Below are 56522 nucleotides of genomic sequence, written 5' to 3'. Positions count from 1 at the left end.
GGCTGAATCGGTCTACAAAGCCGTGAGTACCGGCCGTTGCCTGATGGCCCAGGCGCCCACCGGGATCGGCAAGACCGTCGGGACCATATTCCCGCTGCTCAAGGCGCTGGCGCCACAGCAACTGGACAAAGTGTTCTTTCTCACGGCGAAGACCCCTGGACGCAAGCTTGCCCTGGACGCTGCCCAGGTGCTGTACGCCAGCAGCCCCGATCTGCCGCTGCGGGTACTTGAGCTGGTGGCCCGGGACAAGGCATGCGAGCACCCGGACAAAGCCTGCCACGGCGAATCCTGCCCCTTGGCCAAGGGCTTTTACGACCGTCTGCCCGCCGCGCGCCAAGCCGCGTCCCAAGTGCGCCTGCTCGATCAACGCAGCCTGCGCGACGTTGCCTTGGCCCATGGGGTGTGCCCGTATTACCTGAGCCAGGAAATGGCGCGCTGGAGCGATCTGGTGGTCGCCGACTACAATTACTTTTTCGATTTTGGCGCCATGTTGTTCGGCCTCGCCCAGTTGAACCAGTGGCGCGTCGCAGTGCTGGTGGACGAAGCGCATAACCTGGTGGAGCGCGCCCGTTCGATGTACAGCGCCAGCCTTGACCAATACAGCCTCAAGACCCTGCGTGACACGGCGCCCGAGGCGCTGAAGAAACCCTTGCAGCGCCTGAACCGCGAGTGGAACGCCCTGCACAAGGAGCAAGTCGCACCGTACCAGGCCTATGCCACCCGGCCCGAAAAACTGCTGCAAGCCCTGAGCCTGTGCATCAGCGCCATGGGCGACTATTTCAACGATCACCCCGAAGCCCTCAGCGGCGACCTGCAAGCTTTCTACTTTGAAGCCCTGCAATGGGCCAAAGTGGCGGAGCTGTTCAATGAACACTTCATCTTCGATATCAGCAAGCGCGAATTCAACGGCAAGCGCAGCAGCTCAACCCTGTGCCTGCGCAATGTGGTGCCGGCCGAGTTCATCCGGCCTCGATTGACTGCCGCCCGCAGCAGTGTGCTGTTTTCTGCGACCTTGAGCCCGCGCCACTATTACGCCGACTTGCTCGGCATGCCAGCGGACACCGCCTGGGTCGATGTGGAGTCGCCGTTCAAGGCCGAGCAATTGCAGGTGCGTATCGTCGATGCCATCTCCACCCGGTTCGTGCATCGCCAGGCGTCGCTTACGCCTATTGTCGAGCTGATTGCGCGGCAATTTGTCGAGCAGCCGGGTAACTACCTGGCGTTCTTTTCCAGCTTCGATTACCTGCAACAGGTGGCGCAGTTGTTGGCCGAGCGGCACCCGCAGATTGCGCTGTGGCTGCAATCTCGAGGCATGGCCGAGGCCGAGCGCCAGGCCTTTCTCGACCAGTTCACCCAACACAGCCAAGGCATTGGCTTTGCGGTACTGGGCGGTGCGTTTGGCGAAGGCATCGACTTGCCCGGTGCGCGCTTGATCGGTGCCTTCATTGCGACCCTGGGCCTGCCGCAACTGAACCCGGTGAATGAACAAATGAAGGCACGCATGGGCGCGATCTTCGGCGCCGGCTACGATTACACTTATCTTTATCCTGGTCTGCAGAAGGTCGTACAAGCCGCGGGCAGGGTGATCCGCAGTCAACAGGATCGCGGTGTGGTGATGTTGATCGATGACCGTTTCGGCGAAGCGCGGGTACGGCAATTGCTGCCGCGTTGGTGGGCGATCGATAACTGACAGACGTACGGCGGTCAAAATGTGGGAGGGGGGTTGCCCCCGATGGCGGAGGGTCAGCTACAGATGTGCTGACTGACACACTGATATCGGGGGCAAGCCCCCTCCCACATTTGGATCGCATAGGTATCTACACAACTTCGTAGCAGCAGACCGTAACCACGATGCGCAGCGAGCCGCTCCTGATCTTGATCTGCTGTTGATCTTGATCTTAGGCGCCCCGTTAAACCACGCTGGCCGGAATTCGACAGGGATTTGGGGGGTAAACCGGCAGGGATGCCGGTTTAGCCGCCCCGCGCCATGGATGGCGCGTGGCGGCGGCCCCCCAAATCCCTGTCGGATTACGGGCACACCGAGCCTGGGCGAGGTGCCGAGTGGTGGGGCAAGAGCGTTTGGTTACTTTGCGCTTTTCAAAGTGACCCGCTGTAAAAGCGGAACCAATAGTGGCCGTTGCCCAAATAACGGATATGTACTCGGTCTGATCCAACATTCTGGTCGGCTGTCAGGCCGCCATCGGGAGCAAGTCGAATCGTCGCACCGCCCCTCCCACATTTGGATCGCGGTGCATCAGTTAGATAGCTATAAGCTCCCTTGCCAGAGAAGCAGCGGTGTACCAAAGTTGTGTAGATACCTATGGCTATCGGGGGCAAGCCCCACATTCAAAGCGTGTTCGTTCCACCCTGGGCGTGAACAAACTTGAACTTCATCGAAGCCCGCGTCTTCTAACCAGATTAGTCATCGCGTGGAGCCCCGTCGTGCCCAGAATCATCTCTCCAGACACGCCCGAAGCAGCCCTGACCGACCACAGCGAGCACAACGCGAAGATCTTCGGCTCGCCCAAGGACCGTCTCGACTTCTATCGCCGCGAGATCCAGTACGAAACCTCCATCCTGGCCAACCGCACTGACGCCTACCTCACGGCGCAGTCATTCCTGGTCATCGCCTTTGTCTCCGGCATGGGCAACCTCAACCCGGAGTGGGGCAAGCTGTTCACCCTGGTGGTGCCGGTGATCCTCGCCGCGCTGGGTATCTTAAGCTCGCTCAACGCCTGGCCTGGCATACGTGCCGCCTACGAAATCATCGACCACTGGCACTACAAGCAAAGCGAGTTGCTGCGCAGTGAGCCGGTGATGGGCATGGCCTACGATGAATCGCCGTTGTTTTCCGAGATGGAGTCGACGCACAAGGGCTACCGCAAGTCGCTGCTGTTCTCCATGCGTGCGCCGTGGTTGTTCATGGTGTTCTGGCTGGTATTGGGGATCTATGCATTCTATATCCAGGTCGACAACCCATTGAGCTGAGTAATCTCACGGAACTTCACTGGATGCGGTGGCGCCTTACCTTTACGCAGTACAGATTCCCATAGCCCTGTCAGAGGTGCGCCATGACGAAAAATGAAGATCCGCAAACCGACCACCGCAACGATCCAGCCATCGACGCAGGCGAGCCGGCCCCTGGCACCGCCGCTGATGCCCCCAAAGACCCCAAGGCCGATAGCGACCCCAAGGCCAGGGAAAACGACTACAGTCCAGACTTCAAGCCTGAGCGCGAGCTCAAGCCTGAAACCGATGCGGATATCGATACCCAGGGCGGCTAGAGGAGAGGCTCATGTCAAAAGAACTCGACGACGAACTCAACGATCCGGGCAATGAAGACCCGGGTTCATTGATGGATGATGCCGAAGTCCCGCTTAATGATCTGGATGAGGCGGCGGATGTCGGCAATACCGAAAATCAGGACTGACCCTTCGCCCCGGCACGTCGTTCATACCAGCCCAGCATCGGTTGGGTACTCAGGCCGTGAACGACGATGCTCAGGGCGATCACCGACAGGGTGAGGTTCACCGCCACCGTGCTGCTGGTGCCGATCAGCCCATGGTTGAGCGCGTAGAACAGGTAGTAGATGCTACCAATTCCGCGAATCCCGAACCAACTCATCAACCCACGTTGCCGACGGTCCAGCAGGCTGCCCCAAGGCATGGCAAACACACTGACCGGGCGAATCACCCCGAACAGCAACGCCGCCACCGCCAGCGCGCGCCAGTCCCAGTGGCTGACCAGCACGATGCCCAACAGCGTCACCAGGAACACTTCCATGGAACGCTCCACCAGGCTGCCGAACGACAGCATATCGTTCATCATCACCCCGGCGGCGATTTGTGTGTCCTGCAATTGGCTGACGTCGCCGTGCAGGGCCTGTTCAGGTTCCACCTCAAGATGACCCACCACCGGTTGCGCCAGGTGTTCGGCCGGTGTATCGGCGTTGCCGGTGGATTTGACCTCGGCCTGGCGCAGGCCCAGGCCCGCCGCAAACACGGCAAGGAAGCCGTAGCCGCCGACGGCTTCAGCTGCCACGTAAGCCAGGGCGATCAGTGCCAGGGTCAGGTAATCATTGGGCGACAAGGTGCTGTCGGCATTGGTGATGCGCATGCGCAACGTGACCCGGCCGATGCCGCGACCCATCCAGTAGCCAATCAGCAGCCCCGCCGGCACCGCCCATAGCAGGTTCTTCAGCACCCAGCCACCCAGCCAGTCGCCGTCAAACCCGCCGTGTTGCATAAACAGCAGGCCGAATATCACAAAGGGGAAGGCTGTACCGTCGTTCAAGCCGGCCTCGCCGGACAAACCGAAGCGCAGGGCGTCATAGTCCTGGGCATTGTTGACCTGCACCAGGCCGGCCAGCACCGGGTCGGTCGGCGCGAGCATGGCACCCACCAGCAGCGAAACGCCCCACGAAAGTTGCAACAGGTAGTGCAGCACCAGGCAGGTGCCGAGGATGGTCAGCAACATCACCGGCCCCGCCATGCCAAACGCAATGCGCCAGGTGCGATGGCTCAGTGGCAGGCGCAATTTCAAGCCGCTGACAAACAGCGAAAACAGCACCGCGACCTCGGTCAAGTGCTCCATCCAGCGCGCCGAGCCCTTGATATCCAGGTGCAACAGGTCCGCGCCCAACGGGCCGATGGCGACGCCCAGCAGCAGGCAGACTGCCGAGGTGGTCACGGGCATCCAACGCAGGTAGGAGGAGGTGAGGGCGAGGGTGAGCAGTACGGCGCCGAGCACGGCCATCCAGAGAATAAAAGTCATCGAGCGTGTTCCAGGGCCGTGGTCTATGCAGGTTTGAGGACGGCCGAGGGACGCAGGTTCAATGTGATTACAGCCACGGGTTAGCCGTTGAACGAGTGCTGGGTATGCACTATGTTGGGCCCATCCTTTCCGTTCGTGCACAAACGGATTCGCGCGTTTTCATTTTGAACCAGAGGCTTTGGCATGCGGTTTTCCCCCTTCGTCGAACGAATTGCAGGGCAGGGCGTCGCCGCCTGGGACATCCACCACGCTGCGTTCCAGGCGGCCAGCCAGGGCGAAGACATCATTATCCTCAGCGTCGGCGACCCGGATTTCGCCACGCCATCCTTCATCACCGACGCCGCCGTCAACGCCCTGCACATGGGCGACTCCCATTACACCGAGATCCCCGGTCGCCCGGCCCTGCGCGAGGCGGTCGCGGCGCGCTACAGCAACACCCTGGATCGCCCGCTGACCGCCGACAACGTGATCATCGTGGCCGGTGCGCAGAACGCGTTGTTTATCAGCTCGTTGTGCCTGCTGCAGGCTGGCGACGAGGTGTTGGTGCTCGATCCGATGTACGTCACCTACGAGGCCACGCTCAAGGCCAGCGGCGCGACCTTGGTGCGAGTGCCATGCAGTGCGCAATCCGGCTTTCGCCTGGATTCACAACGGCTCGCTGCTGCAATCACCCCGCGCACGCGGGCGATGTTCTTTTCCAACCCGAACAACCCCACCGGTGTGGTGCTCAACCCGCAGGAACTGCAAGCCATCGCCGACCTTGCGATCGCCCATGACCTGTGGGTGGTGGTGGATGAGGTCTACGAAAGCCTGGTGTTTGACGGCCAGTACCACAGCCTTGCGGCATTGCCCGGCATGGCTGAGCGCAGCATCGTCATCGGCAGCTTGTCAAAGTCCCATGCCATGACCGGCTGGCGTATCGGTTGGCTCATCGCCGCGCCGCAGCTGGTGAAGCACGCTGAAACCCTGATGTTGAGCATGTTGTACGGCTTGCCGGGCTTTGTGATGGAGGCGGCGACGGCGGCGGTGTTGGCCCATGACCAGGTGACTGAAGGCATGCGCGAGATCTACCGGCGCCGACGCGACCTGGTGGTGGCTGGCCTGAGTGCCTGCCCGGGTATCCAGGTACAGGCGCCGCAAGCGGGCATGTTTGTGCTGGTGGATGTGCGTGGCACAGGCCTCAGCTCCCTGGAGTTTGCCTGGCGCCTGTTTCGCGAGGCCGGGGTGTCGGTGCTGGACGCGGCGGCCTTTGGCGAGCCCGCCCAGGGGTTCGTCCGGCTGTCGTTTACCTTGGGTGAGGACCGTCTGGCCGAGGCCTGTCGGCGGATCACGCAGTTTGTTGCCAAGCTGGGCGGCGACCAGGGCGTGAACCGGGGCTCTAATCGAGTGCTTGTGTGAGCCTTGAAGGGGGCTCCCAACGCGTCAGAGCTGGCTTTCGATAAACTCCTTTAATTGGGACTTTGAAAGTGCACCGGTCTTGGTGGCTGCGATCTCGCCGTTCTTGAACAACTTTAAGGTTGGAATACCCCGAATGCCCCACTGAGCTGCGATGTTGGGATTCTCATCGACATTTATCTTAACGATGATCAATCTGCCAGAGTACTCCTCGGCAAGCTCATCCAAAATAGGCGCAACCATCTTGCACGGCCCACACCACGCAGCCCAGTAGTCCACAAGCACAGGTAGGGCGGCCTGGAGGACCTCGGTTCCAAATGACTCATCACTGACGTGTTTTATCTCACTCATGAAAAACTCCTTTTATCCTTGAACAGCATCTACATCGGGGCTTTACCCACGCCATACTTCGCGGGCGTAATCGGGTTCTCATCCATGTTCAGCGTAACGATGGTCAACCGCCCCGAGTAGTACTCGGCAAATTGATCGAGGAACGCAGGCGGTGCGCAAGCGTCATCCATATAGCAAACCAACACGGGGCCGGCCGCTTCAAGCACCTCGCTTTTGAAGCTTGCATCGCTGATTGCTTTCAGGTTTGTGACCAACATGAGACGTCCTCCAGTACCCCACCAGGCTATTACCCGGCAAGCAAACTGGAACCTGTAAGGGTTGACAGTTTTTTATACTGTTTGGCGATATCCGTCGGCTATTTCACCCCCCTGTGATAACCCGGCTCGCGACGCCTGGCTAGTCCGCCAGCGGCGGTAAACGCCGTTTCACCGGCGTTTTCTTGACGATCGCGGTGTTGGTTTCGGCATAGGCGTTGAGCCGGTCGAGCAGGACGTCCAGATGCTCCATCGTGCGCACATGCAGGCGTGCGATAAAGCAATCCTCGCCGGTGACCTTGTCGCATTCGGTGAACTCGGGGATCGCCTGGATCTGGCGTTCCACCTCCTGCAATTTGCCGGGCAGGGGGCGGATGCGCACGATGGCTTGCAGCAGGTAGCCGAAATGCCTGGGGTCGATAACGACGGTGTAGTGAGTCAGCACACCGCGTTCTTCCAAGCGTCGCAGGCGTTCGCTGACGCTCGGCGAAGACAGCCCGGTGATGCCCGCCAGCGCCTTGAGGGACAGGCGCGAGTCGTCCATCAAGGCCGCGATCAATTGCTGGTCGATGGTGTCGATCATGCTATCCGCCTAATAAGGAAAGGTGATTTCTGGGTTCTGCCTTTTTTTGTCGCTGTAGCCGTGTCGAGCAGATTGCCATAATTGAGCCTCACTTGAGGAGTTTCAATCATGGATTCATCCATCCGTCGCGGGTCGTGGGAAATGGTCGCCGCCATGCTGATCTCGGGCAGCATTGGCTGGTTTGTGCTGGTGTCTGGCGTGTCGGTGATCGAAGTGGTGTTCTGGCGCTGCGTGATCGGCGCGCTGACACTGTTGCTGGTCTGTGCGTGGCTGGGTTATCTGCGCCTGGACCTGCTCAACTGGGCGACGCTGGGGCTGGCAGTGCTCAGCGGCGTGGCTATCGTCGGTAACTGGCTGCTGCTGTTCGAATCTTATTCGCGCGCATCGATTGCCATCAGTACGGCGGTGTACAACGTGCAGCCGTTCATGTTGGTGATGCTGGCAGCGTTGTTTCTCGGTGAAAAAATCACCGTGCAGAAACTGGCGTGGTTGAGCGTAGCCTTCCTGGGCATGTTGGCGATTGTCACCGCCCACGGCGAGCAAACGAGCGGCGGCAATTACCTGGTGGGTATTGCATTGGCCCTCGGCGCGGCCTTCTTGTATGCGATAGCCGCGTTGATCATCAAACGCCTCAAGGCGGTGCCGCCGCATCTGATGGCGCTGATCCAGGTGGTCACTGGCGCGGTACTACTGGCGCCGCTGGTGCCCTGGAATGGCTTGCCGACATCCACCAATGCCTGGGCCGCACTGGTGACGTTAGGCGTGGTACATACAGGGTTGATGTATGTGCTGCTGTATGGCGCGATCCAGAAGCTGCCGACCGCGATCACCGGCGCACTGTCGTTCATTTACCCGATTGCGGCGATTTTCGTCGATTGGATTGCCTTCGGGCATCGCCTGGGTTGGCTGCAATGGCTGGGGGTGGCGGCGATTCTGCTGGCGGCGGCAGGGTTGCAGCGGGGCTGGTGGTGGCCCCGCTCCCCTAGGGTCAGTGCGTGCCCTGATAGATGAGATTTTCCGGGTTGAAATGCTCTACGGCGCTGCCCGGTTGCGGCAAGCCAAGGATATGTCCCTTGATCTTGCCCACCACATGCATTTCGCAGGGCTTGCAGTCGAACTTCAAGGTCAGCACTTCGTCGCCGTGAATCAACTGCATCGGCGCTACCTTGGTTTTCACCCCAGTCACGCCCTTGGCCTGTTTTGGGCACAGGTTGAACGAGAAACGCAGGCAATGCTTGGTGATCATCACCGGTACTTCGCCGGTTTCTTCGTGGGCTTCGAAGGCCGCGTCGATCAGCTTTACGCCGTGACGGTGGTAGAAGTCCCGGGCTTTCTGGTTGTAGACGTTGGCCAGGAACGACAGGTGCGCCTCGGGGTAGACCGGCGGCGGCGAGGTTTCAGCCTTGCGCCCGCCCCGTGGGTGCGCCTCGATGCGGGCAGCGGTCAGCGCCTCGATCACTTCACGGCGCAATGCCTTGAGCTGCGAGTTGGGGATGAAGAACGCCTGCGGCGCATCCAGCTCGATGCGGGTGGCGTGGTATTCGGTGGTGCCAAGCTGGCCAAGCAGGTCGCGCAACGTGTCGAGCGCCTGTTCCGGCTTGTTGGCCACGCCAAACGGGCCGGGCAGGGTGACGCTGGCGCTGATACCTTCTTCGCTGGTGGCGGTGACTTGCAGCTGGTCTTCACGCAGGCGTGCCACCCATGACAGGCCGATACGGCGCTCGGCCGAGGTCTTCAACAGCGCCTGTTGCCAGTTATGGTCCAGGTTGCGGTTCAGCGGGTGGTTGGGGCGCAATTGATGCAGGCCGGCGGGCATTTCATTCGGTTCGACGCGATAGCGATAGCGCTTTTCACCGTCTTCTTCGAACTCGCCTTTAGCCTCGGCGATATTGGCGCGGAAACCCACCACTTCACGCTTGACCAGCACATTCAGGCCATCGCCGTTGGACAGCGGCTCCTGGGTGACCACCTGCAAGTCACGCTTGCCGGCTTTTTCCACCACACCCACCGGCAGGCCGGTGAAGGTCGGGGTGTCGAACGCGCCGATGTCGATCTTGCGGTCGGTGACGAAGTAATCGGTGCTGCCGCGGTGGAAGGTTTTTTCCGGGTCGGGCACAAAGAAATGCGCGGTACGGCCGCTGGAAGCGCGGGCCAGGTCCGGGCGGTCTTCGAGGATTTCGTCGAGGCGCTGGCGGTAGTAGGCGGTGATGTTCTTCACATAGCCCATGTCCTTGTAGCGACCTTCGATCTTGAACGAGCGCACGCCGGCTTCGACCAAGGCACGCAGGTTGGCGCTCTGGTTGTTGTCCTTCATCGACAGCAGGTGTTTTTCAAACGCGACCACGCGGCCCTGGTCATCTTTCAAGGTGTACGGCAGGCGGCACGCCTGGGAGCAGTCACCGCGGTTGGCACTGCGGCCATTTTGCGCGTGGGAGATATTGCACTGCCCGGAGAACGCCACGCACAGGGCACCATGGATAAAGAACTCGATGGCGGCATCGGTTTCGTCGGCGATGGCGCGGATCTCTTGCAGGTTCAGCTCGCGAGCCAATACCAATTGCGAGAAACCGGCCTGGTCGAGAAACTTGGCGCGGCCCAGGGTGCGGATGTCGGTCTGGGTGCTGGCGTGCAGCTCGATAGGTGGGATATCCAGCTCCATCACGCCCAGGTCTTGCACGATCAGCGCGTCGACACCGGCATCGTAGAGCTGATGAATCAGCTTGCGCGCAGGTTCCAGCTCGTTGTCATGCAAGATGGTGTTGATGGTGGTGAACACGCGGGCGTGGTAACGCCGGGCGAATTCCACCAGCTGAGCGATATCACTCACCTCGTTACAGGCATTATGGCGCGCGCCGAAGCTCGGCCCGCCGATGTAGATGGCGTCGGCGCCATGCAGGATAGCCTCGCGCGCAATGGCGACATCGCGGGCAGGGCTGAGCAATTCCAGGTGATGCTTGGGCAAGGACATAGTTTTTTTAGTCAGGCTTGTCACGGTCGAGGCGCGCATTGTAGCCGTGAAATGCCTGGGAGGCATCTACCGCAGGGCTGTCGGCCCCCAGGCCACCCCGGACTCAACAGGTGCCCCCCACACCGGATTGGCCAAACCAGTCAGCCAGGTTGAAGGCTTTGACCATTGCCGCTGCAACGCTCTGAAGCGACTATTCCAGCTGATTTACCGAGTCAAAAAGTCCTGAAAATAAAAATACAGAAGGATTGGAAACGATGCGTGAGTATTTGGCTGCCACCACCGGGTTTGATTACCAGCACACCGTCGACGCCGCACTGGCCGGCAACCTGCAGGCGTTGAATGCCTGTGTAGAATGCTGTGACCGCCACGCGCTCCCCGGGCGTATCGCTTTGTTCTGGGAAGGCAAAGATGGGCGCAGCGCCACGTCGACCTTCACCGAGCTGCAGGAACAGGCCGCACGTTTCGCCAACTTCCTCCTGTCCCAGGGCGTCAAGCGCGGTGACAAGGTCGCCGGCCTGTTACCGCGCACGGCCGAGTTGCTGGTGGTGGTGCTCGCCACCTGGCGCATCGGCGCGGTGTATCAGCCGCTGTTTACCGCCTTCGGCCCCAAGGCCATCGAGCATCGCCTGAACAGCTCCGGGGCAGCGCTGGTGGTCACCGACGCGGTCAACCGTCCCAAGCTGACCGAAGTCGCCGGCTGCCCGACCATCGTCACGGTGGCCGGGGCCAGGGGCGAGGGCATCGTGCGCGGTGACTACAGCTTCTGGGCCGAACTGCCCAACCACGCCAACGTCTGCGAGCCGGTGATGCTGGGCGCCGACGATCCGTTCCTGCTGATGTTCACCTCGGGCACCACCGGCCCCTCCAAGGCGCTGTCGGTGCCACTCAAGGCGATTGTTGCGTTCCAGGGCTACATGCGCGACGCCGTGGACTTGCGCCCCGAAGATGCGTTCTGGAACGTCGCCGACCCGGGCTGGGCCTACGGCATCTATTTCGGCGTGACCGGGCCGCTGGCCATGGGGCATCCGATCACTTTCTACGATGGTCCGTTCACCCTGGAAAGCACCTGCCGGGTCATCAATAAATATGGGATCACCAACCTCGCCGGTTCGCCCACGGCGTACCGCCTGCTGATTGCCGGAGGCGAGCAGTTCGCCCGTTCGATCAAGGGCAAGCTGCGCATCGTCAGCAGTGCCGGCGAGCCATTGAACCCGGAGGTGATCCGCTGGTTCGCCGATAGCTTGGGCGTGACTATCCACGACCACTATGGCCAGACTGAGCTGGGCATGGTGCTGTGCAATCACCATGGCCTGGCGCACCCGGTGCATGTGGGTTCGGCGGGCTTCGCCTCGCCCGGACACCGCATCGTGGTGCTGGATGAAAAGCATCAGGAACTGCCCGCCGGCCAGCCCGGGATTCTCGCCATCGACCGCGAACAATCGCCGATGTGCTGGTTCGCCGGCTATGAGGGCGTCAAGACCAAGGCCTTTGTGGGCAAGTACTACCTCAGTGGTGACACCGTGGAGCTGAACCCGGACGGCAGCATTAGTTTTGTCGGGCGCAGCGATGATGTGATCACCACGTCCGGTTACCGCGTCGGTCCGTTCGATGTGGAAAGCGCCCTGGTCGAACACCCAGCCGTGGTTGAAGCCGCCGTAGTCGGCAAGCCTTGCCCGGAACGTACCGAGCTGGTCAAGGCCTTCGTGGTGATCAGCGAGCAATACCGCGCCACCCCGGAGTTGGCCGAAGAGCTGCGCCTGCATGTGCGCCAGCGCCTGGCTGCCCATGCTTACCCACGAGAAATCGAATTTGTCAGCGACTTGCCCAAGACCCCGAGCGGCAAGTTGCAACGTTTTATTTTGCGTAATCAGGAAATTGCCAAGGCCCAGGCGGCCGTGGCTTGATCCCTTTCAAAGGAAACAATGATGCAGATTGAAAACAAGGTATTCCTGGTCAGCGGCGGTGCTTCGGGCCTCGGTGCGGCCACAGCTGAAATGCTCATTGCGGCCGGCGCGAAGGTGATGTTGGTCGACCTGAATGCCGACGCTGTGGCGACCAAGGCTACCCAGCTGGGCGACAACGCCCGTAGTGCCGTAGCCGATATCAGCCAGGAAGCCGCTGCCGAAGCGGCCGTTAACGCGGCTGTCGAGGCGTTTGGCGGTTTGCACGGGTTGATCAACTGCGCCGGTGTAGTGCGCGGCGAGAAGATCCTCGGCAAGAATGGCCCCCATGGCCTGGCCAGCTTTGCCCAAGTGATTAACGTCAACCTGATCGGCAGCTTCAACCTGTTGCGCCTGGCCGCTGCGGCCATTGCTGAAACCGAGGCGAATGCCGATGGTGAGCGCGGTGTGATCATCAATACCGCCTCGGTGGCGGCGTTCGATGGTCAGATCGGCCAGGCGGCGTATGCTGCCTCCAAAGGCGCGATTGCCAGCCTGACCTTGCCCGCCGCCCGGGAATTGGCGCGGTTTGGCATCCGTGTGATGACCATCGCCCCAGGCATCTTCGAAACCCCGATGATGGCGGGCATGACCCCGGAAGTACGCGACTCCCTGGCTGCCGGCGTGCCATTTCCGCCGCGCCTGGGCAAACCCGCCGAATATGCCGCGCTGGTGCGACATATCCTTGAAAACAGCATGCTCAATGGCGAGGTGATCCGTCTCGACGGCGCCTTGCGTATGGCCGCCAAGTAAGGAGCCACCTGTATGAATGACCCAATCGTTATTGTCAGCGCCGTGCGCACCCCCATGGGTGGTTTCCAGGGCGATCTCAAAAGTTTGACCGCACCACAGCTGGGCGCGGCCGCGATTCGTGCCGCTGTCGAACGTGCCGGTATCGCCACCGATGCCGTCGACGAAGTGCTGTTTGGCTGCGTGTTGCCGGCCGGGCTCGGGCAGGCACCAGCCCGCCAGGCCGCCCTGGGCGCCGGGTTGGACAAGGGCACCCGCTGCACCACCCTCAATAAAATGTGCGGTTCCGGCATGGAGGCGGCGATTCTTGCCCACGACTCACTGCGTGCCGGCAGCGTCGACGTGGTGATTGCCGGTGGCATGGAGAGCATGTCCAATGCACCGTACCTGCTGGACCGCGCGCGCAGCGGCTATCGCATGGGGCACGGCAAGGTGCTCGACCACATGTTCCTCGACGGCCTGGAGGACGCCTACGACAAGGGCCGCCTAATGGGCACCTTTGCCGAGGACTGCGCCGAGCACAACGGTTTTACCCGTGAAGCCCAGGACGCCTTCGCCATTGCTTCCCTGACTCGTGCGCAGGAAGCCATCACCCATGGCAGCTTCGCCAGCGAAATCGTCCCAGTGCAGGTCACCGTGGGCAAGGAGCAGAAAACCATCCTTCACGATGAACAACCGCCGAAAGCCAAACTGGACAAGATTGCCAGCCTGAAACCGGCGTTCCGTGAAGGTGGCACCGTGACGGCGGCCAACTCCAGCTCAATCTCCGATGGTGCTGCTGCGCTGTTGCTGATGCGCGAATCCGAGGCCCACAAGCGCGGGCTCAAGCCGCTGGCGGTGATCCACGGGCATGCGGCCTTTGCCGATGAGCCTGGGCTGTTTCCGGTGGCGCCAGTGGGGGCGATCCGCAAACTGATGAGCAAGACCGGCTGGAACCTCGATGAAGTCGATTTGTTCGAAATCAACGAAGCCTTTGCCGTTGTGAGCCTGGTGACCATGAGCAAGCTGGAGATTCCCCACGACAAGGTCAATGTCCATGGCGGGGCCTGCGCCCTGGGCCATCCGATTGGCGCCTCCGGCGCACGCATCCTGGTAACCCTATTGTCAGCTCTGCGCCAGAAGGGCCTCAAGCGTGGCGTCGCCGCCATCTGCATCGGCGGCGGTGAAGCCACGGCCATGGCCGTCGAATGCCTGTACTAAGGACTGCTTATGCTGCCCAATGACGAACAACTGCAAATCAGCGACGCCGCCCGGCAATTCGCCCAGGAACGTTTGAAACCCTTCGCCGCCGAATGGGATCGCGAGCATCGCTTCCCCAAGGAAGCCATCGCTGAAATGGCCGAACTGGGCTTTTTCGGCATGCTGGTGCCGGAACAGTGGGGTGGTTGCGACACCGGCTACCTGGCCTATGCCATGGCCCTGGAAGAAATCGCCGCGGGAGATGGTGCCTGCTCGACCATCATGAGCGTGCATAACTCGGTGGGCTGCGTGCCGATCCTCAAGTTCGGCAATGACCAGCAAAAAGCCCGGTTCCTCACGCCCCTGGCCAGCGGTGCCATGCTCGGCGCCTTCGCGTTGACCGAGCCCCAGGCTGGTTCCGATGCCAGCAGCCTGAAAACCCGTGCGCGTCTTGAAGGCGATCACTACGTACTCAACGGCTGCAAACAGTTCATCACCTCCGGGCAAAACGCCGGGGTTGTGATTGTGTTTGCGGTCACCGACCCGGCAGCGGGCAAGCGTGGCATCAGTGCGTTTATCGTGCCCACCGATTCACCGGGCTATACCGTGGCACGGGTTGAAGACAAGCTCGGGCAACATGCCTCCGACACCTGCCAGATCCTGTTTGAAGACGTGAAGGTGCCGGTGGCCAACCGCCTGGGCGAGGAGGGCGAGGGCTACAGGATCGCCCTGGCCAACCTTGAAGGCGGTCGCGTCGGCATCGCGTCGCAATCGGTGGGCATGGCCCGTGCGGCCTTCGAAGCGGCCCGCGATTACGCCCGTGAGCGCGAAAGCTTTGGCAAGCCGCTGATCGAACACCAGGCGGTGGCCTTTCGCCTGGCGGACATGGCCACACAGATTGCCGTCGCCCGGCAAATGGTGCATTACGCCGCCGCCCTGCGCGACAGCGGCAAGCCGGCCTTGGTCGAAGCGTCCATGGCCAAGCTGTTCGCCTCGGAAATGGCCGAGAAAGTCTGCTCGGCCGCCTTGCAAACCCTGGGCGGTTACGGTTATCTGAGCGACTTCCCCTTGGAGCGGATCTACCGCGATGTGCGGGTCTGCCAGATTTACGAAGGCACCAGCGATATCCAGCGCATGGTCATCTCACGCAATCTTTAAGGAGCCGATACATGAGTTACGAAACCATCTTGCTTGACGTCCAGGGCCGTGTCGGGCTGATCACCCTCAACCGCCCCCAGGCGTTGAACGCCTTGAATGCACAACTGGTCAGCGAGCTGAACCAGGCGCTGGACGGCCTGGAAGCCAACCCCGAGATCGGCTGCATCGTGCTGACCGGCTCGAAGAAAGCCTTCGCTGCCGGTGCCGACATCAAGGAAATGGCCGAGTTGACCTACCCGCAGATCTACCTGGACGACCTGTTCAGCGACAGCGACCGCGTGGCTAACCGCCGTAAGCCGATCATCGCGGCGGTAAACGGTTTTGCCTTGGGCGGCGGCTGTGAACTGGCGCTGATGTGCGACTTTATCCTGGCCGGAGACAGTGCCAAGTTCGGCCAGCCGGAAATCAACCTTGGCGTGTTGCCAGGCATGGGCGGCACCCAGCGCCTGACCCGCGCAGTGGGCAAGGCCAAGGCCATGGAAATGTGCCTGACCGGTCGCTTTATCGACGCAGTGGAAGCCGAGCGCTGCGGCATTGTGGCGCGTATCGTGCCGGCCGATGAGTTGCTTGAAGAGGCGCTGAAGGTCGCTACCCTGATCGCTGGCAAATCCGTGCCGATCAGCATGATGGTCAAGGAAAGCGTGAACCGCGCCTTTGAAGTCAGCCTGTCCGAAGGCGTGCGGTTTGAGCGCCGGGTGTTCCATGCGGCATTCGCGACCCAGGATCAGAAAGAAGGCATGGCAGCGTTCGTGGCCAAACGTGCGCCGCAGTTCAAGGACAAGTAACACCGTCTCTACCGCACTGGAGATGCAAATGTGGGAGGGGGCTTGCCCCCGATGGCGGCCTGACAGCCGACCAGAATGTTGGATCAGACCGAGTACATATCCGTTATTTGGGCAACGGCCACTATTGGTTCCGCTTTTACAGCGGGTCACTTTGAAAAGCGCAAAGTAACCAAACGCTCTTGCCCCACCACTCGGCACCTCGCTTAGGCTCGGTGTGCCCGTAATCCGCCATGGATTTGGGGGGCCGCCGCCACGCGCCATTCATGGCGCGGGGCGGCTAAACCGGCATCCCTGCCGGTTTACCCCCCAAATCCCTGTCGAATTCCGGCCAGCGTGGTTTAACGGGGCGCCTAAGATCAAGATCAGAAGCAGATCAAGAGCGGCTCGCTTCGCATCGTGGTTACTGACGGTCGCTACGTCAGAGTTGTGTAGATACCCATGCTCATCGGGGCAAGCCCCCTCCCACAGTTTTATGCTCTGTCTCAGTCAGAGCTGGTAGTTTTTCAGCTCCCTGGCAATCACCATCCGCTGGATTTCGCTGGTCCCTTCATAGATCTGTGTGATCCGCGCATCCCGGTAGTAGCGCTCCACCGGGTAATCTTCCAAGTACCCATATCCGCCATGGATCTGCATCGCCTTGGAGCACACGCGCTCGGCCATTTCCGAAGCAAACAGTTTGGCCTGTGAGGCTTCCGATAAGCACGGCTTGCCGGCAGTGCGCAGGCGCGCAGCGTGGAGGATCAGCAGGCGCGCAGCATTCAGCTGGGTTTGCATGTCGGCCAGCAGGTTGGCCACGCTCTGGTGTTCGATGATTGCCTTGTCGAACTGCACCCGATCACGGGCATAGGCCAGCGCCGCTTCAAAGGCGGCGCGGGCGATGCCCAGGGCCTGGGCGGCAATGCCGATGCGCCCGCCTTCCAGGTTGGAGAGAGCGATAGCCAGGCCCTTACCGCGCTCACCCAGCAGGTTGGCCTCGGGCACGCTGCATTGGTTGAGGGTGACGGCGCAGGTGTCCGATGCGCGAATGCCCATCTTGTGCTCGGTACGATCGACCGCAAAGCCTGGGGTGTCAGTGGGCACCAGGAACGCTGAAATACCTTTCTTGCCCAACTCCGGGTCGGTCACCGCAAACACGATGGCCAGCTTGGCGCGCTTGCCGTTGCTGACAAATTGCTTGGCGCCGTTGATTACCCACTGACCGTCTTTCAACTCTGCGCGGGTACGCAGGTTGTGGGCTTCGGAGCCAGCCTGGGGTTCGGTCAGGCAGAAGCAGCCGATGGCCTGGCCACTGGCGAGTTCGGCCAGCCAAGTTTGTTTCTGCGCTTGTGTGCCGTAGTTGAGGATCGGCCCGCAACCCACTGAATTGTGGATGCTCATCAGGGCGCCGGTGGCGCCGTCACCCGCGGAAATTTCCTCGACCGCGAGGGCGTAGGCCACGTAGTCCACATAGGTGCCACCCCATTCTTCCGGGACCACCATGCCGAGCAGGCCCAGCTCGCCCATCTTGGCGACCAGGGCGTCGTCGATCCAGCCGGCTTTTTCCCAGGCCTGGGCATGGGGTGCGATTTCGCCACGCGCAAAGTCCCGCGCCATGTCGCGGATCATGACTTGTTCTTCTGTGTATTCAAGATCTTGCATGGCTTATTTCTCAATCTGCACGAAGTCGCGGAAGAAGCTTTTGACATGAGCGGCGTCCAGCTCATTAACGCTCGGCGGATTCCAGCGCGGGGTCTTGTCCTTGTCGATGATCAGCGCACGAACCCCTTCGATCAGGTCGCCGCGCTCGAACCACTGGCGGTCCAGGTGCAGCTCCAGGTCAAAACACTGTTCCAGCGTCAGGTGGCGGCCACGGCGGAGCATTTGCAGGGTTACGGCCATGGCCAGTGGCGAGCGGGTCTGCATCAGGTGGGCGGTGGTCAATGCCCATTCATGGGTATCGGCGATAGTAACCGCCTGCAACTGCTCGATAATGCTCGGCACATCCGGCAAGGCGAAGAAATGGTCGATGACCGGCCGCAAGGTCGCCAGTGGCGCATCGGGCAATTGCTGCGCGGCCAGTTTGGCGAGCGCGCCTTGCAGGTCCTTGAGGGGCGAGTCGTGCCATTGCAGACGATCAAGCTGCTGGTCCAGTTCGGGGAGCGTTGCGCTGTCGATATACCAGTCGGCCAATCCGCAATACAGGGCGTCCGCCGCGCGGATCTGCACCCCGGTGACGCCCAGGTAAGTCCCCAGTTCACCGGGAATACGCGACAGGAAATAGCTGCCGCCCACGTCCGGGAAGTAACCGATGGCCACCTCCGGCATGGCCAGGCGGCTGCGCTCGGTAACCACTCGCAGGTCTGCGCCTTGTACCAGCCCCATGCCGCCGCCGAGGACGAATCCGTCCATCAGCGCCAGCACGGGTTTAGGGTATTGGTGAATGATCAGGTCGAGCGCATATTCCTCGACGAAGAAATCCTCGTGCAGGGTGTTGCCGTTCTTGAAGCTGTCATAAAGGGAACGGATGTCGCCGCCGGCACAAAAGGCTTTCTCTCCGGCGCCGCGCAATACAACGGCATGGATCTGCGGATCATCGGCCCAGGCCCGCAACTGCGTGGTCAACAGGCGCACCATGTGCAGGGTGATGGCATTTAATCCGGCGGGGCGATTGAGGATGAGGTGGCCAATATGGTTGCGCACTTCAGCCAAGACATCTTCCTGAAGACCTTCGCTGCGGTTTGCTTCGGATAAAACCTGAGCAGTCATGTGTAACTCCCTGCTTTTATTGTTCTTTGTCTAAATGTTCGCGGACGAACCATCCCGTGATCGTACCAGTGCAAATTTGCCCCGTACAACCCGGAATCATGCAGGTCGTTTTTGCATTTATGCAGGGGTGTGGCCTGGGGGCATCCCGCCGCCAAAATGCTCCGCCAGGGCGTGCGCACACTGGAGGATGGCCTTGCGCGCAGCGAGGTGTTCACCAGGGTAGTTGATAAAACCGTGGTCCATGCCTGGGTACTCTGTGTGTCTTACCTGCACGCCGGCTTTTTTCAAACGGTGTGCATAAGCCCGACCTTCATCACGCAGTAAATCGCAGCCGGCGGTGAGAATCAGCGCTTTGGGCAAGCCCTGTAACGAAGCCCGGTGCGCTGGCGACAACCAGGAATGGTCCAAAGATTGCCCTTCGCCCACATATTGGCCCAGATACCAGCTGAGCATTTCAGCGGTCAGGCCGGATCTACCCGCGAACTCGGCCCGGGAACGAGTGCGTGCCAGACAATCGAGAAGCGGATAGAGCAGCATTTGGAAACCAATGGTGGGACCGTGGCGTTCATGGGCGATCTGGGAGATAACCGCTGCCAGGCCACCCCCGGAACCTCCACCGGCGACTGCGATCCGGTGGCTGTCCAGCCCCAGAGTCGTGCCTTGGGCGGCCACCCATTCGGTGACGGCGTAGCAATCTTCCACGGCGGCGGGAAAGCGAGATTCCGGTGGCCTGGCATAATCTACTGCAACGACCACGCACCTTGCCCATTCGCACATGATCCGACAGAAGCTGTCATGGGTATCCAGGTCACCAGCTACCCAGCCCCCGCCATGAAAATACAGCAATACTGGGGCAGGCGCGGTTGTCGACTGCCGGTACAGGCGTATACGCACCGAGCGCGGCGCCGTCTCGACCGAGCAGTCCTGCACGCTCATCACCACAGCATCACGCACTGCGGCGCGGACTTTCTCGGCGGTCATCACTGGCCGGTCCATGCCTGGGCCTCTATTTCTATGAGATAGGCAGGCGCGATCAATTGATTGACGCCCAGCAGCATGGTGGTCGGTGGACAATGGCTGAAAAACTCCTGATGAGCCTTGGCGATTTGTGGCCACCAGGCCACATCGGTGGTGTACATGCGTGTGGCGACCACAAGGGTCCTGTCGACGCCCAACTGCTTGAGCGCGGTTTCGATGATTTCCAGGCAGCGTCTGGTCTGGCGATATACATCACCGGGAGCGTAGGGATTGCCTTGCTCATCGAACGCTACCGTGCCACTGGTGACAATCAGGTTTCCTGCGCGTAGCGCTCGACAGTAGCCGCCGTTCTTTTCCCACGGGGCTGCGGAAAAGCAACGCGTGATGGCCGCGCCAGCCGGTTGCAGCGCGACGTGAATATGACTCAAACCACGAAATTGCAGACTGTTGGTACGCCATGCTGGCTGTTGCTCGTCAATCAGGCGCACATCGGGAAAGCGTTGCAGCAGACGGGTAAATGCGATCTTTGCTTCGAGCTTGAAGAGCAATGTGCCCATGCAAAAATGCGGGCCACGACCGAACGCAAGGTGGTCGTGCTGCTGGCGATGGATGTCGAAGCGATCAGGATCGTTGAAGTGCCGGGGGTCACGATTGGCCGCGGCGCGGACCAGGTATACCAGGTCACCCTTGTGCAGGGTCTGGCCATGCAGCGTGACGTCTTCGGTGACGACGCGATGACTCAGCTGCCCGGCGGGGCAAATGCGCAACGCTTCCTCGATGGCATTGGGGATCAACCCCGGGTTGGCCTTGAGTTCGGCCAAGGCCTGCGGGTGGGTGAGCAAATAGAACAGGATAATGCCCAATTGATCGGCGCTGGTCGTCGTGGCCGCTACCAATATAAAGGCCAACTGAGCCAGGAAGTCGTCTTTGGTCATCATCGCCTGTTCGCCAGCGGCAATCACTTGGCTGACCAGATCATCGCCAGGTGATTGACGACGTTCATCGACAAGACGCGAAAAATACTCGTACATCTCTTCCATCGCCTGCAAGGCCTCTCGCGGCCCGAATGCCGGATCGGTGCTGCCCACCATGAACACGATGATCGCATCCGTCCAACGTCTGACCTTCAATGCTTCCTGCGCAGGTATGCCGAACATGCGCGCCAGGATCAATGCGGGAATCTTGTTGAACAGTTCTGTCATCAGCTCTGGCTGGGGGCTTAATCGCGTCAGCAAGTCATCGACGATCTGCTCGATGTCATCTGCCAGTGCGTCAATAGCACGCGGGGTAAAGGTCTTGCCCAGCACCTTGCGCCCGGCTTCATGGGCCTTGCCGTCCTGGGCGTACATCCAGCGCGAAGCCTTCTCGATGAAAGGTTCCAGTGCCGCTCGCTGGTGTGCGGGCACCTGGGCATTTACCAGCTCGCGCATGCGATTGGAGGAGTAACGGCGGGCATCGGCCTGTGCGGCGGATACGTCGTCAAACCGGGTTAGCAACCAGGCCTTGTAGTGTTGCGACCAAAACAGTGGGTGGTGATGACGCAAGTAGGCAAATGCTGCGTAGGGTTCACCTATGGTTTCAGGGTCGGCAAAATCGGGTAGTGACTGAAGGTCCATGTCATTGCTCCTCATAGAGTGCGCGCGTGAACTGCTGGATATAATCAGTTGAATCGATCATTGCGCTGACCAGCACCTGGGGCGGTTTGAGCTGCTTGGCCAACGCTTCGATCTGCGGTGGGCTGACCTCCATGTCACGTTGGGGCTTGCGCACACCCCATGGATACAATTGATCAGCGAACTCACCGATCAAGTCTTCGATGGTCGCGCAAGACAGCAGCCCCAGGGTTTCAGCCTCCTGAATCACCAGGTCCAGTGCCTTGGCATAGGCCAGCCCCAATGCCTGTGCATGGGTAAACCCGGGGGCTTTGCGGCATTGCTCGAGGATCTGCGCTTCTACGCGTTGGCCGATGTTGGAGGGCGGGCTGTCGACGAACCGTTGTCGTGCCAGGGCGTCCTTGATCACCTGATAGGCCATGATCGAGCTGTCACCGGCAAAGGTATTTGCAACCTCGCAATCCATGCGCTGAGTGACGATCTGGTTGTAATGATGAAATCCCTGGGATCCACACAGTTCTCTAGACAAGGCGATCACATTGAGCCCTTGCCATGCACCCACTGCCTTGCACAAGGCGGCCAGCACGTGGAGTTCCTTGCGCTTTGCCTCCTGTGCCCAGTCGGCTTCGAAGCGCTTGCGCACTGCCTGCTCCAGGTATTTGAGCGCGAGCGCCTTGAGCTGTATGGCGTAAAGGCGTTGACGAAACATCGGCTGGCTCAGCAATGCCTCTTGGCCCGTGGGCGCCTGGATGAGGCGGTGATGGGCGAAACGGTAGCTCAGGTGAGCGGTAAGGCCGGCACTGTGGCGAATGCCTGCCATGAAGATCAATCGCTCTTGCAGAAACGTCTTCAGCGCCTCGATAAAACGCAGGGGTAACGGCAGGTCGCTGACGAACGTGCCCTCGTCGGTGAAGTGCGCATGGCGTTGCAGCAGCGCGTCAACGGGCAACTTCATCTGGCAGAAACGTATTGCCGCCACTTGGTTGGCGTGGATTCCACCCTTGGGATCACACGCCATTATTTTCACGCCATTGAGCAGCCGACCGTTTTCGCGCTTGCGAATAACCACGCGAAACCAATGATGGCCTTGATCCTCACCGTCGACCATCAGGCGGGCAAGTACCATCAGCACCTGGGCTGCGCGCAAGGCATTGCCTATCCAGCACTTGCAGGCCTCAGGGGAAGGGGAGTCGAGCACCAGGCTATGGTTTTGCCGATCGTACGTCACCGTCGTACGCACATTGCGCACGTCGGTTCCCCCTGCGACTTCCGTGCAGCCGAAGGCGTAGACCTTGCGCAGGTGGATCACTTCGTCTCGATAGCGATTCACTTGTGCGGCAGAGCCATGGTTGAACAATGTGTCGACGGCAATCATGTGATCGACTATCGAGGAGTGGAGTGCGTAATCAAAGGCGCCCACATACCCCATCAACTCGCACAGCGAAGAAAACTCCGATTGCCGTGGTTGGCCCATCCACAGTTCGTTATTGATCAGGCCGGTGCCAAAGATCGCATGCATACGCTTGATGGTCAGATGCATGTAGCTTTTCAGGGGCATGTGATGGCGTTGGCGCGGCTCGAACAGAGGCGAACCGAGTAATTGTTCGAATAGGTCGTTCAAGGCAAAGCTCTCCTGTTTCGAATGAGCATTTCGAAACACCCGAGCAGGAGCACTGGCAGGAAAACTACGAGGAGGGCATCAGATACCCAGGTGATAGGGGCAGCTGCTGCTATTGATCCAAAGCCAGACGTTCCTTGTCTTCGCTACTGGTACAGCAAGGCCCAGACATCTTTTGAACTGCAGACAACTTCAAGTGCTATGTTGACTCTAGTCGTCAGCCGCCTGGTCGCAAGCGGCGCATTGCACCATCTGTCGCGTGGTGCGGATAAGGCCTCAGCCCACACGACTTGCCAGCACCTCGCCGATACTGCGTCGCCGCGCATGGACTTCGGCGGCATGTATCAACTGTTCCAGCTCCGTGGGCTCGACATCGAAGAACTGCTCCATCTCGGTCAGCGCCAGCTTGAGATCGGCGGCGGTAATGGCGGGATCGGTCACGGGCGCGTTGGTAATAAAGATCGGCGCAGGCTCGACAGGGCCTTTGGGGTAACGCGTGCGCGTGGCGTTGTTGTAGGCCAGGGCACAGGCCAGCAGGGCGCCGGCGCCGAGCATCACCGGCGCCAGCTCGTGCCAGCCCAGTGCGATAGAGGCCGGGTCGGCCAATACCAGGGTCATGGCCAGGCCACCGGCCGGTGGATGCAGGCAACGCAGCCAGCAGATCAGGATCACCGTCATGCCGGCCGCCAGGCAAGCACTGCCCAAGGTACGCCCCAGCACCCGTGCTACCAGCAACGCCACGATGCCGGCGCAGAGATAACTGCCCATGATCGACCACGGCTGGGCCAGGGCCCCGGATGAGACGGCAAACAGCAGCACCGCCGAGGCCCCAAGCGGGCCGAGCAGGTGCAGGGCGACCTCCATGCCGAACACTTGGGCACAGGCCCAGACACTGAACATTGTGCCCAGCGCCATGCCGATTGCGGCACGGCTCCATTCGGAGGGGCGGGTATTGATTGCAGCGGGTAACCAGCGAGCGAGCATTGAAAGACGGTCCATAAACAGCGGGCGAAAAAAAAGGCCTGCCTGGTTTCCCGGAACAGCCCTTTGAAAGTTCCAACACTTGGGGGAGGAACCTGCGCAGTGTGCCGCTGATGAGGCTTCGGCACCACTGCATATTAATGAGGTTTAAATGCAAAAATGATGCAGTCAAAAGGCATCGCCATAGGTAATCGGCCCGGCTGGTGTTGGCGTGGCCGTGCAGATCTTACCCAGCACACGGATGCTTACCTCTTCATTGAACAGGCGCGCCTGCAGGTCTTCCCGCAGCTTGGGGTCGTCTGCCAACGGCCCCTTGAGTGCCACCAACGCGTCGCGCAACTCCATTAAACGATCCAGTCTGGGTAAAGGTACAGTGAACAGTTCCTCTCGCACGGCATTGTCCTCTCAATGAAGTAAGCCATCGCGTGGGCAGCCTACAGCGTCCTTGTTGTCATGGAGTGCCTTGGCCCGATTGTCAGCAAATGAGCCCTGACAATCGGGTAGTAGATATTTAGTGCACGTGGCAGCGAGTCTACAGTCGGGTTCCAAGCGCAGGAAGGGAAAGTGCACCAGCCATTACGCAAAGGAATGTAGGTGTTTTCTTGGTGCCTGTGATGAAAGACGCCCACTGGCTGAAGAGTGGGCGCTCTTTCTTACGATGCCATGGGAAAAGCACTCAAGGCGCCGAAGTGGCTGCCAAATGCAGCAGTACATAAGGGGTCTTGTCGAACTCGCCGGTGAGCGTCGGCGTGATCGCACGCAGACGTGGATCGTCCAGCGTTTCAAAGTCTGCCAGGCTCATGACGACCCAGGCCGGTGCCAGGATCGGTTTCAAATCGACAGGCAATTGGGTAAATAACGGTACCTTGTCACAATCGTAATTAACCATGAACTTGATGGCTTTCGCGTCTTTGCCCAAGGCGTGCAGTACCAGCGGGGCCGGCTGCTGCAGGACCCTGGCCTTGACGGCAAGGCTGAACGTGCGGGTGTCGTACAGCCGGCGTTCCAAGGGCTCAACCACCATGATGTAGGTGGTCCAGAGCGCCAGCACGGCGGCCAAGGCGGGACCATAGTGGCGTAGTCGCGCCTTGAGCAGTGCCAGCAAAGCCAGGACCTGGAGCAGCCCGAGCACGACGAAGATCAGCTCGAGGCTGGCCAGCGGCTCTGGATAACGCCGCCGCGCCACCACCAGGCCAATCGCCAAAAGCGTTGGCAACAGCGTCCAGAGACCCAGTGTCAGCCCACGCAGCCAGGTAAAGAGACGGCCCTGGGAGACCTGGAAAGGGTACGCGGCGATGATGGCTGCAAACGGCAGCATCGGCAGGATATAACGCGCCTTCTTGGCCTGGGGCACCGACAGGCCCAGCATCACCAGCAAAGCCGCGGTCGCGCAATAGCACACCAGCTTCAACGCCGGGTCCGGCCCGCGCCGGCCGCCAATCACCACGGCCAGCAGCGCCAGCAATGCCAGCGGATAGGCCATGGCGTAGTTGCCCATGGAGCTGGTGAAGTAATACAGCACGCCGCTGGAGCCTTCGCTGCCGTCCATGCGTCCAAGGAACTGCATGCGAATTACGTCATGCATGAAGTCTTCGCCGCCACTGAGCTTGGCCAGCAGCAACAGCAGGCCGACACACGCCGCCAGCAGCGCCAGTGACAGCAGGCCGAAGCTGAACAGCTGGCGCCATTGGCGGTTGATCAGGTAATAGCTGCACAACACGCCAGTGGGGATTACCAGGCCAATCGGCCCACGGATCGCAAACCCCAGCAACAGCAACAGAAACACCCAATGCAGGCGCTTGGCGGCAGCGAAGTGATCATGGGCATACCCCAGGTAAAACACGGCCAGGGCCACGGCAGCGAGCATTTGGTCCAGGGAGACCGAGCGGGTTTCGCTGACAAAAGTGCTGCTGAGCAGCAACATCGCAATGCTCAGCAGGCCCCAGCGCGGCGAGTAGGGCGCGATCAGGCGATACACCAGCACCACGATCAGCGCCGATGCGAGCGCGGTGGGCAGCCACGCCGTCAGGCTGGTGACCTGGCCGAAGGGCAACGACAACAGCCAGGTCAGCAGGGTCGACGTCGCCAGGTAGTCGGCATAGGGCTGACCGTAGGTGGTGGGGAAAAAGCTTGGCCCATGGCGCAGCATTTCCTGGGCAAAGACCACGAAGCGCGAATCGAAGCCGATGATCGCCTGGTGCCAGTTGCCGGCAATGAACAGCATCAGCGCCAGCAGCCCAAGCCCCAGAGACTGGCGGCGGATCGTTGCACTCTGCAGGGACGGGAAAACCTTGTTCACCTAGCCGACATCCCTGACCTGTTCCACCCAGTTTTGCTGGGGAATCGGCAACTCGCAGGAATCGCCACGGCCGATGGGGAAATACTTGAAGCCTTTGCGTGTCAGGCGCTCACCGTCATACAGGTTGCGGCCATCGAAGATCACCGGGGTTTTCAGGCGCTGGTGAATCAGGTCGAAGTCCGGTGCCTTGAATTGCTGCCATTCGGTACACACGATCAGTGCGTCGGCGCCGCCCAGGGTGGACTCCGGGGTGCCCATCAGCATCAGCCGCGGGTCATCGCCGTAGATGCGCTGGGTTTCCTGCATGGCTTCCGGGTCGAAGGCGCGCACATTCGCGCCGGCAGCCCAGAGGGCTTCCATCAGCACTCGGCTGGGGGCGTCGCGCATGTCATCGGTATTGGGTTTGAAGGCCAAGCCCCACAAGGCGAACGTCTTGCCCTTGAGATTACCCTTGAAGAACGCGTTGATACGCTCGAAGAGCTTGCTCTTCTGCCGCTGGTTGATGGCCTCCACGGCTTCGAGCAGGTCGCTGGAGCAATTGGCTTGCTTGGCGCTGTGGATCAAGGCGCGCATGTCCTTGGGGAAACATGAGCCGCCATAGCCGCAGCCCGGGTAGATGAAGTGGTAACCGATCCGCGAGTCGGCACCAATGCCCAGGCGCACTGCTTCAATATCGGCGCCCAGGTGTTCGGCCAGCTCGGCGATCTGGTTGATGAAGCTGATCTTGGTGGCCAGCATGCAGTTGGCGGCGTACTTGGTCAGCTCGGCGCTGCGCAGGTCCATGAAGATAATGCGGTCGTGGTTGCGGTTGAACGGGGCATACAGGTCGCGCATCACCTCACGCACTTCTTCACGTTCGCAGCCGATGATGATGCGATCCGGACGGCGGCAATCGGCAACGGCCGAGCCTTCCTTGAGGAATTCCGGGTTGGAGACGATATCGAAGTCCAGGTGACGGCCTGCAATATGCAGGTTCTTTTCGATATGGGCGCGCAGGGTGTCGCCTGTACCGACGGGCACGGTGGACTTCTCCACCAGGATCACCGGCTCCACGCGGTGGCGGGACACGGCGTCACCCACCGACAGCACGTATTTCAGGTCTGCCGAACCGTCCTCGTCGGACGGCGTGCCCACGGCGATGAACAGCACCTCACCGTGCTCGACGGCAAGTTTTTCGTCGTAGGTAAAGTGCAGGCGCCCGCTTTCCAGGTTGTCCTTGACCATCGCGGCCAGGCCCGGTTCAAAGATGGTCACGTGGCCTTTCTGCAGGGCCTCGACCTTGCTCTTGTCAACGTCCATGCAAATGACATCGTGACCGACTTCGGCGAGTACAGTGGCCTGTACCAAACCAACGTAACCACTACCAAATACACTGATTTTCATGGGGTATTCCTGGGACTTGAGGTGCTAGCACGACGAGAGTTGATAACCAGTACACCGAGGATGACCAAGGCCACCCCCAGGGTTTTTGAAAGCGAGAAACCTTCGTTGAACACCGGCAGGCTGGCGGCCAGCAGGTAAACCAGCGCGTAGCTGATGCTGAGCAACGAATAGGCGCGGCCAAGGGGCAAGTCCTTCAGCGCGCCGAGCCAGCAGAGCATCGACAGCGCATAGGCGCTGATCGCCAGGATCACCACGCCCAAGGCGCTGAGGTCGATGCTGTTGCTGGTGAAGGCTGCCAGCCATTCGGCGGGCAAGGGCAGGCGTGTCATGGCCCAGCGCATGCCCAACTGGGCGCCACTCACCAGGCCGACACTGCCAAGGGCCAGGGCCAAACCCCGTACGCGGCTCATACCTGACGCCCCAGCAAGGCGACACCGACAATCACCAGCGCCACACCCAGCCAGTGACGGCCATCGATGGGTTCGTGAAACACAAAGCGCGCCACCAGCGTGACCAGCACGAAATTCAAGCTGAGCATGGGGTAGGCAATGCCCACTTCCAGGCGCTGCAGCACCAGCAGCCACACCAGCAGGCCCAGGCCCAGGCACACCAGCGCCGACCATAACCACGGCGAGCGCAGTTTCAACGCCCAACCATCCGGCACGTCACGCCAGCTTTCTACGGCGAACTTTTGCGAGACCTGGCCCATGCAGGTGAGCAGGCAGGCTGTGAGCAACAGCAGCAGGGTGATCATGGCGCGACCTGCGGGAAAATCAGGATCACGATCTTGCCCTGTGCATAGCGCTTGCCATCGGCAGGCAGCAGCGCGAGTTCTTCCTTTTCGCCGGCGCTATTGACCCGCATCACCACGCCAACAGCGCCGGTACGCCGGGTTTGCTCCATCCATGCCTGAATCGCGTTGCGGTCCACCAGGCGCGGGGCCGTATCCGCATAAGTCAGGCCGTACTTGACCTCTCCTGAGGTGTTGTACAGCGTGATATCGGGGCGTTTCAGGCGCCATGACAGCGCTGAGGCGGCGCCAAGGTCATTGCTTAACAGGGCGACGGTGGGCTGCAACTCGTCGATGTGATCAATGATGAACTGGTCAGGGGTCTTGTTATAAACCACCGAATGGGGCAACGCCGCAGGCACCAAGACCACCAGCAACCCACTGCCGATCAGGGGCGCGGCCCACAATGTCAAGGGGCGCGCCGCTTGCAGAAGATTGACGACGATCCAACCGAACAAGAAGGTGAACACCAGCACCAGGCTGAGGGTTTCCTCGCCGGGTTCGTACACCGGTTTCTTCAACTGGAACCAGCTGAGGGCCAGCAAGACCAGTACACCGATCACCAGGTTCAACCAGCCGTTGATGCGCAGGACGCGACCGTGGCGCTGAGTGAGTTTGTCACTCAGGGTCGAGCCCATCAGCAGGGCCAGGGGCAACATGCACGGCATGATGTAGGAAGGCAGCTTGCCCTTGGCCAGGCTGAAAAACGCCAGGGGCATCAGCAGCCAGAGCAGCAGGAACGCCGTCTTTGGCACGCGCTTTTGCAGCCACGCCTCTTTGGCTGTAGACGGCAGCAGCGCGACCCATGGCAGCGCGAACGCTACCAGCAGCGGCAGGTAATACCAGAACGGTTCGGCATGCTGAGCGTCTTCACCGGCGAAGCGTTGGATATGCTCGTGCCAGAAGAAGAAGTGCCAGTAGTCCGGCTCTTGCAGGTGCACGGCCAACGCCCACGGCACGCTGACCACAATCGCCACCAGCACGGCCACAACACCGAACTTGAACAATTCACCCAAGCGTTTTTGCCAGAGGGCGTAGGGCAGGGCGACCAATACCGGAAGCAACCAGGCCAGGAAGCCCTTGGTCATGAAACCCATGCCGCACGCGAAACCCAGCAGGGCCCAGGACCACAGTCGGCCATGCCGCGTGCTGCTGTCGAAGCAGAACCACAACGCCACGCCGGTCAGGTTGACCCAGAAGGTGAACTGCGGGTCCAGGTTGGCATAGCCGCCGAGCGCCGCGACACTGACGAAACTCATGTACAGAACGGTGCTGACCAGGCTTTTCTGCGGGTCGTTCCACAGCCGGCGAGATACCAGGTAGACCAGCAGAATGCTCAAGGCGGTGCTCAAGGCCGAGGCAAACCGTACGCCGAACAGGTTCTGCCCGAAGAGCGCCTGACCCAGCGCGATTATCCAATAGCCTGCGGCGGGTTTTTCGAAGTAGCGGATGCCCATGAAGTGCGGCGAGGCCCATTTTCCGGTCAGCAGCATTTCCTGGCTGATCTGCGCATAACGGGTTTCATCCGGAATCCACAGGCCATGGGTGGCCAGCGGCAGCAGGTAGACCACAGCAAACACCAGCAGGAGCAGGGGCAAAGCCCAGCGGCGGATCATGCTTGCTGTACTCCGAGCCAACCCTCGCGGCCGCTCAATGCGCCGCGCACCAGCTGTTGCTGGGGCAGGGTGGCCACATCCGCAGGCAACAACTCACCCAGGGGTTTGAACTCGATGCCACGCTGCCCTGCCTTGGCGAGCAATTGGCGAAAATCATTGGCCATCAGAATCCCTTCTACTTCTGCGTGAATCGTGTAGACGTTGAGCTTCGAGGCGTTGAACCGATCAAGAATGAAGCTATTGAAGTCTGTGGCAGCCACTACCGGCCCGACGATCTCGTCGAAGGTCGGCAGGTCTACCGGAATTTGTGGGGTGCCCGCACTGCCATCGGCCAAGGTCGGTCGAAACAGGCTGGTGCCCCGGCAATCACTGTTGTAGCGAAAGTTGAACCCTTGCTTGGCTTGCACCACACGCTCATCGGCACGCCAACCGGCGGCCGCTGAACAATCCACGCGCTCACCAAGGATGTCGCTCAAGGTCTGTACACCGCGGCGAATCTGCTCGACCAGCTGCGCCTCGCTCCAGCGCCCGGCGTTGGCCTGCCAGCCATGGTGGTCCCAGGCGTGCAGGCCGACTTCATGCCCGGCAGCCTTGGCCTGGCGCATCAAATGCCCCAGGTCGCGGCCAATCGGCTTGCCTGGCCACGCAGTGCCGGCCAGCAGGATGTCCCAGCCATACAGGCCAGCGGCATTGGAACGCAGCATCTTCCACAGGAATTGCGGGCGGATCAGGCGCCACAGGTGACGCCCCATGTTGTCCGGCCCGACACTGAAGAAGAACGTCGCTTTCACCCCAGCTTCGTCCAGGGACTCGAGCAACCGAGGCACACCTTCACGGGTGCCACGGTAGGTATCGACGTCGATGCGAAGACCTGCCTTCATTATTTGGCTTCGTCAATAGACTGGGCGATTTCGAGCATGGCCTCGCGTAAGAAGAAATCCAGGGTGTTGCCGATGGTTTCGCTCATCTGCACGGTCGGCTCCCAGTTCAGCAGGCGCTTGGCGTTTTCGATGCTGGGCTTGCGATGCGCCACGTCCTGGTAACCGGTGCCGTAGAACGCTTTGCTTTCCACGTCGCGGAAACCGGCAAACGGTGGGAAGTTATGGCGCAGCGGGTGGGCTTCGAACTGACGCAGCAGCTCTTCGCCCAATTGGCGAATGCTCGCTTCGTTTTCCGGGTTGCCGATGTTGATGATCTGGCCGTTGCAGGCATCGTTGTCGTTATCGATGATGCGGGCCAGGGCTTCGATGCCGTCGGCAATGTCGGTGAAGCAACGTTTTTGCTCACCACCGTCGAACAGGCGGATCGGCGTGCCTTCCACCAGATTGAGGATCAGCTGGGTGATGGCGCGCGAGCTGCCGATACGCGCCGAGTCCAGGCGGTCCAGGCGCGGGCCCATCCAGTTGAAGGGACGGAACAGGGTGAAGTTCAGGCCCTTGTCGCCGTAGGCCCAGATCACGCGATCCAGCAGTTGCTTGGACACCGAGTAGATCCAGCGCTGCTTGTTGACCGGACCGACCACCAGGTTGGAGGTGTCTTCGTCGAAGTACTGGTCCTGGCACATGCCATAGACTTCGGAGGTCGATGGGAAGATCACGCGCTTGTTGTACTTGACGCAGTAGCGCACCAGCTTGAGGTTTTCTTCGAAGTCCAGCTCGAACACACGCAGCGGATTGCGGGTGTATTCAATCGGGGTGGCGATGGCTACCAGCGGCAGGACCACGTCGCATTTCTTGATGTGGTACTCGATCCACTCCGAGTGGATGCTGATATCGCCTTCAACGTAGTGGAAGTTGGGGTGGCTGCGCAGGCGCTCGATGGCGTCGGAGCCGATGTCCAGGCCATAGATCTCGTAACGGTCGTCACGCAGCAGGCGCTCCGACAGGTGGTTACCGATGAAACCGTTTACCCCCAGGATCAGTACGCGGGTACGGCGTGGCTTGCGCCCGGACTCAGCGCCGCGCAGTACGGAACCGTCCACCAGGCCCAGCTCATCGGCCAGGGCCGGGCCGGCCAGGTACAGGCCATTTTCGTTGCGCTGGCCGAACCGGATCACCAGAGAGTCTTCGCCGCAGGCAATACGCAGCGGGCTGACGCTGATCACGCGACCTGGCGCCAGGCCTTCGTTGCCCTTGACCACCTCGGCTTGCCAGACAATGAGCTTGTGCTCGCCGACGGCGCAAAAGGCGCCCGGGTACGGCTGGGTCACGGCGCGAACCAGGTTGAACAGGGTTTCGGCCGGTTGCTTCCAGTCCAGCTTGCCATCGGCGGCGGTGCGGCGGCCGAAGTAAGTGGCTTGGCTTTCATCCTGGGCGGTTTCAGCCAGCTTGCCCTGGGCCAGTTGTGGCAGCGCATCGCGCAGCAGAGTAGCGGCGGCATCACGCAGCTTGGCGTGCAGACTCAGGCCGGTATCGGTGCGATCGATGCTGACCTTCTGCTGGGCCACGATGGCGCCGGCATCGGCACGCTTGACCATGCGGTGCAGGGTGACGCCAGTTTCAGTCTCGCCGTTGACCAGCACCCAGTTGGCCGGTGCGCGGCCACGGTATTTGGGCAGCAACGAGCCGTGCAGGTTGAACGCGCCTTTGCCGGCGGTGGCCAACAGCGCTTCGCTGAGCAGGTTGCGGTAGTAGAAGGAGAAGATGTAGTCCGGATTCAGCTTGGCGATGCGTTCGATCCACAGGGGGTGGTTGGCGTCTTCCGGGGCGTGTACCGGGATGCCATTGCGTGCGCAGAGCTGGGCGACGGAGCCGTAGAAGTTGTTTTCCCTGGGGTCATCGGCATGGGTGAACACGGCAGCAATTTCGTAACCCGCACTGAGCAGGGCTTCAATGCCTGCACAGCCAATATCGTGGTAAGCGAAGACAACAGCTTTTGAACTCATGACTGGACCTGATCGGAAGGAGAAGTAGAAGTATGGGAAGACACCAGGCCGTCTACCACGACGACTGGAGCCGGTGCTGCCGGCTGGTTGCGCAGCACTTTTTCAATAAAGAAGCGTGGGCGGGCGCGTACATCGCTGTACATGCGGCCCAGGTATTCACCCAACAGGCCCATGCCGATGAACTGGCCGCCGGTGAACACAAACAGCACGGCGAACAGCACGAACAGGCCGTCACCGGCCCAGTCGGCGCCGAAGGCCAGGCGCATGATGATTAGTGCGAAGGCAAACAACACACCCAGGGCCGCCAGGCTGAAACCAACGATGGACAGCAGGCGCAATGGCGTGGTGGTCATGCAGGTCAGCAAGTCGAACATCAGGCTGATCAGGCGCATGGCGCTGTATTTGGATTCGCCGTGTTCACGCTCGGCATGATGCACGAGGATTTCCGTGGTGTGGCGGGCGAAGCCGTTGGCCAGGATCGGGATAAAGGTGCTGCGTTCACGGCAGGCGAGCATGGCGTCGACGATGGTGCGGCGGTAGGCGCGCAACATGCAGCCGTAATCGGTCATGGCCACGCCGGTAGAGCGTTGCACGGCCAGATTGATCAGCCGCGACGGCCAGCGACGGAAGGCGGAGTCCTGGCGGTTGTTGCGCACGGTGGCGACCACGTCGTAGCCCAGGGCGGCTTGTTCCACCAGGCGCGGGATTTCTTCGGGCGGGTTCTGCAGGTCAGCGTCGAGGGTAATCACCACGTCACCACGGCACTGCTCGAAGCCGGCCATGATCGCGGCGTGCTGGCCGTAGTTGCGATTGAGGATCACCGCTACTACATGGCTGCCTTCTTCAGCGGCGGCGTCTTCGAGCAGTTGGGCCGAATCGTCGCGACTACCGTCATCTACCAGGATGATTTCGTATTCGTAGGCCAGTTGCTTGCAAGCTGCGGTGGTACGACGCAGCAATTCGGGCAGGCTCTCTTGTTCGTTGTAGACCGGGATAACGATCGACACGCAATGAATAGGGTAGGGTTTCAAAGTTTCATGACCTCGGGCTGGAGCAACTTGACGCGTGAAAACAGCAGCAATTATTGGGCAAAACTACAGCCCGCAGACTACAAGGCGGCGCTAAAGATAAAGCGTAATCAACAGGTTAGTCGACAAACCGCGGATTGCTCTGAAGTACTGCCTACAAGGTTAAGCGCAAAAATGTGCAACGAATATGAAAGGCGGATGAAAAACTCGTTTATTTGACAGGTAGACAGCTAGGGTTCAGCTAAGTAACTAAGGCATTACAAGTACAGCGGCGTGGGCAAGATGGGAGCGCCCGACAGGGAGTTTGGTTCAATTTTGGCACGACGGCTCGACCGATCAGGCTTATTCAACAATCTTCTCTGCATTGGCGCTCAAGTGCCGGTAAAGTAAGCCATCTCTTGCCAGGGTACTCGGATGAATAGCGTGCAACTTTTATGCGGCCAGTTGCGGCCCGCGCTGATGGGACTGTTGATGACGGTGGCCTGTGTCACCAGTGTGCGGGCCGATGACGGCGTCGCACTGACCAGCATCGAGCAGGTGCCGGAAGGCGTGGAAGTACGCGGTAAACAGGTCGCTGCCTACACCTGGGATGACCGCCAGGGCAAAAACCTGCTGGTGCTTGCCGAACAGGTCAGCGAGCGGGACGACGATGGTACTCAGTCGGCCTTCATCTACGCGGCGCAGTACCTGCTGGGCGGCGACCGGCCCAAGCGTGTGTGGATGCTGTACGACGACGTGCAGCACTGCGAATTCGACGCCGGGCTGCGCTTTGACCGCGCCGCCACCAAGGTCACCGACCTGCTGGGCGACGGCAACACCCAGGCCACGGTCGGCTATTCGCGTACCTGCACCAGTGATGTCAGCCCTAACGAATTCAAGCTGATCATGCACGTCGGCAAGTCCGAGAAGTACCGCCTGCGAGGCCTCGACCGTGTGGGTGCCAGTTGGTGGGATGAAGACGCCGGAGCCTTGCGCGGCATGCCATTGCCCACCGACTGCAGCGTCGTGGCCCAGCAGGCGCTGGTCAGCCAGTACAAGGAGCAGGGTACCGAACTGCCGCTGCCAGGCTGCTATGGCGACGAGAAAGACTTCGCCAAGGCGCCGGACGGCTACCTCACCTTCATGCGCAAACAGTGGTTCGCGCTGATGCAGCAGCAGGATGCCGACTGGAGTCAGTCCATGGCCCAGCCTCAGGCTTCTGGCGAGGAGGACGGCGCAGAGCCGTGATGCCCATATTTATCAATGATATTCGCCGCTCAAAATGTGGGAGGGGGCTTGCCCATGGCGGCGGCCCAAATCCCTGGCGGATTACGGGCACACCGAGCCTGGGCGAGGTGCCGAGTGGTGGGGTAAGAGCGTTTGGTTACTTTGCGCTTTTCAAAGTGACCCGCTGTAAAAGCGGAACCAATATTGGCCGTTGCCCAAATAACGGATATGTACTCGGTATGATCCAACATTCTGGTCGGCTGTCAGGCCGCCATCGGGGGCAAGCCCCCTCCCACAGGGTCCAGTGGCGTACCAGAAGTTGTGTAGATAGCCGTGCTCATCGGGGCCCATACCCTCCCACATTTGGATGTGTAGATAGCCATGCCGATCATGGGTTAGACTTTGCCCTCGCCAATTCACTAAATACATCGATTAATCAACAAGTTAAGCGATTTATTTAATCCAAAGGCTGATCTACCTTGACTGAGTCTATCCGCAACCCACTGACCCTCTATCTCACCCGCCTGGCACCTTCCAGCCAACTGACCATGCGCTATGTGCTGCAGGATGCCGCCGATCGCCTGGGCTTCGAGGACATCAACCTCGAAGAGATCGACTGGCACCTGCTGCAACCCGAGCATGTGATCGCCCTGGTCGCGGCGTTGCGCGAGGACGGCTACGCGCCGAATACCTCGTCGCTATATGTCAATGCCGTACGCGGCGTGATGAACGAAGCGTGGCGCATGAGCTTGATCAGCCAGGACCACCTGTTGAAGATGCGCTCGGTCAAGGCCGCACCGGGTACACGCCTGGGCCAGGGTCGTAACCTGCGTCGCACGTTGATCCGCGAGATGCTCGAGGTCTGCGCAGCCGACCCTCGCCCCCAGGGCCTGCGGGACGCCGCAGTGATCGGCTTGCTGTATGGCTCGGGCATGCGCAAGTCAGAGTCGGTCAACCTTGACCTGGCACAGATCAATTTTGACGAACGCAGCCTGCGCGTGATCGGCAAGGGCAACAAGGAGCTGATCAAGTACGCGCCGGATTGGGCGTTTGCCAAACTACGGACCTGGCTGGAATTTCGTCGCGGGCAACTCAAGGAAGGCGAACAGGACGACAGCTTCCTGTTCAACCGGATTCGCCGGGGCAGTCATATCACCCGCGAACGCATCACCAAACATGCGATTTACTACATCGCCCGCCAGCGCGGCGACCAGGTGGGGGTGAAGATCATGCCCCATGACTTCCGCCGCTCGTTCATCACGCGGGTGATTGAAGAGCATGATTTGTCGATTGCACAGAAGTTGGCGCATCACACCAATATCCAGACCACCGCCAGCTATGACGTGCGTGACGACAACGAGCGGCGGCGGGCGGTGGATCGGTTTGATTTGTAGCCTCAGGATCAATGAAGATCAAAATGTGGGAGGGGGCTTGCTCCCGATTAGCGATGGACCAGCTACACATAAGCTGACTGACACACCGCTATCGGGGGCAAGCCCCCTCCCACAATGGGTCTTTCAGAGGGCTCAGAGAATCGGCTTGCCGCCAGTCACCGCATAGCGTGATCCAGAGATATAGCTGGCCTCATCCGAAGCCAGCAACACATAGATCGGCGCCACCTCCACCGGCTGCCCTGGACGTCCCAGCGGGGTTTCGCCGCCGAAGTTTTTCACGTCCTCATCGGTCATGGTCGCGACGATCAATGGCGTCCAGATCGGGCCCGGCGCCACGCTGTTGACGCGGATGCCCTTGTCACCCAGCAACTGCGCCAAGCCACCGGTAAAGTTGGCAATCGCGCCTTTGGTGGCAGCGTAGGCCAGCAGTGTTGGCTTGGGCATGTCCGAATTGACCGAGCTGGTATTGATGATCGAACTGCCGGCCTTCATATGGGGCAGGGCCGCCTTGCAGATGCGAAACATCGCGGTGATGTTGATATCGAAGGTCTTGACCCATTCTTCATCCTCGATCTCTTCGAAGGTTTCGTGAGTCATCTGGAAGGCGGCGTTATTGACCAGGATGTCGATACGCCCAAACTGTTCGACGGTCTTGTCCACCAATGCCTGGCAAGTGGCTTTTTGCGCGATATCGCCAGGCAGCAGCAGGCATTGGCGACCGGCTTCTTCAACCCAGCGCGCGGTTTCCTTGGCGTCGTCGTGCTCATCCAGGTAAGCAATGGCCACATCGGCACCTTCGCGGGCGAAGGCAATGGCAACGGCGCGGCCAATGCCGCTGTCGGCGCCAGTGATGAGGGCAATTTTATTGGCCAGGCGGCCGGAGCCCTTGTAGCTCTGTTCGCCACAGTCGGGGTACGGATCCATTTTTTTCTGGGAACCCGGCACGGCTTGGGCTTGAGGGGCGAAAGGCGGGCGTGGATAGTCAGTCATTTCAGTCTCCATAGGTTTCCAAAGGTGCTATGGAGTTAGTAATTACGTGGCCGGCGATAGTTGTAATGGATGCCCGCAAGGCCCGACGAATGGTTGGCGTCAAGCCTCAGGAGGAGGGCGGGTCGCTGGAGACCAGGTGCGCCGGCAAACGGCGTAAGGTCCACAGCGTGGTGAGCATTGCGGCGAGCGCACACAGCGCGATGCCAATCAACATCGGCGCCGGGGTATGGTCGGCGAATATTCCCACCAGGGTCATCGCTACGGCGGCAGTGACCATCTGGATGGCGCCCAGCAGCGCCGATGCAGAACCTGCCACTGCGCCATGATCTTCCAGCGACAGCACCCCAGCCGCCGGTAGCAGCAGGCCGAGGCAGCCAAACCCGGTAAACAGCAGCCCCATCATCAAGACCAGGCTGTCACCCCATAGGGTGGTGGCCGCCAGCAGGGCCATGATCGCGGCTACGCCCATCACCGACCAACGGATCAGTGGCGCCAGGCCGAACCGTGCGCTCAGGCGTGCGGTCAGCTGGCTCATGGCGAAGAATGAAGCCGCGTTAAGGGCAAAGCACAGGCTGAATTGCGTCGGAGTCAGGCCGAAATACTCGATGTACACGAAGGGCGCACTGCCGATAAAGACGAAGAAGGTAGCGAGGCCGAAACCGCAGACCACCGACAACCCTGTGAATACCGGATCGCGCAGCAGCGCTCCGTAGCTGCCAAACGCATTGCCCAGGGTCTTGCCCAGGCGACGCTCGGCTGGATGGGTTTCCGGCAGTTGCACGATGGTCATCACCAGGCACAGCATGGCCACCACCGCCAGCACCGCAAATACTTCACGCCAACTCCAGATCGAAATCACCAGGCTACCGGCCAAGGGCGCGAGGATCGGCGAAACACTCATCACCAGCATCAGCAAGGCCATCAGCCGCGCGGCTTCATGGCCGGTGTACAGGTCGCGCACAATCGCCCGCGGGATCACCATTCCCGCGCAGGCACCGAATGCTTGCACAGCACGAAAGCCGATCAGCACTTCGATGGTCGGCGCGAGGGCGCAGCCGATACTGCCGATGGTAAAAATCACCAGGCCCGCATAGATCGGCAACTTGCGCCCGAATACATCGCTGATCGGACCGTAGAACAGCTGGCACACCCCGATGATCATGAAGAACACCGTCAGGCTCATTTGCACGGCGGCCGGCGAGGCCTGGAGGCTGGCGCCGAGGGTCGGCAGCGCAGGCAGGTAGATGTCGATGGCAAACGGGCCAACAGCGGTGATCAAGCCCAGCAGCAGGGCGAGGTGGGCAATACTTCGAGACATGGGTAGATCCGGGGCGCAGCAAAGGTCGGTTAGCTTAAGGGATCGGTGCAAATCCGCAAACTTAGGCTTCACTAACCAGAGACTCTGGCCGATAACGGTAGCAGGGGCGGTCAAGCGGTTGGGTTCCCAACCGGCAGTCCAGGTACGGGGATACGAGCATGACGATCAAATTGCGCTTGATGTTGTTGATTGCGACCGGATTGCTCACTGCGTTGGTCATGAGCGTGGCCGGTTACCTGGGAAATAACCGGATGGGGGCAGCGGTTGAGGACAGTGAAGTCAGCATGACCGTGCTGCGTAATCACATGGAAGCGGACATGATGCACGACGCCCTGCGCGCCGATGTGTTGTCGGCCATGCTGGTGGGCCTGGGTAAAAGCAACAGCACCCCGGCCGAGGTCAACACCTCACTCAAAGAGCATGCCGAGCACTTTCGCCAAGTGTTGGCGGACAATTTCAAGCTGCCGCTGGACGACGACATCAGGGCAAGCCTGGAAAAAATCAAACCCAGCCTTGACACCTATATAAGTGCGGGCGAGCGCATCGTCGCGCTGGCCCTGAGCAATCCCGAGACGGCTCGTGGCGAGCTGGGTACCTTCAATGCCGCGTTCAGTCAGCTGGAAGATCAAATGGCCACGCTGAGCGAGCTGATCGAAACCAATACCCAACGCACCAGCACCAGCACCCGGCAGACCATCCGCAACGCCGACTGGACCCTCGGCGTGGTGTTGATTGCCAGCCTGCTACTACTGCTCGCGCAAGGACGCTGGGTGACCCTGAGTATCATGGGACCACTGCAAACCGCCAGCCGCATCGCCGCGAGCATCGCCCGGGGCAACCTGAGCGAGCCGATTGTGGAGCCGCGTCGCCAGGATGAAGCCGGCTTGTTGATCAGCAGTCTGTCTACCATGCAGCGCGACCTGCGCGGCATGATCGAGGTGGTGCGCAGCAACGCCCATGGCGTCAATGGCATGAGCGAGCGCCTGAGCCAGGGTTGCCATGAAGTGGCCGACAGCAGCCAGCAACAAAGTAGCGCTGCCAGCGCCATGGCGGCGGCCGCAAGTGAGATGACCGCCAGCATCGAGGAAATCACTCGCCACGCCGGGCGCGCCCTCGACATGGCCAACCAGGCTGAAACCCTGGCCAAGGACGGTGGCCGTGTCATTCACCAGGTGGTCAAGGATATGGACGGCATCGCCCGTTCAGCGCAGCAGTCGGCCCAGGTCATCCGCACGCTAGATAAGGAGTCCGAGGCCATCTACAGCATTATCCAGGTGATCAAAGGCATTGCTGACCAGACCAACCTGCTTGCCTTGAACGCCGCGATCGAGGCCGCCCGTGCGGGTGAGCAGGGGCGCGGTTTTGCCGTAGTGGCCGACGAGGTGCGCAGCCTGGCGGGACGCACCAGCGCATCGACCCAGGAAATTGCCAGCATGGTCGGGCGTATCCAGCAAAACACCCGTGAGGCGGTGACCAGCATGGAGGAGGGCGTCTCCCAGGTGGACAAAGGCATGGCCGTGACCGCTGAGGTGGAGCGAGCTATCCGCGACATTCTTCAGGCCACCTTGAATACCACCGAGTTGGTTAACGATATTTCGCGCACCATCAGTGAACAGAGCCTGGCCAGCAACGAAATCGCCCATCAGGTGGAAATGATTGCCGGCATGTCGCAAAACAACAGCCGCGTTATTGGTGAAACCGCCTCGACCACTGATGAATTGGCCGGTTTGGCGAGCAAATTGTCGCAGTCCGTGGATCGGTTCAGCCTTTAGCACAGGCGTTTTTTTGGCCGGCTCCTTTTGGGCCGGTTTTTTTTGCGTGAATTCCATCCTTCAACAACGGCTCAAAGCCGCGTACCGGCGCTTATAGCCGGCCCTTGCCCGTGCCTATTCGTACGATGCATTGAATCGTGTTCGCAAAAAAAAGATTGAATATTCACACCTAATGTTATTTAAATAACAAAACAAGAGCGGCATGACCTGCCTGGTCGTGCCGCAAGAAGGTGGAATAGCAATGAGCAAGATCGCAGTCATCGGCAGCAACATGGTGGATTTGATTACCTATGTCGACCGTATGCCGGCCCAGGGCGAAACCCTGGAAGCACCTGGCTTTGCCATGGGTTGCGGCGGCAAAGGGGCCAACCAGGCAGTGGCGGCTGCCAAGCTTGGGGCTGATGTCCTGATGCTGAGCAAGGTCGGCGACGACATGTTTGCCGACAACACAGTGGCCAACTTCCAGCGCTTTGGCATCGACACCCGTTATGTGCAGCGCGTGCCTGGTGTTTCCAGTGGCGTCGCGCCGATTTTTGTTCGGGCCGATTCCCACAACAGTATCTTGATCGTCAAGGGCGCCAATGCGCATTTGCTGCCGATGGACATCGAGGCGGCGGCCGCCGACCTGCGTGACTGCACGCTGATCGTGCTGCAGCTGGAGATCAATCTGGAGACGGTCTACCACGCCATCGAGTTCGCTCACCGACAGGGTATCGCGGTGCTCCTCAACCCGGCACCGGCCCTGGCCGGCTTGAGTCGTGAGCACCTGGCGCACCTTGACTTCCTGATCCCCAACGAATCGGAACTGGCGCTGATCACAGGCGAAGTCGTGGACTCGCCGGAATCGGCCCGAACCGCTGCCCGCGGCCTGGTGGCCAGCGGTATCCGTCACGTGATCGTTACCCTCGGCGAGCACGGTGCGCTGTACGTGGGGGAGGAGGGGGAGTTCCAGGTGCCGGGGGTACGGGTTGACGCCCGTGACACCACCGGTGCCGGCGATGCCTTTATCGGTTGCTTTATTCACCACTGGAACCGCGACCGCCATATTCGTCAGGCCATGGAGCAGGCGGTGGCGTATTCCGCTTGCTCGGTCATGGGGCTGGGGACGCAGAGTTCCTATCCCGACAGCGAAACGTTCGATCGCTTCAAGCAACAGCGCTGACTCCCTCACCCAGCCCGGAGAACAATAATGAACAAACCTGCGCTGCAACAGACCCCCGATGGTTTCTACCTGAACCGTACGCCCTGGTTCGCCTTTATCCTGCTGTGCAGCATCTTTGCACTGTGGGCCGCCGCGGCGAGCATGAACGATGTGCTGATCGCCCACTTCAAGAAAGCGTTTTTGCTGAGTGATTTCCAGACGGCCTTTGTGCAGTCGGCGTTTTACCTGGGCTACTTTTTTGTGGCGATTCCGGCTGCGATGGTGGTTCGTCGTTTCAGCTACAAGAGCACGATTCTGGTGGGGCTGCTGCTGTACATGCTGGGTTGCCTGTTGTTTTTCCCGGCCGCATCCACGGCCAAGTACGGCATGTTCCTGCTGGCGCTGTTTGTGATCGCCGCCGGCCTGTCGTTCCTGGAAACCGCCTGCAATACCTATTCGACACTGATGGGGCCCCGGGAAACCGGGACCCGGCGCTTGAATATCTCGCAGACCTTTCACCCGTTCGGCGCCATGGCCGGGGTGTATGTGGGCAGCTTCGTGATGTTCAAGGACACCGACGCCACCACTGAACAACTGGCTCAGATGAGCGCTTCGGAGGCAGCAGTGCAGCAATTGCAGATGATCCAGTCCACGTTGTTGCCCTACAAGTGGATGATTGCGGTGCTGGTGCTGATGTTTATCCTTGTCGCGATTACCCGGTTCCCCGCGTGCAAAGGCAATAAGCCTGCCGACAGCAAGCCGGGCAGCGTGCGTCAAAGCCTGGGACGACTGTGGCGTAACCCGCGCTTTACCTTTGGCGTATTGGCGCAGTTTCTTTATGTGGGGGCGCAGGTCGGGGTATGGAGCTTCACCATTCGCCTGGCCATGCAGATGGGCGGTATGAATGAACGCAGCGCTTCATGGTTTCTGCTGACCACCTTTGCCGCCTACTTTGTCGGCAAGTTGATCGCCAACCTGTTGATGCGGCGCCTGCACCCTGCCAAGGTACTCGCGATCTACGGGGTGCTGTGTATCGTGCTGCTGGCCTACACCATTCTGGTGCCGAACATTTCGGCGGTGTATGCAGCGGTCGGCGTGAGTATTTTCCTCGGTCCTTGCTGGCCCACCATCTACGGCCTGACCATCGATGGCCTGGGTGAAGACACCGGCGTCGGCGGTTCATTGCTGGTGATGAGCATTGTCGGCGGCGGGGTGATCCCGATCTTCCAGGGCCTTTTGTCCGACGCCAGCGGCGGCAACATGCAACTGGCTTACAGCGTGCCGTTGCTGTGCTTCATTGTGATCGTGATGTATGCGCTCAAGTGCATGCGCCAACCCGGCACCTTACCGGTGGGCGCGACCGGGGCGGTGGCCTCATGAATACACGTATCGCGCTGTACCCTGCGGTGTTTGGCGAGCAGGAGAAAATCCTGCTGCAATCGTCGGCCTTCAAGGTCAGTGCCTGGACTTACCCGTCTGGTGTACTGGCCGTAAGCCTGGAGAATAGCCGTGGCCGATTGGTGATACTGCCTTATCAGGGGCAGATGATCTGGTCAGCCGTGTTCGACGGTTGCGACTTGACCATGAGCAACCTGTTCGAGCAACCCCGGCCCAGCCCGACGATCATCGAGACCTACGGCTGCTTCATGTTTCACAGTGGCCTGCTGCGCAACGGCTGTCCGGCGCCGGATGATACGCATGCCTTGCACGGCGAAATGCCCTGTGCGCCCATGGACAAGGCCTGGCTGGAGGTGGACGAGGGCGTTGTACGCCTGGGGGGCTCGTATGAATATGCCAAGGGGTTCGGCGATCGCTACCGGGCAAGCCCCAGCGTGACACTGCGCGCCGATTCGGCCGTGTTCGATATCGACATGCAGGTGACGAACCTGGCCGGCAAGCCCATGGACCTGATGTACATGGCCCACATGAACTATGCGTACGTGGACGGCGCGCGGTTTGTCGAGCCATTGGGCACGCAGCGCCAGCGTTTGCGCACCAGCGTGCCGGACCATGTCAAGCCGACGCCAGCATGGAGCGCCTACATGGCGCAGCTGGCCGAGCAGCCTGCGCAATTGGCCTGCCTTGAGCAACCGGCCTTGTACGACCCTGAGATCGTGTTTTTCTTCGACGGCGTCGGTACAGACGCCACGGGCCAGGCGCACTTTCTGCTGGATCATCCCAGCGGTGCGGCGTTCTACACCCGCTACCGTCCCGAGCAATTTGCCCACGCCGCCCGCTGGATCCTGCACACCCCGGATCAGCAAGTGGCGGCATTCGTGTTGCCGTCCACCTGCGAACCCGAGGGCTATAACGCCGAGAAAGCCAAAGGCCACGTACGTGTGCTGGCGGCCGGAGCCAGCGCTTCGTTCAGTGTCAGCACCGGTTATTTGAGTGCGCAGGAGCGGCAACGGTTGCTGGGTTAAACCAGCAACTGCGCGCCATTGGCCTGGATGACGTCCTTATAGCTGCGGGGGATTTTCTTGTCGCTGACCACGTACTGAAAGTCTTCCAGGGCGGCGAAGTGCGCGGTGCGCACCGTGTCGAACTTACTGAAATCGGCAAGCAACACGCGTTGCTGAGCCTGGCGCATGACCTTCTGCTTGACCTCTACTTCATTGAAGTTGAAACACGTTACGCCAAACGCCTGGCTGACGCCGGCGGCGGTCACGAAGGCCCACGTCAGGCGCACGCTGTCCAGGATGCTGCTCTCGGCGCTGCTTTCAAACACCTGGTTCTTGCGGTGAAAGGTGCCGCCGCACAACACGATGTGGCAATTGGGCTTGTTCTGCAGTTTGAGCAGCACGTTCAAGGAGCTGCACACCGCAGTGAATTCCAGCGCATCAGGGATGAAATCAACCACAAAAGGCGAGGTGGTGCCACAGTCGAAAAATACCGTATCACCGGCCTGGATCAACGAGGCGGCGAGTTTGCCGATGCGGCGTTTTTCCTCGACGTGGCGGGTGTCCTGCTCGGCCACCCGGTAATCGCCGCTCTCATTGCCGATGCGGGTGATATAGCCACCCAGCAGCCGCAGGTGATCGCTGAAGTGGTTGAGATCGCGGCGCAGGGTCATCTCGGAAACGTCCAGCAGTGCAGCCATTTCCTTCAGATGAATGGCGTTCTGGTCTTGCAAGGCTTGTTGGATAAGCTTCAATCGCTCGGCTTTTCTACTGTCCACGAGTCTTCCAGGGCTTGATTGTTAGTGTTAAATAAGTAACATTATTTGTTATTATTGTAACTAATTAACGTGAGCGCTGTGACAAGCGCCTCACAATCATTGGCAACATACAGGCAAGGGCCCATTAAATGAACAGTCTCCCACCCGCCGCATTGGCCAAATACATCGATCACACCTTGCTGGCGCCCGACGCCTCCCGTGCACAGATCCGCACCTTGTGCGAGGAAGCCCGCGAGCATGGCTTTTATTCGGTGTGCCTCAATTCCGCACAGGTGCCTTATGCCGCTTCGTGCCTGACCGACGACAGGGTGGTGATTTGCGCCGTGGTCGGCTTTCCACTGGGTGCCGGCCTGAGTGACACCAAGGCTTACGAAGCCCAACAGGCGATTGCCGCCGGGGCAGGGGAGATCGATATGGTGCTCAATATCGGCTGGTTGAAGGACGGGCTGCTGGACGCCGTGCGCGAAGACATCGCCCTGGTCCAACAGGCCTGCGGCGCCGTGCCGTTGAAGGTCATCCTGGAAACCTGCCTGCTTGATGACAAGCAGAAGGTCCAGGCCTGCGAGATCTGCCGTGACCTGGGTGTGGCCTTCGTCAAGACGTCCACCGGGTTCAGCCGAAGCGGGGCTACGGTCGAAGACGTAGCACTGATGCGCAGAACTGTGGGTGCCGGGGTTGGGGTAAAGGCATCCGGTGGCGTGCGCGATTATCCGACGGCGTTGAAGATGATTGAAGCCGGCGCGACACGCTTGGGCAGCAGCTCAGGGATTGCGATTGTGGCTGGGGCGATGACGGCGGCGAATGGTTATTGAGGTTTTTTGTCAGAGCGATAAAGCTTTATATATATAACTCTACTAAATAGTCATTTAGTTTAGTTATAGGTATTAGTTATATTGCAAGGCAGAGCTAGCTCATCCTTTACGCTAGTGTGGGTACATGCACGATACTTAACATTTGAGCATCATAAAGGGACGGTCTATATGCGGGGAAGGCTTACGTCAGGTCTATGGGCGGCATGTTTCGTGACCAGTGCCACGGCGCTGGCGGATGAACTGCCGCGTAGCGAGCAGATAAAAGCTTTCCGCGCTGCTGGATTTCACCAAGAGACGTCTGAGTGCGAAATCGAGACGACAGGTAGCTACACGCCGGCAACCATGGAGTTGATTGAGGACCTGAACGGTGACGGTCGGCCGGATGCGTTGATTACCGAAGGCAGCACTGACTGTTATGGGCAAGCGGGTACCGGCTTTTATCTAGTCAGTCAGCAGCCTGACGGTGACTGGAAACTCATGCTCAAAGAAAGTGGCGTCGCTGAGTTTCTCCCTGGCAAAGGCAGTAATGGTTGGCCTGATGTCGAGGTCGGCGGCCCGGGCTCTTGTTTCCCAGTACTGCGTTATGACGGACAACGTTATCGATTTCACCACAGCGTTGGTGAACGGTGTGCTGACTCGCCGTAAACGTCCGATGGCCCAAGAGTCAAACGGAGGCAGGTCAGCGAGGGCGACGATGGCTGCTTTTGAATCTGGGGCGCGGTGGTCTGGGTCGCTTAGTGAAATGCGACGAACAGAGCCATGAAGGACAGTTCAGCCGGTTCGCATAATGAGGCCGACGGTATGGTAGCGAAGCCGCCCGAACGGGCAGAATCCGACGCCGGGAAATCGCGAAGCCCCGTCGAGGATTTAGCCATAACGTCTATTATGCGAGGCCTTTTTTTCGCTGTACTCTTGAGGTCATCATCAGGGGTAGTCGAGGAGCAGCAAGATGTCTGTGAGCTATAAAGGATTAGAATTTCAAACCGAATTGCTTGCTCGATGGGCCGCGTTTTTTGATCTTGCTGGGTGGCAATGGAGTTCAAATGTGTCCGCCGTGTCCAATTGGAAGCCTGACTTCAGGGTCACTTTTCCTTGCGGTCATTCAGAGTGTGACGGCAGTCATACACTTTTGGTCTCCGTTTTGCCCATCGCCACTATTGATTCTTTCAAGTCTCATCCCGCGATTCAGCAGCCTTATTACGTCCGAGACGAGTCTGACCATATCTTGGCAGACGGCGGTGCGCTTTTCGGAAATGATCCAAATGCAACACACTGGGAGATAGTGCACGGCGCTGGTGGTGGCTTTGAAGACGTCTACTTCCGAGTCCCCGAAGCGGCTCGCATTTGGCGTGAAGCTTGTGGTCTTGTGCGACCAGGCCAGTGATTCAGCACCCGTAGAGCCACCTAATTAGTACCATACCGCTCGTCCTTGCTCTGCCGGCAACGTGCATTTTGGTACTAAAATGACTTGCAAGGCGCCTTCATTTTGGTACTATTCCTCTGCCCAGGTGCTTTGCCTGGTTCATAGGAGTGGTACCGAATGCTCGTAAAGATCCTCGATGCTGACAGCGACTTCGTTGAAACGCTCAAGCGTCAAACCCGCACCAACACCGCCTCAAAGGCCTTTTTGCATGCGGCCAACCAGTACCAGCATTTGCGCCTTGCGATTGGCGATCTTGAAATTCTGGTGGAGGCCCTTCAGATGGAACTGAAAGAGGCCAACGAGATTATTGAAGGTGCCCGCACCGCCGCAGCTCTGCTGCTGGATCGCGTTTCTCAGTAGATCCTGCTGACCTCGACCTGCCCGCAGGGCATTAGGCGCCTCGCAGATTTCCGTTTTTGCGTTGCACCTAGTGCGCCGACACCCGGCAAAGCCGGCCGGTCTATCGCCCAAAGAAAAACCCCAGCGCCCGTGAGAGCCCAGGGGTTTTTTGTCGCGTTCAAATTGGTTGTAGCCGTCATGGTGTCACTTCGCGCCCTGATAACTCCAAGGTTTCGACCCAGATTGTGTGCGAAGCTTACGCGTTCCCGTGACCTGTAGCGCTACAGTTGGACAGGTCCCGGCAGGTCCGATTATCTAGCGCTGCGTGCGATTTACCTTATGACCTTAAGAGGATTTTCCTGCTTTTAAAAGGGCCTGAAAAGCTTCGGCAGTGGCTTGTTCTGCCTCTTTGATTTGGTTGAGAACTGCCATAAGGTGCTCAGAGATTTCTTCTTCTAACGCTGAGTCTGGTAGATCAGCTAGGAGGCTCGACATATGTTTTAGACGGTTCACTTGTGAGAATGCATTCGCAAGCCTGTTGTTGACTGTCTCGCTGAAGATGTCAGCTTTATCTAGGAATTGAGATGGTAAGTCGATGGTGATTTTCGATGCTAGAGCAGCCAAATCTTTTCGCGCGTTTTTGTCATTTAGCACGTCCAGTAAGTAGGTTTGGTCGCTATCAGAAGGCACTACATAGCATCTGAATTTTGCTATTTCCAGCTGGGTGGCTCCAACGGGCGTTGTCATGATCTGAGCTAGAAGCTTGGCGCTTGCAGCCCGTTCACGTTTCCTTTGAGCTTTATCAAGGTTCCAGATAATAAGTGCGATGATTGCAGCAGCAGCCGTCGCCACAGCAGCTACAGCGTCCCAGTCGATTTTCCATTCGGTACAAAGCCACATGCAATTTCTCCGTCAATTGGTGAGGCACGTTTGTCGGCCGGCATTCAAGCATGCGAAGGACACATCGCCAAGCTGAAAGGAAGAGGTGTCGCTAGGCTTCAAATCTGACCAAGAGCCCAGAGCCCCCCAGCTCCGTATAGGAAGGTTCGCATAATGTATATTATGTTAAATTGCGGATGTGCCGCAGAACTGTGGATTGAGCATCACCACACGCCCTGTGATGTAGGCTTTCAGGTCAACGAGGTTAAAGGCTGCCCGTTGTCTTTCTCCGAGCTGTCCGTCGAGTCACTTGATGAGCTTATGGATGTCGCCAAACGGGTATGCAGTTACCGGATGACCGCGGCGTTGGCAAAATCTGCCCAGAAAGCGAGATCAAGCCAGGCCAGGACTTGACGTTGCAGCCTTTCAGACTGGAGTCACCTCCACAGTTGGTTGAACACCGGAAACGTGCAGGATGTACCTACCGCCATCCCTGACAACCTTCGCCCTGGGCATGTAGGCGTAGTAGTAATAGTAGTAGTACAGCACCTGCCTCCACTTCTGACCGCCGTGAAACTCGAAAACGGTATTTTGGTCTTCAAAGCCTTTGAATTCACCGCTCAACTGACCTTCGCAAACGACCATGGTCACCTCCCCAAGTAGAGCATTGCATTATCGATATGAAGCTTATGAAAAAAGGCGTGTAGCAGTGAGAGCTGAGAAGTTTGTCCACGCTCGACTTTAGCGCGCGTTATCTTGCCATTCACGTTCTGTATCAGTAGCACTCCACCGAAAGGAGGCGTTCATCTGCCGACTGAACGCAACCGCATCGCGGCCTAGGAGCAATAATGTTTTCTGCTGATTCTCTGCGCTAGGACGGCGGTTGCCTTGTGGATCCCAACGCGTCCAGGTATCGAAGTACGGTTTGTCCCTCTCCTCTACAATATCGGGCCTTAGACGCACAATTTCAGAGGGTTTAGGTTTCGCCTGCGCGGTGGCTTGAGCCGCTCTTCACGATCGATCAGGTGGCGGCAGAGGTCACCAAACTTTCATTTCCACTTGACCGAACGCACGGCCTGCGAGCACACCTCGATAGCATGCTTCACGCGTTCCCCTGAAGTTGAGGCACCAGAGAACTTGCAGTGGAAAGGCTACGAGGATGGCCGAGCCTTCCGCCCTTAAGCACATAAGATCTGCCGTCTCGCCAGCCGAGTTGTCATCGAATGCGACGTCGTAACCATCGCAGATGTACTTCCAGGCAACTTTCCACTGAATTGAGTCGAGGCGACTGACTCAAGCATATCCAAAGCGGCTGGATACCAGACTCGCTGTCACTCCCGCCATGATATTCAGAACAACTGAGCCTACTGGTTTGAAGAATTCGTACAGATCTAGGTTCCATACTGTTTCCATAAAACTACCCTCCTTAATGGCGTTGATTACCATCAAAATGGTTGGGTACCGCTCAAAAACAACGGCAGCTACGAGCACTGAAACGAGACTGAATACAATCAGGGAGATAGGGGCTTTCGAAACCCCGCATCCAGGTAGTTGTCGCATCCCTAGCCAGCTAGAAGACGCTTAAAATGTTTACAGGCCTTACCGGGGCCTGAGAAGACTCGAATCTTAACCTCAAAGGGACTTAGAAATCCAGAGATCCTACTCTCGAAAAGCTCGTCGTACTCATCGTTTTTGCGCAGCAAGTGCTCAAGGTGGGCCTGTTTGGTGGCGGTATCAGGCAATGCCTTGAGGCGCTGCTGGATGTTGTGGACTCTTATGTGAACGGGCGTCTGCAACAGAATGATGTGTTGTGCCTCACGGAAGCTTTTTCCTAACCAACTGAAATAGACTCCTTCAGCAATCCAGCACGACTGCTGGCTGTATTCGTCTACCCGGCGCAACCTTAGGTCTCTATCAGTGGGGCTGCCGAAAGCTCCCAACGCAGCATCATTATAGGCAATCTCATCCAGGCGAACGACCGGCGCCGGCATTAACACTGATAGCCGAGTTGCCAGCTCGCTTTTTCCGCTCCCTGGGCCACCGATGATGTGGATTCGTTTCAATGTTTTGTCCATTTTAATTTTGGTATTTTTCATTCTGAATCGCCCCGGTTTCTCTAGACACCTTGCAAGCTCAATGCTTGATCAAACCCAGCAGTCGCTGGTCTTCTATGGCGCGTGCAGATTGCGGCTCAGACAACCAGGCGTAAAGGCGTACTTAAACCGCACTCCTTAGCAAAGTACGCGGCGGCCTTTTTTAAGATGTCTCGTTCTTCAGTGACGCGCTTGAGCTCCGCTCGCAGACGACGCAGTTCAGCGTGCTGATCATCATCCTGCTGCCGTTCTTCTTGAGGTTTGCTGTAGCGCTTTATCAAGGCATAGAGGCTATGCGTCGACACACCGAGACGGGTCGCTACATCAGCGACAGGCAGCTTCTTTTCGGTCACTTGATGACCGCTTGGATTTTGAATTCTACGGGGTAACGCGGGTTGCTCATGGCACCTCCTAATTGGCCTCAGTTTAAGGCAAAGAGGCGTCGAGGACACCCGGGGCGATTCAGAATGAAAGAGAGCAACAACGAATTCCAGTCACCGACGTCGTTAAACGTGCACGATGGCATCATGTATGCACGCCCACCAGAGCAGCAAAACGCTATCTGGAAGCTTTCTCAGGAACCGAGGTTGTAGCCGAGCCACTCAAAGCTTTTGAGCGCGCCTATGATGAAACCAGGCGCTCGCTGCAGATCCTCGCCCCTCCATGGAAGAGCGCTACCCGACGAAAGACGCCTATGTGGCTGCCGTTCGCAGAGCGGCACACAAACTGGTCACGGTGCGAATGCTGCTGCCCGAAGACCGCACTCGGCTCGTCATGGAAGCCCAGGATAAAGGCGTACGCAGCGGGCCTTGAGCGCGCGCCTTTTGAGAGCGCGGAGAAACAACGCGAAGGGAATCAAGAGCAGGCGGGTTCAATCACAACCGGCTGAGCTGAGTCGGTCCAGCATGATATTGCGGGAGCTGTCGAAGAAGGTATTCGATCAGGCTGCCCGAATCTCATTGAATTACCGATCACGCCCTGCAGCTGGCGCAACTCACCACCCTCCTCCTTGAGTCGCTCCAGATACACATCAACGTTCAGTAATTGATAAGGGTCCTCCCAGGGTTTAGCACTCACGCCGATTGCCCAAGCAAGAGCAGCGTCTTGCGGTCCGGCTCACCCGAATAAAACTGCTCGAGCGCCTGCTGATACACAGCGGGGCCGGACGGGACACTCTTGAACAGCGTAAGGCAGGAGCGAAATTTCAGGTCATCGGGCGAGCCGAATATCTGCTCGGCACTCACCCCTCGATGCTGCAAAACGGCCGCGACACACGCCTCCAGTCGTGGCCCCAGTAACTCATGCTCGAGGTAGGCACGAGCCTCGGCAAGGCCGGAAATCGCGAAGCGTCCGGCCATATCGGAGCGACCCAGCCCCCGCAATTGCGGGAAGACGAACCACATCCAATGGCTCGTCTTGCGGCCCGCGCGCAGCTCGTCCATGACTCGACTGAACACCGGGCGCTGAGCCTCGACGAAACGGGACAGATTGAACGTATCCTGCATGATTCGCTGCTCCTACGATAAGCGCGTCGGTAATCTCAGTTCTGCGCACAGTCCGCCGCCTTCGCGATTTCTCAAGGTCAGGGTGCCGCCGAGGGCTTGTGCCAGTTGCTGGGCGATAGCCAGGCCCAGGCCCGTGCCGCCGGTGCTGCGGTTGCGCGAATTTTCCACGCGGTAAAATGGCTCAATCACACGGGCCAGCTCCTCTTCGGCAATGCCGGGACCACGATCCATCACGGTCACCGAGAGGCTGTCGCCGTCCTTCGATTCGACCCGCAGCTGCGCTGCACCGGCGAATTTGAGCGCGTTATCCGTGAGGTTTACCAGCACTCGGCGCAGCGCGTGGGGCCGCGTGTGAATCACTGCGGCGCTTTTGCCGCTGAGCTGCACGTCCTTGCCCATGTCCTGGTAGTCGAACACGAGGCTGTCGAGGAATGAATCAAGATCGGTACGGCGGCTTTCTTCGGTGGCACCATGCACGCTGCGGGCATAGGCAACGCCTTCACGCACCAGATGCTCCATCTCGCCGAGGTCATTCCACAATTTGTCTTTGTCGCCGCAGTCGTCCATCAATTCGGCACGCAGCTTCATACGCGTGATCGGGGTTTGCAGGTCGTGGGAAATCGCCGCCAGCAGTTGCATGCGCTCTTTCAGATAGGCCGCAATGCGCGCCTGCATGGCGTTGAAGGCGATGGCCGCGTGTGCGACTTCGGTCGGGCCTTGTTCATCCAGATGCACCGGGTGAGTATTGGGATCGAGGTTTTCCACGGCCTGGGCCAGGCGGGTCAGCGGGCGTATGGCAATGCGCACGGCCAGCCACGCGCACAGAATCATCAAGGCCAACTGGCCCAGCAAAACCACCGGCAGCCACGGCGACAACGGCACCATTGAGGGGCGCACGTCGATGGTCACTGGGCTGCCGTCGGCCAGTTTCAGATGGACCTGGAAGTGTTTGATAGGCCCGGGAATGTCTGTCACGGTCATCGGGTAATCCTTGCCGATGGCCTCCTTGATCGAGGTCACTGCAATCGGCGTGTCACGCAGGGCGGCGCCTGGCGAGCCTTCATCGAGCAAGTAGCGGTAATTGCGTCGATCCAGTTGTTTCAACCAACCCATGCGTTCCTCGGCGGGCAAGCGGTCAAGGATGGCAATGGACGTCGACACATCGGTTTCCAGATTACCGAGCATGGTGTTTTTCGCGGTTTCGTAACGCTCGTAATACTGCACGCCGAAGGACAAGGCCTGCGCCAGGGTCAGCCCTACCAGAAAGATCAGCGACAGCCGCGAGACGAGGGTACGAGGCCAATGCAGCGAAGGCTTCATGCCGGTGCTCCAAGCACTTGCACCGGCAGCGAGAAGACATACCCCTCGCTGCGCACGGTTTTGATGTAAGCCGGCTCGCGGGCATCGTCAAGCAGGCGTTGGCGCAGGCGGCTGACCAGCAGATCAATGGAACGGTCGAACAGGTCTGCGTCACGGCCCTGGGTCAGGTTGAGCAACTGGTCGCGATTGAGTACCCGTTGCGGATGGTCGAGGAACACCCGCAGCAGGCGATATTCAGCGCCGCTGAGGGCGACCATGGTGCCGTCTTCATCAAGCAGATGACGGGCGGATGTGTCCAGGCGCCAGCGCCCGAACTCCAGCAACCTTCCGGTTTCGGTAACGACCAGGTTGGGCGGCAGCATGCGCGTACGGCGCAGCACAGCGTTGATGCGCGCCAGCAATTCACGGGCGGCGAACGGCTTGACCAGGTAATCGTCGGCGCCCATTTCCAAGCCGATGATGCGATCGGTTTCGTCGTTGCGGGCGGTCAGCATCAGCACCGGCGTGGCCTTGTGTTTACCGGCGCGAATGTCGCGGCAGAGCACCAGGCCATCGTCGCCGGGCATCATGATGTCCAGCACGATCAGGTCCACTGGCGTGGTCTCGAGAAACGAGCGCATCTGGCGGCCATCCGCAACCACGGTAGTGCGCAGGCCGTTCTTTTTCAGGTAGTTGCCTACCATCTCTCGAATCTCACGGTCATCGTCCACGATGAGAATGTGATCAACGTGTTCCATGGGCCAAGCCTCTGTCAATGGGAATTGCGGCTCAGTCTATAGAGACTGAGTCCGTTCGCCCGCGGCGGTTTGTATTGCAGTGTATCTGCTCTGGCGAAGGATACACGCAGAGGCAAAAACAACAATTTCCGGGGGTTTGTATGGCCGTGTATCAGGACCGGGTCCTGATACGAACCGAGTTATCCGCGGCTGTTTTTGACACAGACGAGATACCTCACGGGCTTCTAATGAGCCACATCGAGGCCAACCCAAGCGCCTCGGCTCAACTGAACCACCCAACCATTGAAGCCTTGAGAAGACGACCATGAACACCAATACCCTCTATGCCACTTGCCTGTTTGCCGCCCTGAATATCTGCACCTTCTCGGCCCGCGCCGAAGCTGACGTCACGCCGCAAACCTACACCTACGGCACGCACCTGGACATCCAGAAAGTGGTGGCAATGACACAGGATGCCGGGGCTTCCTGCGGCATTGTCGATGCCCAACTGACCTACCTGAATTCGCAGGGCAAGACCGAGACCCTGAACTACCGCAAATTTGCCGATTGCCACAGCGATAACTGAGTTCGGCCCACATTTCATCAGGTGACCCTTATGTTCCTCATCGCATTCCTGGGCGGCTTATTGACCGTCCTCAGCCCTTGTATCCTGCCGGTCGTGCCATTTCTGTTCGCCGGTATCAACCGCACACGCTCATCGATCCTGCTTACCCTTGGCGGCATGGTCCTGACCTTCGCGCTGATTTCCAGTCTGGCCGTGGTCAGCAGTGAATGGGTGATTCAGGCCAACAACACCGGGCGTCATGTGGCACTGGTGGTGATGGCGCTGTTTGCCTTGTCGCTGATTTCGGCGCGAATCAGTGGCTGGCTGGCCAGCCCGTTCGTGTTACTGGGCAATCGCCTCGACCCCCAGACGCGCAGAATGTCCGGGCCACTGGGTTCGCTGATGATCGGCGTCGCTACCGGCCTGCTCTGGGCACCGTGCGCCGGGCCTATCCTCGGGGTGATCCTTACCGGCGCCATGCTGCAAGGCGCCAATGCGCAAACCAGCCTGCTGCTGGCAGCCTACGGCCTGGGCAGTGCACTGTCGTTGGGTACGCTGATTTTCGCCGGGCGCGGTTTAGTCAATCGCCTGAAGGCCTCGATTCCGGTCAGCGGCTGGCTGCGTCGCGCCACCGGTTTTGCGGTCCTGGCCGCAGCGCTGATGATTTCTACCGGTGCCGACAAGTCGCTGTTGGCCGGGGCGTCGTCCGAAGGCGTCAGCGTGCTGGAAAAAGGCGTATTGGAAAGCGTCCCCAAAGTTGTCGAATACCTGGTAAGCAAGGCCAAGGCCGAACCCACCCTCGACAACGCCCAAGGCCCGATGCCGTCGCTGTCCGGCGCGGTGGAATGGCTCAATTCGCCCGCACTGACCAGTGAGTCGCTCAGAGGCAAAGTGGTGCTCGTCGATTTCTGGACTTACGACTGCATCAATTGCCAGCACGCCCTGCCGTATGTGAAGGACTGGGCGCAGAAGTACGAGAAGGATGGCTTGGTGGTAATCGGCGTCCACACTCCGGAATACGGCTTTGAACGCATCATCAGCAATGTCAGGGATGAGGTGAAAAAGCTCGGCATTACTTACCCGGTGGCCATCGATAACAACTACGCGATCTGGCGCAACTTCGATAACCAGTACTGGCCCGCGCACTACCTGATCGACGCCAAAGGGCAGGTGCGTTTCACCCACTTCGGAGAAGGTGGCTACAAGACGCAGGAAAAGATGATTCAGCAACTGCTGCAGGAGGCGAAAGCTGCAGCCGCTTAACCCTTAAAAAACAATGGCCCACAGGCAATGCGCCGTGGGCCATTAGCTTTTTCTCCTGCGGCCTGGGTTGCGCGACCACAATCTCCCGCTCACCCCAGGTTAATCGGACACGATGCTTTTGGCCTCAAGAAACGCTTCCAGCCCAAAGACTCCAAACTCCCGGCCGACACCGGACTGCTTTACCCCGCCGAACGGCGCCAGCAGCTCTGGCGAAATTCTGTTGATCAACACCGAGCCGGCCTGCAGCTGGTTCGCCAGGCGTTGGGCACGTTCCGGTTGCCGGGAAAACACATAAGCTTGCAAGCCGTAGATACTGGCATTGGCAATAGCGATCGCTTGTTCTTGCGAGTCATACGCAATGATCGATAGCACCGGGCCGAAAATCTCCTCTTGCGCGATGTCCATGTCACTGCTGACGTCGGCAAAGACCGTAGGCCTGACGAAATAGCCCTTATCCAAACCGGTCGGTCTGCCCTCCCCGCCGATAATCAACGTCGCGCCTTGCGCCTGCCCGCGGCGGATGAAAGCTTGTACGCG

54 protein-coding genes and 3 pseudogenes (2 of these 57 cut by a window edge) are annotated in these 56522 nt (G+C 59.6%); 25 read left to right on the top strand and 32 right to left on the bottom strand.

The window, feature by feature from the left end:
- The 4 genes from NMB39_RS15220 to NMB39_RS15205 all read left to right on the top strand — a co-directional run.
- Positions 1 to 1690, top strand: the 3' portion of a protein-coding gene (locus tag NMB39_RS15220; RefSeq protein WP_494340519.1) for an ATP-dependent DNA helicase. Its footprint begins 569 nt before the window's first position; only the last 1690 of its 2259 coding nucleotides appear in the window; its start codon lies off the left edge, out of view; the stop codon is at positions 1688 to 1690.
- A 752-nt stretch (positions 1691 to 2442) separates the two neighbouring features.
- Positions 2443 to 2988: a hypothetical protein gene (locus tag NMB39_RS15215; protein WP_057010953.1), complete on the top strand. Its 546-nt coding sequence runs from the start codon at positions 2443 to 2445 to the stop codon at positions 2986 to 2988.
- 83 nt (positions 2989 to 3071) lie between these two features.
- Complete coding sequence (locus tag NMB39_RS15210) at positions 3072 to 3284, top strand: hypothetical protein (protein ID WP_494340520.1); 213 nt, start codon at positions 3072 to 3074, stop codon at positions 3282 to 3284.
- 11 nt (positions 3285 to 3295) lie between these two features.
- Positions 3296 to 3430 carry a hypothetical protein gene (locus tag NMB39_RS15205; protein WP_014718417.1) on the top strand — a complete coding sequence of 45 codons (135 nt, stop codon included), beginning with the start codon at positions 3296 to 3298 and terminating at the stop codon, positions 3428 to 3430.
- Here NMB39_RS15205 and NMB39_RS15200 read toward each other — a convergent pair.
- Positions 3421 to 4773: a cation:proton antiporter gene (locus NMB39_RS15200; protein ID WP_057022346.1), complete on the bottom strand. Its 1353-nt coding sequence runs from the start codon at positions 4771 to 4773 to the stop codon at positions 3421 to 3423. The two genes, NMB39_RS15205 and NMB39_RS15200, sit on opposite strands and share 10 nt — an antisense overlap.
- 183 nt (positions 4774 to 4956) lie before the next feature.
- On the opposite strand from NMB39_RS15200, the pseudogene NMB39_RS15195 reads away from it, so the two are divergent.
- Positions 4957 to 6132 (top strand): annotated as a pseudogene (locus tag NMB39_RS15195) (pyridoxal phosphate-dependent aminotransferase); the annotation flags it as partial.
- Between the two features lie 63 nt (positions 6133 to 6195).
- On the opposite strand, the gene trxA reads toward NMB39_RS15195, so the two are convergent.
- From trxA to NMB39_RS15180, 3 genes are all read right to left on the bottom strand, one after another.
- Positions 6196 to 6519, bottom strand: a complete 324-nt coding sequence (gene trxA, locus NMB39_RS15190; RefSeq protein WP_494340521.1) for a thioredoxin TrxA — start codon at positions 6517 to 6519, stop codon at positions 6196 to 6198.
- Positions 6520 to 6548: 29 nt separating this feature from the next.
- Entirely contained in the window at positions 6549 to 6776 is a 228-nt protein-coding gene (locus NMB39_RS15185; protein WP_082636627.1) for a thioredoxin family protein, read from the bottom strand.
- Between the two features lie 139 nt (positions 6777 to 6915).
- Positions 6916 to 7356: an Lrp/AsnC family transcriptional regulator gene (locus NMB39_RS15180; RefSeq protein ID WP_046068096.1), complete on the bottom strand. Its 441-nt coding sequence runs from the start codon at positions 7354 to 7356 to the stop codon at positions 6916 to 6918.
- Positions 7357 to 7464: 108 nt separating this feature from the next.
- On the opposite strand from NMB39_RS15180, the gene NMB39_RS15175 reads away from it, so the two are divergent.
- Positions 7465 to 8367, top strand: a complete 903-nt coding sequence (locus NMB39_RS15175) for a DMT family transporter (RefSeq protein WP_057022343.1) — start codon at positions 7465 to 7467, stop codon at positions 8365 to 8367.
- Here NMB39_RS15175 and NMB39_RS15170 read toward each other — a convergent pair.
- Entirely contained in the window at positions 8345 to 10324 is a 1980-nt protein-coding gene (locus NMB39_RS15170; protein WP_057022682.1) for a peptidase U32 family protein, read from the bottom strand. The two genes, NMB39_RS15175 and NMB39_RS15170, sit on opposite strands and share 23 nt — an antisense overlap.
- Before the next feature lie 254 nt (positions 10325 to 10578).
- Between NMB39_RS15170 and NMB39_RS15165 the strand changes: the two genes are divergently transcribed.
- Genes NMB39_RS15165 through NMB39_RS15145 form a run of 5 tightly spaced genes read left to right on the top strand, consistent with a single transcriptional unit; the run spans position 10579 to position 16136 of the window.
- Complete coding sequence (locus NMB39_RS15165) at positions 10579 to 12228, top strand: AMP-binding protein (RefSeq protein ID WP_494340522.1); 1650 nt, start codon at positions 10579 to 10581, stop codon at positions 12226 to 12228.
- Between the two features lie 21 nt (positions 12229 to 12249).
- A complete protein-coding gene (locus tag NMB39_RS15160) occupies positions 12250 to 13017 on the top strand; it encodes an SDR family NAD(P)-dependent oxidoreductase (RefSeq protein WP_056845933.1) in 768 nt (255 codons plus the stop codon).
- 12 nt (positions 13018 to 13029) lie between these two features.
- Positions 13030 to 14214 (top strand): acetyl-CoA C-acyltransferase, encoded by a 1185-nt coding sequence (locus tag NMB39_RS15155; RefSeq protein ID WP_043050480.1) that lies wholly within the window; start codon positions 13030 to 13032, stop codon positions 14212 to 14214.
- Between the two features lie 9 nt (positions 14215 to 14223).
- On the top strand, positions 14224 to 15351 hold the full coding sequence (locus tag NMB39_RS15150) for an acyl-CoA dehydrogenase (RefSeq protein WP_043050479.1): 1128 nt from the start codon (positions 14224 to 14226) through the stop codon (positions 15349 to 15351).
- 11 nt (positions 15352 to 15362) lie between these two features.
- The gene (locus tag NMB39_RS15145; protein ID WP_046068102.1) at positions 15363 to 16136 is read left to right on the top strand and encodes an enoyl-CoA hydratase; all 774 of its coding nucleotides are present in this window, start codon (positions 15363 to 15365) and stop codon (positions 16134 to 16136) included.
- A gap of 486 nt (positions 16137 to 16622) precedes the next feature.
- Here NMB39_RS15145 and NMB39_RS15140 read toward each other — a convergent pair whose 3' ends face one another.
- From NMB39_RS15140 to arnC, 15 genes are all read right to left on the bottom strand, one after another.
- On the bottom strand, positions 16623 to 17774 hold the full coding sequence (locus NMB39_RS15140; RefSeq protein ID WP_198721446.1) for an acyl-CoA dehydrogenase family protein: 1152 nt from the start codon (positions 17772 to 17774) through the stop codon (positions 16623 to 16625).
- Between the two features lie 3 nt (positions 17775 to 17777).
- Entirely contained in the window at positions 17778 to 18881 is a 1104-nt protein-coding gene (locus NMB39_RS15135; RefSeq protein ID WP_494340523.1) for an enoyl-CoA hydratase/isomerase family protein, read from the bottom strand.
- Between the two features lie 117 nt (positions 18882 to 18998).
- Entirely contained in the window at positions 18999 to 19877 is an 879-nt protein-coding gene (locus NMB39_RS15130) for an alpha/beta hydrolase (RefSeq protein ID WP_494340524.1), read from the bottom strand.
- A complete protein-coding gene (locus tag NMB39_RS15125; protein ID WP_494340525.1) occupies positions 19862 to 21475 on the bottom strand; it encodes a cytochrome P450 in 1614 nt (537 codons plus the stop codon). Before NMB39_RS15125 ends, NMB39_RS15130 begins: the two co-directional genes overlap by 16 nt.
- A 1-nt stretch (position 21476) precedes the next feature.
- Positions 21477 to 23093, bottom strand: coding sequence for an acyl-CoA dehydrogenase family protein (locus tag NMB39_RS15120; protein WP_494340526.1), 1617 nt, complete (start codon positions 23091 to 23093; stop codon positions 21477 to 21479).
- Positions 23094 to 23366: 273 nt separating this feature from the next.
- On the bottom strand, positions 23367 to 24074 hold the full coding sequence (locus tag NMB39_RS15115) for an HPP family protein (RefSeq protein ID WP_494340527.1): 708 nt from the start codon (positions 24072 to 24074) through the stop codon (positions 23367 to 23369).
- Between the two features lie 165 nt (positions 24075 to 24239).
- Positions 24240 to 24416 (bottom strand): type VI secretion system contractile sheath small subunit, encoded by a 177-nt coding sequence (locus tag NMB39_RS15110; RefSeq protein WP_124356124.1) that lies wholly within the window; start codon positions 24414 to 24416, stop codon positions 24240 to 24242.
- Between the two features lie 331 nt (positions 24417 to 24747).
- A complete protein-coding gene (locus tag NMB39_RS15105; protein ID WP_057022335.1) occupies positions 24748 to 26370 on the bottom strand; it encodes an ArnT family glycosyltransferase in 1623 nt (540 codons plus the stop codon).
- Positions 26371 to 27753 (bottom strand): UDP-glucose dehydrogenase family protein, encoded by a 1383-nt coding sequence (locus NMB39_RS15100; RefSeq protein ID WP_057022334.1) that lies wholly within the window; start codon positions 27751 to 27753, stop codon positions 26371 to 26373.
- Positions 27750 to 28163 (bottom strand): 4-amino-4-deoxy-L-arabinose-phosphoundecaprenol flippase subunit ArnF, encoded by a 414-nt coding sequence (arnF, locus tag NMB39_RS15095; RefSeq protein ID WP_057022333.1) that lies wholly within the window; start codon positions 28161 to 28163, stop codon positions 27750 to 27752. The genes NMB39_RS15100 and arnF overlap by 4 nt, the downstream gene beginning before the upstream one ends.
- Positions 28160 to 28507 (bottom strand): 4-amino-4-deoxy-L-arabinose-phosphoundecaprenol flippase subunit ArnE, encoded by a 348-nt coding sequence (gene arnE, locus NMB39_RS15090; protein ID WP_057022332.1) that lies wholly within the window; start codon positions 28505 to 28507, stop codon positions 28160 to 28162. Before arnE ends, arnF begins: the two co-directional genes overlap by 4 nt.
- Positions 28504 to 30159 carry a lipid IV(A) 4-amino-4-deoxy-L-arabinosyltransferase gene (gene arnT, locus NMB39_RS15085; protein ID WP_494340528.1) on the bottom strand — a complete coding sequence of 552 codons (1656 nt, stop codon included), beginning with the start codon at positions 30157 to 30159 and terminating at the stop codon, positions 28504 to 28506. The genes arnE and arnT overlap by 4 nt, the downstream gene beginning before the upstream one ends.
- Positions 30156 to 31040: a 4-deoxy-4-formamido-L-arabinose-phosphoundecaprenol deformylase gene (gene arnD, locus NMB39_RS15080; protein WP_494340529.1), complete on the bottom strand. Its 885-nt coding sequence runs from the start codon at positions 31038 to 31040 to the stop codon at positions 30156 to 30158. The genes arnT and arnD overlap by 4 nt, the downstream gene beginning before the upstream one ends.
- A complete protein-coding gene (gene arnA, locus NMB39_RS15075; protein WP_494340530.1) occupies positions 31040 to 33043 on the bottom strand; it encodes a bifunctional UDP-4-amino-4-deoxy-L-arabinose formyltransferase/UDP-glucuronic acid oxidase ArnA in 2004 nt (667 codons plus the stop codon). The genes arnD and arnA overlap by 1 nt, the downstream gene beginning before the upstream one ends.
- Complete coding sequence (gene arnC / locus NMB39_RS15070; RefSeq protein ID WP_057022328.1) at positions 33040 to 34074, bottom strand: undecaprenyl-phosphate 4-deoxy-4-formamido-L-arabinose transferase; 1035 nt, start codon at positions 34072 to 34074, stop codon at positions 33040 to 33042. Before arnC ends, arnA begins: the two co-directional genes overlap by 4 nt.
- 411 nt (positions 34075 to 34485) lie before the next feature.
- Here arnC and NMB39_RS15065 point away from each other — a divergent pair, with 411 nt between their 5' ends.
- Both NMB39_RS15065 and NMB39_RS15060 read left to right on the top strand, forming a co-directional pair.
- Positions 34486 to 35298: a M949_RS01915 family surface polysaccharide biosynthesis protein gene (locus NMB39_RS15065; RefSeq protein ID WP_494340531.1), complete on the top strand. Its 813-nt coding sequence runs from the start codon at positions 34486 to 34488 to the stop codon at positions 35296 to 35298.
- 458 nt (positions 35299 to 35756) lie between these two features.
- A complete protein-coding gene (locus NMB39_RS15060; protein WP_057022326.1) occupies positions 35757 to 36671 on the top strand; it encodes a site-specific integrase in 915 nt (304 codons plus the stop codon).
- 132 nt (positions 36672 to 36803) lie between these two features.
- On the opposite strand, the gene NMB39_RS15055 is transcribed toward NMB39_RS15060, so the two are convergent.
- Together NMB39_RS15055 and NMB39_RS15050 are read right to left on the bottom strand one after the other, a co-directional pair.
- Positions 36804 to 37661, bottom strand: a complete 858-nt coding sequence (locus NMB39_RS15055) for an SDR family oxidoreductase (protein ID WP_046068117.1) — start codon at positions 37659 to 37661, stop codon at positions 36804 to 36806.
- Between the two features lie 106 nt (positions 37662 to 37767).
- Positions 37768 to 38979, bottom strand: a complete 1212-nt coding sequence (locus tag NMB39_RS15050) for a multidrug effflux MFS transporter (protein WP_494340532.1) — start codon at positions 38977 to 38979, stop codon at positions 37768 to 37770.
- 158 nt (positions 38980 to 39137) lie between these two features.
- Here NMB39_RS15050 and NMB39_RS15045 point away from each other — a divergent pair.
- The 5 genes and pseudogenes from NMB39_RS15045 to NMB39_RS15025 form a co-directional block, all read left to right on the top strand.
- Positions 39138 to 39845: pseudogene (locus tag NMB39_RS15045) on the top strand (MCP four helix bundle domain-containing protein); the annotation flags it as partial.
- Positions 39846 to 39887: 42 nt separating this feature from the next.
- Positions 39888 to 40751: a methyl-accepting chemotaxis protein gene (locus NMB39_RS15040; protein WP_414896210.1), complete on the top strand. Its 864-nt coding sequence runs from the start codon at positions 39888 to 39890 to the stop codon at positions 40749 to 40751.
- A gap of 241 nt (positions 40752 to 40992) precedes the next feature.
- The gene (gene rbsK / locus NMB39_RS15035) at positions 40993 to 41913 is read left to right on the top strand and encodes a ribokinase (protein ID WP_306957919.1); all 921 of its coding nucleotides are present in this window, start codon (positions 40993 to 40995) and stop codon (positions 41911 to 41913) included.
- Positions 41914 to 41940: 27 nt separating this feature from the next.
- A complete protein-coding gene (gene fucP / locus NMB39_RS15030) occupies positions 41941 to 43272 on the top strand; it encodes an L-fucose:H+ symporter permease (RefSeq protein ID WP_494340533.1) in 1332 nt (443 codons plus the stop codon).
- Positions 43269 to 44315, top strand: a complete 1047-nt coding sequence (locus NMB39_RS15025; protein WP_494340534.1) for an aldose 1-epimerase family protein — start codon at positions 43269 to 43271, stop codon at positions 44313 to 44315. Before fucP ends, NMB39_RS15025 begins: the two co-directional genes overlap by 4 nt.
- On the opposite strand, the gene deoR is transcribed toward NMB39_RS15025, so the two are convergent.
- The gene (gene deoR, locus NMB39_RS15020; RefSeq protein WP_057022321.1) at positions 44312 to 45070 is read right to left on the bottom strand and encodes a DNA-binding transcriptional repressor DeoR; all 759 of its coding nucleotides are present in this window, start codon (positions 45068 to 45070) and stop codon (positions 44312 to 44314) included. The two genes, NMB39_RS15025 and deoR, sit on opposite strands and share 4 nt — an antisense overlap.
- A gap of 128 nt (positions 45071 to 45198) precedes the next feature.
- Between deoR and deoC the strand changes: the two genes are divergently transcribed.
- The 4 genes from deoC to NMB39_RS15000 all read left to right on the top strand — a co-directional run bounded on the left by deoC (position 45199) and on the right by NMB39_RS15000 (position 47665).
- Complete coding sequence (gene deoC, locus NMB39_RS15015; protein ID WP_198719728.1) at positions 45199 to 45882, top strand: deoxyribose-phosphate aldolase; 684 nt, start codon at positions 45199 to 45201, stop codon at positions 45880 to 45882.
- Between the two features lie 210 nt (positions 45883 to 46092).
- On the top strand, positions 46093 to 46527 hold the full coding sequence (locus NMB39_RS15010) for a hypothetical protein (RefSeq protein WP_494340535.1): 435 nt from the start codon (positions 46093 to 46095) through the stop codon (positions 46525 to 46527).
- Between the two features lie 304 nt (positions 46528 to 46831).
- Positions 46832 to 47266: a hypothetical protein gene (locus tag NMB39_RS15005; protein WP_224450929.1), complete on the top strand. Its 435-nt coding sequence runs from the start codon at positions 46832 to 46834 to the stop codon at positions 47264 to 47266.
- Positions 47267 to 47422: 156 nt separating this feature from the next.
- Positions 47423 to 47665, top strand: coding sequence for a hypothetical protein (locus NMB39_RS15000; protein WP_224450930.1), 243 nt, complete (start codon positions 47423 to 47425; stop codon positions 47663 to 47665).
- 324 nt (positions 47666 to 47989) lie between these two features.
- Here NMB39_RS15000 and NMB39_RS14995 read toward each other — a convergent pair whose 3' ends face one another.
- The 5 genes and pseudogenes from NMB39_RS14995 to NMB39_RS14975 all read right to left on the bottom strand — a co-directional run.
- Positions 47990 to 48544, bottom strand: a complete 555-nt coding sequence (locus NMB39_RS14995; protein WP_494340536.1) for a hypothetical protein — start codon at positions 48542 to 48544, stop codon at positions 47990 to 47992.
- Positions 48545 to 48949: 405 nt separating this feature from the next.
- The gene (locus NMB39_RS14990; protein WP_494340537.1) at positions 48950 to 49168 is read right to left on the bottom strand and encodes a hypothetical protein; all 219 of its coding nucleotides are present in this window, start codon (positions 49166 to 49168) and stop codon (positions 48950 to 48952) included.
- 96 nt (positions 49169 to 49264) lie between these two features.
- Positions 49265 to 49486 (bottom strand): DUF6037 family protein, encoded by a 222-nt coding sequence (locus NMB39_RS14985; protein WP_241197573.1) that lies wholly within the window; start codon positions 49484 to 49486, stop codon positions 49265 to 49267.
- Positions 49487 to 50085: 599 nt separating this feature from the next.
- Positions 50086 to 50619, bottom strand: coding sequence for a P-loop NTPase family protein (locus NMB39_RS14980; RefSeq protein WP_494340538.1), 534 nt, complete (start codon positions 50617 to 50619; stop codon positions 50086 to 50088).
- Between the two features lie 40 nt (positions 50620 to 50659).
- A pseudogene (locus NMB39_RS14975) lies at positions 50660 to 51019 on the bottom strand (transposase); the annotation flags it as partial.
- A 260-nt stretch (positions 51020 to 51279) separates the two neighbouring features.
- On the opposite strand from NMB39_RS14975, the gene NMB39_RS14970 reads away from it, so the two are divergent.
- Positions 51280 to 51429: an alpha/beta hydrolase domain-containing protein gene (locus NMB39_RS14970; protein WP_494340539.1), complete on the top strand. Its 150-nt coding sequence runs from the start codon at positions 51280 to 51282 to the stop codon at positions 51427 to 51429.
- A gap of 260 nt (positions 51430 to 51689) precedes the next feature.
- Here NMB39_RS14970 and NMB39_RS14965 read toward each other — a convergent pair whose 3' ends face one another.
- Genes NMB39_RS14965 through NMB39_RS14955 form a run of 3 tightly spaced genes read right to left on the bottom strand, consistent with a single transcriptional unit; the run spans position 51690 to position 54178 of the window.
- Entirely contained in the window at positions 51690 to 52121 is a 432-nt protein-coding gene (locus NMB39_RS14965) for a DUF1810 domain-containing protein (RefSeq protein WP_494340540.1), read from the bottom strand.
- Positions 52122 to 52133: 12 nt separating this feature from the next.
- A complete protein-coding gene (locus NMB39_RS14960) occupies positions 52134 to 53441 on the bottom strand; it encodes an ATP-binding protein (RefSeq protein ID WP_494340541.1) in 1308 nt (435 codons plus the stop codon).
- Positions 53438 to 54178 carry a response regulator gene (locus tag NMB39_RS14955; protein WP_124377939.1) on the bottom strand — a complete coding sequence of 247 codons (741 nt, stop codon included), beginning with the start codon at positions 54176 to 54178 and terminating at the stop codon, positions 53438 to 53440. Before NMB39_RS14955 ends, NMB39_RS14960 begins: the two co-directional genes overlap by 4 nt.
- Positions 54179 to 54482: 304 nt before the next feature.
- Between NMB39_RS14955 and NMB39_RS14950 the strand changes: the two genes are divergently transcribed.
- Both NMB39_RS14950 and NMB39_RS14945 read left to right on the top strand, forming a co-directional pair.
- A complete protein-coding gene (locus NMB39_RS14950) occupies positions 54483 to 54743 on the top strand; it encodes a DUF2790 domain-containing protein (protein WP_057022317.1) in 261 nt (86 codons plus the stop codon).
- A gap of 30 nt (positions 54744 to 54773) precedes the next feature.
- A complete protein-coding gene (locus tag NMB39_RS14945; RefSeq protein ID WP_494340542.1) occupies positions 54774 to 55985 on the top strand; it encodes a cytochrome c biogenesis protein DipZ in 1212 nt (403 codons plus the stop codon).
- Between the two features lie 99 nt (positions 55986 to 56084).
- Here NMB39_RS14945 and NMB39_RS14940 read toward each other — a convergent pair whose 3' ends face one another.
- Positions 56085 to 56522, bottom strand: partial view of an aldehyde dehydrogenase family protein gene (locus NMB39_RS14940; protein ID WP_198721120.1) — the end only. The gene runs 981 nt beyond the window's last position; the window shows 438 of its 1419 coding nt (coding positions 982–1419); its start codon lies beyond the right edge, outside the window; its stop codon occupies positions 56085 to 56087.

This window comes from Pseudomonas sp. FBCC-B545, from assembly GCF_059134095.1.
This window is presented reverse-complemented; position numbering and strand designations above follow the sequence as displayed.

Excerpts from the sequence above, each read along its gene's own strand:
- NMB39_RS15210 (WP_494340520.1), top strand. The coding sequence starts at position 3,072 with ATGACGAAAAATGAAGATCCGCAAACCGACCACCGCAACGATCCAGCC.
- NMB39_RS15205 (WP_014718417.1), top strand. The coding sequence starts at position 3,296 with ATGTCAAAAGAACTCGACGACGAACTCAACGATCCGGGCAATGAAGAC.
- NMB39_RS15200 (WP_057022346.1), bottom strand. The coding sequence starts at position 4,773 with ATGACTTTTATTCTCTGGATGGCCGTGCTCGGCGCCGTACTGCTCACC.
- trxA (WP_494340521.1), bottom strand. The coding sequence starts at position 6,519 with ATGAGTGAGATAAAACACGTCAGTGATGAGTCATTTGGAACCGAGGTC.
- NMB39_RS15185 (WP_082636627.1), bottom strand. The coding sequence starts at position 6,776 with ATGTTGGTCACAAACCTGAAAGCAATCAGCGATGCAAGCTTCAAAAGC.
- NMB39_RS15180 (WP_046068096.1), bottom strand. The coding sequence starts at position 7,356 with ATGATCGACACCATCGACCAGCAATTGATCGCGGCCTTGATGGACGAC.
- NMB39_RS15175 (WP_057022343.1), top strand. The coding sequence starts at position 7,465 with ATGGATTCATCCATCCGTCGCGGGTCGTGGGAAATGGTCGCCGCCATG.
- NMB39_RS15170 (WP_057022682.1), bottom strand. The coding sequence starts at position 10,324 with ATGTCCTTGCCCAAGCATCACCTGGAATTGCTCAGCCCTGCCCGCGAT.
- NMB39_RS15165 (WP_494340522.1), top strand. The coding sequence starts at position 10,579 with ATGCGTGAGTATTTGGCTGCCACCACCGGGTTTGATTACCAGCACACC.
- NMB39_RS15160 (WP_056845933.1), top strand. The coding sequence starts at position 12,250 with ATGCAGATTGAAAACAAGGTATTCCTGGTCAGCGGCGGTGCTTCGGGC.
- NMB39_RS15155 (WP_043050480.1), top strand. The coding sequence starts at position 13,030 with ATGAATGACCCAATCGTTATTGTCAGCGCCGTGCGCACCCCCATGGGT.
- NMB39_RS15150 (WP_043050479.1), top strand. The coding sequence starts at position 14,224 with ATGCTGCCCAATGACGAACAACTGCAAATCAGCGACGCCGCCCGGCAA.
- NMB39_RS15145 (WP_046068102.1), top strand. The coding sequence starts at position 15,363 with ATGAGTTACGAAACCATCTTGCTTGACGTCCAGGGCCGTGTCGGGCTG.
- NMB39_RS15140 (WP_198721446.1), bottom strand. The coding sequence starts at position 17,774 with ATGCAAGATCTTGAATACACAGAAGAACAAGTCATGATCCGCGACATG.
- NMB39_RS15135 (WP_494340523.1), bottom strand. The coding sequence starts at position 18,881 with ATGACTGCTCAGGTTTTATCCGAAGCAAACCGCAGCGAAGGTCTTCAG.
- NMB39_RS15130 (WP_494340524.1), bottom strand. The coding sequence starts at position 19,877 with ATGGACCGGCCAGTGATGACCGCCGAGAAAGTCCGCGCCGCAGTGCGT.
- NMB39_RS15125 (WP_494340525.1), bottom strand. The coding sequence starts at position 21,475 with ATGGACCTTCAGTCACTACCCGATTTTGCCGACCCTGAAACCATAGGT.
- NMB39_RS15115 (WP_494340527.1), bottom strand. The coding sequence starts at position 24,074 with ATGCTCGCTCGCTGGTTACCCGCTGCAATCAATACCCGCCCCTCCGAA.
- NMB39_RS15110 (WP_124356124.1), bottom strand. The coding sequence starts at position 24,416 with ATGGAGTTGCGCGACGCGTTGGTGGCACTCAAGGGGCCGTTGGCAGAC.
- NMB39_RS15100 (WP_057022334.1), bottom strand. The coding sequence starts at position 27,753 with ATGAAAATCAGTGTATTTGGTAGTGGTTACGTTGGTTTGGTACAGGCC.
- arnF (WP_057022333.1), bottom strand. The coding sequence starts at position 28,163 with ATGAGCCGCGTACGGGGTTTGGCCCTGGCCCTTGGCAGTGTCGGCCTG.
- arnE (WP_057022332.1), bottom strand. The coding sequence starts at position 28,507 with ATGATCACCCTGCTGCTGTTGCTCACAGCCTGCCTGCTCACCTGCATG.
- arnT (WP_494340528.1), bottom strand. The coding sequence starts at position 30,159 with ATGATCCGCCGCTGGGCTTTGCCCCTGCTCCTGCTGGTGTTTGCTGTG.
- arnD (WP_494340529.1), bottom strand. The coding sequence starts at position 31,040 with ATGAAGGCAGGTCTTCGCATCGACGTCGATACCTACCGTGGCACCCGT.
- arnA (WP_494340530.1), bottom strand. The coding sequence starts at position 33,043 with ATGAGTTCAAAAGCTGTTGTCTTCGCTTACCACGATATTGGCTGTGCA.
- NMB39_RS15065 (WP_494340531.1), top strand. The coding sequence starts at position 34,486 with ATGAATAGCGTGCAACTTTTATGCGGCCAGTTGCGGCCCGCGCTGATG.
- NMB39_RS15055 (WP_046068117.1), bottom strand. The coding sequence starts at position 37,661 with ATGACTGACTATCCACGCCCGCCTTTCGCCCCTCAAGCCCAAGCCGTG.
- NMB39_RS15050 (WP_494340532.1), bottom strand. The coding sequence starts at position 38,979 with ATGTCTCGAAGTATTGCCCACCTCGCCCTGCTGCTGGGCTTGATCACC.
- NMB39_RS15040 (WP_414896210.1), top strand. The coding sequence starts at position 39,888 with ATGCAGCGCGACCTGCGCGGCATGATCGAGGTGGTGCGCAGCAACGCC.
- rbsK (WP_306957919.1), top strand. The coding sequence starts at position 40,993 with ATGAGCAAGATCGCAGTCATCGGCAGCAACATGGTGGATTTGATTACC.
- fucP (WP_494340533.1), top strand. The coding sequence starts at position 41,941 with ATGAACAAACCTGCGCTGCAACAGACCCCCGATGGTTTCTACCTGAAC.
- NMB39_RS15025 (WP_494340534.1), top strand. The coding sequence starts at position 43,269 with ATGAATACACGTATCGCGCTGTACCCTGCGGTGTTTGGCGAGCAGGAG.
- deoC (WP_198719728.1), top strand. The coding sequence starts at position 45,199 with ATGAACAGTCTCCCACCCGCCGCATTGGCCAAATACATCGATCACACC.
- NMB39_RS15005 (WP_224450929.1), top strand. The coding sequence starts at position 46,832 with ATGTCTGTGAGCTATAAAGGATTAGAATTTCAAACCGAATTGCTTGCT.
- NMB39_RS15000 (WP_224450930.1), top strand. The coding sequence starts at position 47,423 with ATGCTCGTAAAGATCCTCGATGCTGACAGCGACTTCGTTGAAACGCTC.
- NMB39_RS14995 (WP_494340536.1), bottom strand. The coding sequence starts at position 48,544 with ATGTGGCTTTGTACCGAATGGAAAATCGACTGGGACGCTGTAGCTGCT.
- NMB39_RS14990 (WP_494340537.1), bottom strand. The coding sequence starts at position 49,168 with ATGGTCGTTTGCGAAGGTCAGTTGAGCGGTGAATTCAAAGGCTTTGAA.
- NMB39_RS14980 (WP_494340538.1), bottom strand. The coding sequence starts at position 50,619 with ATGAAAAATACCAAAATTAAAATGGACAAAACATTGAAACGAATCCAC.
- NMB39_RS14970 (WP_494340539.1), top strand. The coding sequence starts at position 51,280 with ATGGAAGAGCGCTACCCGACGAAAGACGCCTATGTGGCTGCCGTTCGC.
- NMB39_RS14965 (WP_494340540.1), bottom strand. The coding sequence starts at position 52,121 with ATGCAGGATACGTTCAATCTGTCCCGTTTCGTCGAGGCTCAGCGCCCG.
- NMB39_RS14960 (WP_494340541.1), bottom strand. The coding sequence starts at position 53,441 with ATGAAGCCTTCGCTGCATTGGCCTCGTACCCTCGTCTCGCGGCTGTCG.
- NMB39_RS14955 (WP_124377939.1), bottom strand. The coding sequence starts at position 54,178 with ATGGAACACGTTGATCACATTCTCATCGTGGACGATGACCGTGAGATT.
- NMB39_RS14950 (WP_057022317.1), top strand. The coding sequence starts at position 54,483 with ATGAACACCAATACCCTCTATGCCACTTGCCTGTTTGCCGCCCTGAAT.
- NMB39_RS14945 (WP_494340542.1), top strand. The coding sequence starts at position 54,774 with ATGTTCCTCATCGCATTCCTGGGCGGCTTATTGACCGTCCTCAGCCCT.